The sequence below is a fragment of the Herbaspirillum sp. Her3 genome, assembly GCF_057961275.1.
The window spans coordinates 1,595,034-1,651,658 of the sequence record NZ_CM176328.1 but is presented as its reverse complement, the minus strand read 5'-3'; the positions used below and the strand labels follow the sequence as shown (position 1 = coordinate 1,651,658).

Below are 56,625 nucleotides of genomic sequence, written 5' to 3'. Positions count from 1 at the left end.
AAGGTAAGGTCAAGATTGATGTATCACTGGCGTATTCCAATAGTGACAGGCAAAGCGTATTCACTGGCCAGCCCATCATCATTCAGACAGGAGAAAGCTCATTTGTTACGTTACCTACATTGATCGGAGAAAGTCGCGGCAACAACGATTCACTGGTAAGCACGCTAGGGTTGCGCTACGGATTAACCAACAAAAGCGAGATTTTCTTCCGCACCTCATATCTGTATAGCAGCACGAGAAACAGCGAGCTATCCAGAACGACCACCGACAGCGCAAGCCGATTTTCCGATGCTTGGGTCGGTATCAATTATCAAATCAAAGAAGACGACCGTACGCCGGCGTTGATCGGTTTTTCGGAGATCGCCCTGCGCGAAAAGCATACAAAAAGCAGTAGTTCTTTCCATTCTGCCCTGCTGGGCTTTACTACATACACAGCGCTTGATCCTATTGTTTTCTCTCTCACCAGTGCATATCGCTTTAACCAAAGCCGCAGAGATGGGGATCAGGACTACAAACCTGGCAATTTGTTCTTGATCCATCCTGGCATCGCGTTTGCCGTCAACGATCGAATCACTTTGACTACCGGTATGCAGTGGACGAATCGTCATGCGGATAAATGGGATGGAAAAGCCCGAGGATTTCGACGCACCACCAGCGCCTTATTGCTCGGTGCGGGATATACCGTTTCAAAAGCAAGCGCCATCAACATCACTCTGAAATCCAATGTCTCAGGTTCAGACGAGGCAGACCTGAGGCTCAATTGGCTGCACACGTTTTAATGTCTGCCAATTGAAATCTTGCCTTGACAATTCTCCTGCGAAGATCATATGAAATTACTACCAACTATCACGATAGGTATCTTGGCCGCCAGTATGGCCACCTCTGTCCATGCGAAGGAAACAGCATTCGAGCCTTTGCCGGAATTCGCAATCACGGACGCTGAAACCCTGTTTGAAAATGATGCCAAGTCAATGCAATTGGCAGCGCTTTCACAGCAAGAAATGAAAGAGACTGAGGGAGCGTGGGTGAATTTCGCCGTTGGCGGGACTATCGGCTTTGGGTCCTATGCCTTAGCTAATTACTTCACCAATAGACCAATTACCTGGCAAGGTTCACTGTATTCAATCGGCACGGGGGCGCTTACCGGCGGAATGGGTGGTGCGCTCATACGTGCATCTGGCGGAGGCTTCACCGGACAGATCGCCTGGAGGCCCAATATCCTGGCGTCCAACTTTGCCACCTCGCAATACAGTCGATATCGTCATTGGTAACTAACTAAATAAAAGGATGAGATGAGGCGCGAACTCACCTCATCCTTCAGGAGATTCTATGAGCTTGATAGTTGCATTGACAGAGATGCTAGGTGGCATGCTGGCAGAATATTCCATACAAAAGAAATGGAGCAAGGTCAAAATTTTCTTTGTGACGAGCGCCTTTTTCTTCGCTGCGTCCTTGGTCAACCTTCTTGTCTTTGAAGATGGAATCGGATTATTTTTGGCCATCTCAGGGTCAGCCATCCTAGCGGTAAGTCTTGGCATTTTTTTTGTACTGATCATCTATGTACATGAAAAAACTAAGAAGTAGGAGGCTCTACACCTTTCTACCCAAAGCGCTTGCAAGCATCTTTCCGCTTGCTAGCTGCTTTGCCTGCGGCTCTGCTTTCTCTGCTGATCTTCCTACTTATTCCAAGAGCAAAAATCGCCCTGACAGCATTCTTCTTCTGAGCACGCACACTGCCCAAATCAGCATCTCCATCAGGAGCTGGAAAAACCTGCGCGATGCCGAGGTCGTCAAGCAAGACTTCGACTACTCGTGTAGTGCGGCTGCTTTGGCGACCTTGCTCAATGGTTTTTACGGCCAGTCCCTCACCGAGGAGACCTTACTCAAGGCCATGGACAAGGGCGACCTGAAGGCATCCTTCGAAGACATGCAAAAGGTATTGCCGAAATTCGGATTCAAGGCCCAAGGATTTGCGGCAAGCTATGAACAATTGGTCAAACTCAAAGCACCGGTCGTGGTTTACCTCAAGTACCGCAAGGATGATCATTTTTCAGTGCTGCGCGGGATCAATGAAAACGTAGTCTGGTTAGCAGATCCGAGTCTTGGAAACAGAACCTACAGCAAGGCTCAATTTCTGGAAATGTGGCAAACCAGGGACGATAAAGAACACTCGGAATTATCTGGAAAGATGTTGGCCATTTTGCCGCTCAGCAGTGAGGTATTAACAGACTCAGATTTCTTTTCAAAGAATCCACGTCGGCAGAGTAGCCAAGCAGTTGAACAATCGAAATTCCGGTTGTTCCCATAAGCACCACTGGAATAGAGCTGAGGTAGGATAAAGAGCAGGCGCATACGTCCTGCTCATCCTCACCGCTGCATGCTCTCCCACACCTTCTGCAACCGCTTCACCGACACCGGCATCGGCGTCTTCAGTTCCTGCGCATAGAGCGACACCCGCAATTCCTCCAGCATCCAGCGGAACTCGGTCATCTTGGGATCCACCCGCCCGGCGCGGTCCTTCAGCGCGCGCTGGTAAGGCAGCGCCACCGAGTTCCACTCTGCCATCAGGCGCGTATCGCGGGCCGGGTCGGCGCGCAGCTTGTCCAGCCGCACGTTGATGGCCTTGAGGTAGCGCGGATAATGGCTGAGATTGCCATAGTCGGTCTCCGCCACGAAGCGCTTGCCCACCAGTTGCGACAACTGCCCCTGCATGTCGGCCGCGGCCTGGGCATGGGCCTTGATGCCCTGCAGCTTCTTGGGCAGGGCGTGATACTCGGCCAGCACCTGGCCGCACAGGCGGGCGATCTCGTTGACCAGCAAACCCAGCCGCGCCTTGCCTTCATCGCGGCGGCGGTTGAATTCGTCGGCATTGCGCGGCAGCGGGTCTTGCAGGAAGGCGCGTTCCAGCCCGGCATTGAGGATCTGTTCCCGCAATTCTTCCTGCGAGCCCAAGGCCATGAATTGCATGCCCATCTGCTGGAGACCCGGAATGTTCTTCTCCAGATACTTGAGCTGTTCCTTCATCTGCAACGCAAACAGGCGGCGCAGGCCCGCATAGTGGAAGCGCGCCGCTTCGGCCGGATCATCGAAGACTTCCAGATCGCAATGCGTCTTGCGATCCACCAGCGCCGGGAAACCGATCAGCGTCTGCGCCTGCTTGCCGCTGCCACGCGTGATCTCCAGCAACTCGGGCAATTCGCCAAAGCTCCAGCTACTGAGATTGCTGTACTCCCCCACCGAAGCGGGCGCAGCCGGGGCGGCGCTGGCGGCTGCATCCTTGCCAGAGGCAGCCGCAGGCGACGGTGCCGCAGTGTCCTCGTCCTCGCGCGGCGCGATGGCGACCTGCTCGGCCAGCTTCTGGAACTGCTGGCGTGCCTGGCCGCCGAATTCGGCTTGCAGCGCGGCGAGATTGCGGCCCATCTCCAGCTGGCGGCCATGCTCATCGATGATCTTGAAGTTCATCGCATGATGGGCTGAGAGCGTTTCCTGCTTGAAATCGCTGGGCTTGACCAGAATCGTGATCTGCTCGCGGATGTCGGCAATGATGGCATCGATCAGGTTGCCCCGGCCGAAGGTCTTGCGCTCTTCCATGCGTTCGCAGAAACGCGCAGCGTAATCGGGCAGCGGCACGCAGTGACGGCGCAGCTTCTGCGGCAGGGACTTCAGCAGCAGATGGACCTTCTCCTTCAACATGCCCGGCACCAGCCATTCACAGCGATCCGCCGAGACCTGGTTGAGCGCATACAGCGGCACGGTCAGCGTGACGCCATCGCGCGCCGCACCCGGTTCGAAGTGATAGCTCAAGGCCATGGCGATGCCCGCCACGTTCATGGTCTTGGGGAACAGCTCGGTAGTCACGCCCGCAGCCTCATGACGCATCAGGTCGTCACGGTTCAGGTACAGCAACTTGGGATCGGCGGCCGTGGCTTGCTTGTGCCACTTCTCGAAGTCCACGCCATTGCAGATGTCGTGCGGGATCAGCTTGTCGTAGAAACCGATGATCAGTTCATCGTCCACCAGCACATCGAGGCGACGGGACTTGTGTTCCAGGTTCTCGATCTCGCGCACCAGTTTCTGGTTGTGCGCAAAGAATGGCGCGCGAGTCTCAAAGTCGCCACCGACCAGCGCATCGCGGATGAAGATCTCGCGCGCTTCAGCCGGGTTGATCTTGCCGTAGTTGATGCGGCGCTGGCTGTACACCACCAGGCCATAGAGCGTGGCGCGTTCGGAGGCGGTGACCTGGGCGGCGCGTTTTTCCCAGCGCGGTTCACCCCAGGATTTCTTCAACAGATGGCCGCCCAGTTTCTCCAGCCATTCCGGCTGGATGTTGGCCACGCAGCGCGCGTACAGTCGGGCGGTATCGACCAGTTCGGCGGCCATCACCCAGCGGCCGGGCTTCTTGGTCAGATGCGCACCGGGCCAGATGTTGAACTTGATGCCGCGTGCGCCCAGGTATTGCGCATCGTCCTCGCTCTTGAAACCGACGTTGCCCAGCAAGCCGGTCAGCAGGGACAGGTGCAGTTGATCGTAAGTCGCCGGGGCCTCGTTCAGGCGCCAGCCCTGTTCCTTGACGATGGTCAGCAGTTGCGAATGGACGTCGCGCCACTCGCGCAGGCGCAGTTGCGAGAGGAAATTCTCGCGGCAGTGCTCCTGCAACTGGCGATTCGATTTCTTGTGGGCGATGGCGTCTTCGAACCACTTCCAGATCTTGAGGTAGCTGGCGAATTCCGATTTTTCATCGGCGAATTTCTTGTGGGCGTTGTCGGCCGCATTCTGCGCATCCATGGGCCGGTCGCGCGGGTCCTGCACGGACACCGCTGCGGCGATGATGAGCAGCTCGGTCAGGCAGGCATTGTCGCGGCCGGCCAGGATCATGCGACCCACGCGCGGGTCCAGCGGCAGGCGTGCCAGTTGCTTGCCCAGCGGGGTCAGGCAATTGACGCCGCCCTGCTCTTCCACCGCGCCCAGTTCCTGCAGCAGCTGATAGCCGTCGGCAATGGCGCGGCCCAGTGGCGGTTCGATGAAGGGGAAGCTCTCCACATCGGTCAGGTGCAGCGACTTCATGCGCAGGATCACCGAGGCCAGCGACGAGCGCAAGATCTCGGGATCAGTGAACTTGGGACGCTGCAGGAAATCCTGTTCGTCATACAGGCGGATGCACACGCCCGCCGCCACCCGGCCGCATCGGCCGGCACGCTGATTGGCGGCAGATTGCGCTACCGGCTCGATCTGCAATTGCTCGACCTTGTTGCGGTAGCTGTAACGCTTCACACGGGCGAGACCGGCATCGACCACATAGCGGATCCCGGGCACGGTCAGTGAAGTTTCCGCCACATTGGTCGCCAGCACGATGCGGCGGGCGTTGTTGGTCTTGAAGACGCGCTCCTGCTCCTGCGCAGACAGGCGCGCAAACAGCGGCAGGATTTCCACGTGCGGTGGATGATGCTTGCGCAGGGCCTCGGCGGCATCGCGAATCTCGCGCTCGCCCGGCAGGAATACCAGCACGTCGCCTGATCCGATACGGGCCAGTTCATCGACGGCATCGACCACGGCATCCATCAGGTCGCGCTGCTCGCGGTCCTTCTGGGCCTGGCTGGCGCGGCCCTCGGCACGCGCACGGGCCTGTGCCACCTCGGTGGAGACGCCACTGCGGTCGGCATTGTCGATGGGACGATAGCGGATCTCCACCGGATACAGGCGGCCCGAGACCTCGATCACCGGTGCCGGCACCAGCTCGCCCTTGACCTCGCGGCCGAAATGGCGGGCGAAGCGGTCGGCATCGATGGTGGCCGAGGTGATGATGATCTTCAGGTCCGGGCGTTTCGGCAGCAACTGCTTCAGGTAGCCCAGCAGGAAATCGATGTTGAGGCTGCGTTCATGCGCCTCGTCGATGATGATGGTGTCGTACTGGCGCAAGAGCGGATCGGTCTGCGTCTCGGCCAGGAGGATGCCGTCGGTCATCAGCTTGATCCACGCGCCCTTGGACAGGGTGTCGTTGAAGCGGACCTTGTAGCCCACCAGTTCGCCAGGCGGCGAATTCAATTCCTGCGCGATGCGCTTGGCGGTGGAGGAGGCAGCGATACGGCGCGGCTGGGTGTGGCCGATCAGGCCCTTCTCGCCACGGCCCAGCTCCAGGCAGATCTTGGGCAGTTGGGTGGTCTTGCCGGAACCGGTCTCGCCGCTGACGATGATGACCTGGTGGCGGCGCAGCGCCTCGGCGATCTCGTGACGGCGGCCGGAGACGGGCAGCTCTTCCGGGAAGGTGACCGGGGGCAGCGGATTGCGTACGGGCGGTGCGGCCTCGGTGGCAGGCTCGGTGCGGCGGGGAGCGCGTGGCTCGCGCGGGCCACGCCCACGGTCCTGTTGCGGGTTCTGCTGCGGCTGGGCGCCTGGGGGAGTGTTGGGTGCTTTGGTAACGGACATGAGGCCGACATTATACCTGCCACCGCCCGCCCGGTCAGGCTGCGTGCGGCTGGACGGCCGATGGTGCAGGTTTGGGCGAAGGCTGCCGCTCCCATGGACCGGCTTTGCAACATCCTTGCAAGAAATCTGCTCCCCAAGCGGCCCGCAAACCTGCGCCCCGCCGCGACGGTGGTTATAATGCGCGTCATGGAAAAACAGACCGAATTCGTCAACTGGCTGCGTTCCGTCGCGCCTTACGTCCACGCCTTTCGCGGCAAGACCTTCGTGGTCGCCTTTCCGGGCGAGCTGGTCACGGCCGGCGGCCTGCAGGTGCTGGCCCAGGATCTCTCGCTGTTGCATGCGCTGGGCATCCGCGTGGTGGTGGTGCACGGCTCGCGTCCGCAGGTGGCCGAACAACTGGCCCTGCGCAACGTCGAGGCACGCTTCCAGAATGGCCTGCGGGTGACCGACAGCGCCGCCCTGGAATGCGCCAAGGAGGCCGCCGGCGAGCTGCGCCTGGACATCGAGGCCGCCTTCAGCCAGGGCTTGCCCAATACGCCCATGGCACATTCGGCCATCCGTGTGATCTCCGGCAACTTCGTCACGGCCCGTCCCATGGGCGTGATCGATGGCGTGGACCTGCAACTGACCGGGGTGGTGCGCAAGATCGCCGCCGACGTGATCCAGCCCATCATGAATGCAGGCGGCATCGTGCTGCTCTCGCCGCTGGGTTTCTCGCCCACCGGGGAAGCCTTCAACCTGACCATGGAAGACGTGGCCGTCTCTGCCGCCATCTCCCTGCGCGCCGAAAAGCTGATCTTCCTCTCTGAAACGCCACTGATGAAGGATGCCGGCGGTGCCGAAATCCGCGAGCTATCCTCCCACCAGGCCGAGGCCGTGCTCTCGGCCGGCTTCCTGCCGGCCGACGCCGCCTTCTACCTGGCCAGCGTGGTCAAGGCCTGCAATGCCGGCGTCTCGCGCGCCCACATCGTGCCCTTCTCCACCGACGGCTCGGCGCTGCTGGAACTGTTCACTCACGATGGCGTGGGTACCATGGTCACCTACGAGAACCTGGAAAGCCTGCGCCAGGCCACCATCGAAGACGTCGGCGGCATCCTGAAGCTGATCGAACCGCTGGAAGCCGATGGCACCCTGGTCAAGCGCGGCCGCGAACTGATCGAGCGCGAGATCCATTACTTCTCGGTGATCGAGCACGACAACGTCATCTTCGGCTGTGCAGCGCTCTACCCCTTCCCCAAGGAAAAGATGGGCGAGATGGCCTGCCTGACCGTGAACCCGGAAGTGCAGGGCCAGGGCGACGGCGACCGTATCCTCAAGCACATCGAAACCCGTGCGCGCGAAGCCGGACTGACCAAGCTCTTCGTGCTCACGACGCGCACCTCGCACTGGTTCCTGAAACGCGGCTTCGTATTGGCAGGCGTCAACGATCTGCCTCAGGACCGCCAGCAGATCTACAACTGGCAACGCAAGTCGCAGGTTTTGATCAAGAACCTCTATTGATTTATCCGTCAGGACGTGAGCAGGCTCAAACGCTGACCCCCATCGCCGGCCCGCCCGTCCCAGGCATTTCAACTTAACGAACCAAGGAATCGACATGGCACGCATGGTCCATTGCATCAAACTGAACAAGGAAGCCGAAGGCCTGGACTTCCCGCCCTATCCGGGCGAGCTGGGCAAGCGCATTTATGAAAGCGTTTCCAAGGAAGCCTGGGCCGCCTGGCTCAAGCACCAGACCATGCTGGTCAACGAAAACCGCCTGATGCTGGCCGACGCCCGCGCCCGCAAGTACCTGGCCGCGCAGATGGAAAAGCACTTCTTCGGCGAAGGTGCCGATGCCGCAGCCGGTTACGTGCCGCCGCCCAGCGAATAATCGCGCCCGGCATTGCCCGCTTCTCACGCCGCCCTGGTCCGCCACGGCGGCGTTTGTTTTGCGGCGAATGTTTTCAGCCCGGCGCCAGACGCTACAATGCCGGCTCCGTTCCCGACTTCCTGCTGGAGCCCATCTTGTCCTTGCGTCGTCTGCGCCTTGCCCTGCTATCCGCCAGTCTCGGCTTCACCCTTTTTTCCCCGCTGCTCCCGGCGGCGGCCGCCGCACCGGCACTTCCGCCCGGCGTCACGCAAGGCCCCAGCGCCGAGGGCATCAGCGAATACCGCTTTGCCAATGGCTTCAAGCTGCTCCTGCTGCCGGACGATTCCAAGCCCACGGTGACGGTCAACATCACTTACCTGGTCGGCTCGCGCCACGAGAACTATGGCGAGACCGGCATGGCCCACCTGCTGGAACACCTGATGTTCAAGGGCTCGCCGCACAACCCGGCGATCCCGCAGGAATTCAGCAAGCGCGGCATGAACTTCAACGGCACCACCTGGCTGGACCGCACCAACTATTACGAGACCTTCGAGGCCGGCCGGGACAACCTGCAGTGGGCCATCGCCATGGAAGCCGACCGCATGGTCAACTCCAGGATCGCCCGCAAGGACCTCGACAGTGAAATGACCGTGGTGCGCAACGAGTACGAAGCCGGCGAGAACTCGCCCGCCCGCGTGATGATGAAGCGCATGCAGAGCGTGGCCTACGACTGGCACAGCTATGGCCGCAGCACCATCGGTGCACGCAGCGACATCGAGAACGTGCGTATCGAGAACCTGCAAGCCTTCTACCGCACCTACTATCAGCCCGACAACGCCGTGCTGCTTATCGCCGGCAAGTTTGAACCGGCCCAGGTGCTGCAATGGGTCAACCAGAGCTTCGGCCGCCTGCCCAAGCCCAAGCGCAAGCTGCCCGACTTCTGGACGGTGGAACCGACCCAGGATGGCGAGCGCCAGTTCGTGATCCGCCGCCGGGGCGGCCAGCAACTGGTAGCGCTGGGCTACAAGATGCCTTCCCTGCTGCACCCGGACGCCGCCGCCCTCGGCTTTGCCAGCGACATCCTGGCCGACACGCCCAATGGCCGGCTGCACAAGGCGCTGGTGGAAACGGGGCTGGCCACGGCGGTCTACCCGATGCAGCTCAGCGGCTTTGCCCCGGGCCTGCAGATGATCGTGGCGCAGGTCAAGGCGGGCGCCGACATCGAACCGGTCAGGCAAGCCATGATCGCCGCCGTCGAATCCTTCAGTGCCAACCCGCCCACCGACGAGGAGGTGGCGCGCCTGCGCCGCGAAAGCGCCAACAACCTCGAGACGCTGCAGAACAATCCGCAGATGATGGCCGTGGCCATGTCCAACGCGATTGGGCGCGGCGACTGGCGCCTGGTCTTCATCGAACGCGATCTGGAGCAGCGCCTGACCAGTGCTGACATCGCCGCTGCGGCCGGCCGCTACTTCCGCCGCGACAACCGCACCGTCGGCCTCTACCTGCCGGAAGATCATCCACAGCGTGCTGACGTACCACCCGCCCCCAGCGTGGCATCGCTGCTGGCGCAATACCAGCCGCGCGCGGCCATCGCTTCCGGCGAAGCTTTCGATCCGGCGCCCGGCAACATCGAACAGCGCACCACCCGCATCGCCCCCGGCCAGCCGCCGCACGCCGCCCTGAAGCTGGCACTGCTGCCCAAGCAGTCACGCGGGCAGACCGTCTCGGTGAGCATGAACCTGGAATTCGGCGATGCAGGGAGCCTGTTCGGTCAGCGCGCCGTGGCCCAGCTGACCGCCGCCATGCTCATGCGCGGCACCCGGGCCCTGGATCGCCGCCAGCTGGCCGATGAATTCACGCGATTGAAGATCAACGGCAACGTCTACCGCTTCCAGACCACGCGCGAGAACCTGATACCGGCCATTGCGCTGGTGGGCGAGGTGTTGCGCCATCCGCGCATGGACCCGGCCGAATTTGCCCAGTTGAAGAATGAAACCGTGGCCGCGCTCGAAGCCCCCCGCAAGGAGCCCGAGGCCCGCGCGGCCGAAGCCTTGCAGCTGCACTTCGACCATTACCCGGAGGGTGACTGGCGCGCCGCGCGGACACTGGAGCAGCGCATCGCCGCCGTGCAGGCAGTGACGCTGGAACAGGTGCAGGCCTTCCATCAGCGTTTCTATGGCGCCTCGCACGGCGAGGTGGCCGTGGTCGGCGACTTCGATGCCGAGGCCGCCCGCGCGGCCATCGACCGGGCGTTCGGCGGCTGGAGCAGTGCTGCGCCTTACGCGCGGCTACTGCGGACCTGGGCCGAGATCCCGGCCACGCGCATCCTCATCGATACGCCCGACAAGGAAAACGGCGTCTACCTGGCGCGCCAGAACATCCGCCTGCGGGATGACGACCCGGATTATCCCGCGCTGGCCGTGGCCAATTACCTGCTCGGCGGCTCCAGCCTGAAATCGCGCCTGGCGGACCGCATCCGCCAGAAGGATGGCCTGTCCTACGGCATTCACAGCGGCTTGCAGATCGGCGCCATCAGCGATGCGGGCTACCTGACCGTGCAGGCCATCGCGGCACCGCAGAACCTGGACAAGGTGGATGCGGCCGTGCGCGAGGAAATCACGCGCCTCATCCAGGATGGCTTTACCGAAGAAGAACTGTTGCGTGCCAAGTCCGGCATCCTGCAGCAGCGCAACCAGCAGCGCGCCGGCGACAGCGGCATTGCCACCAGCTGGAGCGCGCTGATGAACCTGGACCGCAGTTTCCTGTGGCAGCAGCAGCTGGACCTCAAACTGGCCGACCTGACGCTGGCACAACTGAATGCGGCCGTGCGCAAGTACATCGATCCGGCGCGCATGACGGTGGTGATTGCGCGTGATGAGGCCAAGGCCCGCCAGCCCTGAGCCGTCGTTCGCATCAGGACGAAAAAAATGCCCGTGTCGGAAAACACGGGCATTTTCGTTTGAGCCACGCCTGAGCTTGTTCGCCTCAGAACTCCAGCTTCCTGACGCCATCAGCCGTGCCCAGCAGGCAGACGTTGGCGCCCTGGCGTGCAAACAGCCCATTGGTGACCACGCCGACAATATTGTTGATCTTGTCTTCGATGTCGGCCGGATCGGTGATCGACAGGCCCAGCACGTCGATGATGTAGCAGCCGTTGTCGGTGACCAGCGGCTTGCTGTCGCCATTCTTGTTCAGGCGCAGACGCGGCTCGCCGCCCAGCGCAGCCAGCTTGCGCGCCACCACGGCGTGCGACATCGGGATCACTTCCACGGGCAGCGGGAAAGTGCCCAGCACCTCGACCAGCTTGGAGCCATCGGCGATGCAGACGAATTTCTGCGCCACGGACGCCACGATCTTCTCGCGCGTCAGCGCAGCGCCGCCACCCTTGATCATGGCGCCGGTGCCATTGATTTCATCGGCGCCGTCGATATAGACGGGCATGGTCTCGACCTCGTTGAGATCGAACACGGTGATGCCATGCGAACGCAGGCGTTCGGCCGTGGCCTCGGAAGAAGCGACCGCGCCCTTGATGCGGTGCTTGATCTTGCCCAGTTCATCGATAAAGAAATTGGCTGTGGAGCCGGTGCCCACGCCGATGATTTCGCCGTCGACCACGTAGTCGATGGCGGCCTTGGCTACGGCCTGCTTGAGTTCGTCTTGAGTCATGATGTGTCAGTTCAACGTAAATAAACCAGGTGCGTTCGCATTTCGGCAACGCAAAAAATCTCGGATAACGGGATCGACATGCTCAATGTACATCGTCCGGCTGCTCGTCCAGCGTCTCGAAGAGCGCGATCTGCAGCCGCGAATGCAGCTTGACCAGCTTGCTCCACAGCAACCACAACAGCCCGGCAGCGCCCGCCAGCACGAAGGCCAGCAGGTTCAGGGGCGGCAGGATGCTGGCGCTCAATACGAAGATCAGCAGCATGATGCCCACGATGGACATGATGGGCAAGATCTCTGAAACGATCTTGCGCACCCCCGAAGTATACGCTCCCGCGAACTCGGGCTTGACGCTGACCTCGGCCAGCAGCATCGACAGGGCCTGCAGCTTGCGATAGGTGGCGATCAGGAAGGGCAAGGACAGTACCAGGGCACAGCCCCAGATGATGGCCTTCTGCACGTCCGGGTCCGGCGTCCAGGCCGACAGCTGGCGCGACAGGCCATCCACGAAGAAGGCCCCCGCGAGGAACACCGCGATCACCAGCGCCAGGTTCACCATCACCTGCACCAGGATGCGGCGGATGATACGCGTGAGTTCGGCGCGGTCGCCGGTAGGTTGCAGGCTCTCCAGCCAGCGCGAATACATGCCCAGCAAGCCCGAGACGCGCGCCGGCACCAGCGTGACCGCCTTGGCCGAGAGCGGGTCGGCGGCCTTGATGAGATAAGGCGTGAGCAAGGCGGTGACCGCCGAGACCGCCACCACGATGGGATAGAGGAAGTCGCTGGTGACCTTCAGGCTCTGGCCGAGTGCGGCGATGATGAAGGAGAACTCGCCGATCTGCGCCAGGCCCATGCCCACGCGCATGGGCGTGCGTCCGCCCTGCCCGGCCACGAAAGTCCCCAAGCCGCAGCTGACGAGCTTGCCGAAGACCACGGCCAGCGTGATGACGGTGATCGGCATCCAGTACTTGACCAGCACGTTGGGATCGAACAGCAGGCCGATGGCTACGAAGAAGATGGCCGAGAACATGTCGCGGATCGGTTCCACCAGGCGCTCGATGCGATGCAGCTCGCGCGACTCGGCCATGACCGCGCCGACCAGGAAGGCGCCCAGGGCCACGCTGTATTGCAGCTTCATCACCAGGAGGCAGAAGCCGAACAGCACGCCCAGCACCGCCACCAGCAGCATCTCGCTGCTCTTGAAGCGGGAGATGAAACTGAGCAGGCGCGGCACCGCCAGGATGCCCACCACCAGCGAGACGGTCATGAACAGGATCAGCTTGCCCACGGTGGTAAAGACTTCGGTGGAATCCACCGAGCCGCTGGTGGCCACGCCCGAGAGCAGCGCGATCATGCCGATGGCCAGGATGTCCTCGACGATGAGAATGCCGAAGATGATCTGGGCGAACTTCTCGTTCTTCATGCCCAGTTCGTTCAAGGCCTTGACGATGATGGTGGTGGAAGACACGGCCAGCATGGCGCCCAGGAAGATGGCGTCCATCCGCTTCCAGCCGAAGTAGAGGCCGATCTCGTAGCCGATCCAGATCATCAGCAGGATCTCGGCTGCCGCCGCGATAAAGGCGGTGGCGCCGACTTTGGCCAGTTTCTTCAGACTGAATTCCAGCCCCAGCGAGAACAGCAGGAAGATCACGCCCAGTTCTGAAAGAATGTGCACGGTCTTCTCATCCTGGATCAGGTCGTAGGGCGGCGTATGCGGACCGATGATGACGCCGGCCACGATATAGCCCAGCACCACCGGCTGCTTCAACTTGTTGAAGACGACGGTGACGATGCCGGCAATGAGCATGATGATAGCCATGTCCTGGATGAATAACTCGACTTCATGCATCGTGCGGGATTTCCTTTCTGTAGTTCTGTAGAGATGGCAGGTGGCAGCGCGCGGCAAACGCGGCCCCCGGCAAGGCTGCGCCCTGCAGCACAGGCCGCGGACGGTGGACGATAGGGATTGCTGGTGTTGCTGGCGGGCCGGTCTTACGGACGCCGGCGCGGGATGCTGATCTGTGTCCGCTCTTCTTGCCGGTGACGACGGTACTGCTTTTAGCGAAGACGCAGTGACGGAAAACCATCTTGATTGCGCACTGCCGGATGTCCCGAAAATAACACAACTGGCAAGCGCACTGCAATGCAAACGGCGTGCCTGCTCTTCAGATTACGCAGTCTTGCGGGGCGAGAGTGCCCGGACGGAAAATGAAAAACTTAGTAAATCATGCCGCTTTCATGGGAGGGCCGGCACTGAAATCTAACAAAACCGTCACGGATGAGCTTGCCGGTCCTGCTCAGCCCGGGACGCGAACCTGAACCTCGACTGCCTTTTCATCGAAGGCGATACGGGTGGTGAACTTGGCCCGCTTCATGGGGAAGCGCGACTGGAAGTGGCGCACATTGCCCGAGCCCGAGATCACGCGCCGCACGAACTGATAGTAGGCGTCCATGTCGATGACGTGCACGGCCAGGAAGTAGTCGTATTCACCCGAGACGAAGTAGCACTGCATCACCTCGGCCTCCTTGGCCATGCGCTGCTCGAAGTCCTGCATGTGCTGGTCGGACTGGTTGTTCAGCGAGATTTCCAGGAAGGCCAGCATGCCGTAGCCGAGTGCGAAGGGATCGACCATCGCCACTTCGGCGCTGATGATCCCGGCCTCGCGCAGTTCGCGGATGCGGCGCAGGCAGGTCGGCTGCGAGATATGCAGTTTTTCTGCGAGCACGCGCGTGGAGATCTGGTTGTCCTTCTGCAGCATGTTGAGCAGTTTGCGGTCCACCTTGTCGAGGGTGTGAAGTTTGGCAGCCATGGGCGGGGTCGAGGATGATTGTTCGAGGCCGGCCACTCAAAAAACTTGGCTTGGCCGATTCTTATGTTGTACCGTCGCATTATTCAGAAAGTCGGAGACGAAAGCAAAGCGGAACGTCCGGTCGCCGCAACAAGGATCTGAATAAAACTGTGTTGTGAGACAAAACATTAAAAGTGATCAATCCAATCTACAGAGGAATTCTATGAAACTCAAGTGCGCCATTATTCCCATTATTCCATTAACCGCTGCTGTTGGTCTGGCATTCGCAGGCGCCGCGCATGCCCAGGAAGTGGTCAAGATCGCCCACGTGGGCCCGCTCTCCGGTCCCAACGCCCACATGGGCAAGGACAACGAGAACGGCGCGCGCATGGCCGTCGATGAATTGAACGCCAAGGGCTTCACCATTGGCGGCAAGAAGGTCAAGTTCGAACTGCTGGGCGAAGACGATGCCTCCGATCCCAAGCAAGCCACCGCCGTGGCCACCAAGCTGGTGGACCAGAAGGTCGCTGCCGTGATCGGCCACCTCAATTCGGGCACCACCATCCCGGCTTCCAGGATCTACAGCGATGCCGGCATTCCCCAGGTCTCCCCCTCGGCCACCAATCCGAAGTATACCCAGCAGGGCTTCAAGACCACCTTCCGCGTGGTCGCCAACGATGCGCAGCTGGGTGCTGCGCTGGGCAAGTATGCGGTGCAGAAGCTGGGTACAAAGCAGATCGCCGTGATCGACGACCGCACCGCCTATGGCCAGGGTGTGGCAGAAGAATTCGCCAAGGGCGCAAAGGCAGTCGGCGGCACCATCGTCGCCACCCAGTTCACCAATGACAAGGCGACCGACTTCAGTGCAATCCTGACCTCGCTCAAGGGCAAGAAGCCCGAGGTCATCTTCTTCGGCGGCATGGATGCCGTGGGCGGCCCGATGCTGCGCCAGATGAAGCAGTTGGGTATCGGCGCCAAGTTCATGGGCGGCGACGGCATCTGTACCGGCTCCCTGCCCGGCCTGGCGGGGGATGGCCTGGGCGAGGACCAGGTGATCTGTGCCGAAGCCGGTGGCGTGGATGCCTCCGGCAAGAAGGGCATGGATGACTTCCGCGCGGCCTACAAGAAGAAGTTTGGCATCGATGTGGTCTACAACGCGGCTTATGCCTACGATGCCACCATGACTGTGGCGGACGCCATGGCCAAGGCTGGTTCGACGGATCCCAAGAAATACCTGCCCGAACTGGCCAAGATCAGCCACAAGGGCGTGACCGGCATGATCGCCTTCGATGCCAAGGGCGACGTCAAGGATGGTTCGCTGACCCTGTACACCTACAAGGGTGGCCAGCGCACCGTGCTGGCCGTGACCAAGTAAGCGCGGCCAACCTGCCCCGCAGGCTGGCCTGCGCCGGGCGAAAAAAGCACGGCGCCTCCGATGCAGGTCGGAGGCGCTGGCGTTTTCAGGGCTGGGGCGTTCGGCAAGGTTTGGCGGATTGACCGCCAATATTGTTTTAATTGTTTACACCTTATCCAGGTTTACTTAGTTTTTGTGCTCGCGCGACCAGACTATTTTCTTAGTTCCGGACTGGCCCTGCCGTTCAGCGAGCGAGCGCTTTTTCGAGCGCCGACTTGTTCATCGACGAGCGGCCCTTGATACCGCGCGATGCGGCTTCGGCATAGAGCTGCTTGTAGGTGCGGCCACGCGCGCCGCCGTGCGAGCGCAATCCGCCACGACGCGACGGCGATATGTCTTGGGTGGAAGTCTTGCTGGCAGTCTTGGATTCGCCGTGCTGGGCGCGTTCCTTGTTGACGGTACGGGCGGCGATCTCCTCGGCCCGTTTGGTGCCGGTGCCGCGCTTCACGGCGCTGGACTTGATGTGCTCGTACTGGCGTTCGCGTTTGTTGCTCCATGCGGTTTGCGGCATGACGGCCTCCTGTGGGCTGGCACCTGGCTTGAGCTCTCCGGGTGGTGGGTGGGTGCGGACGATGGACCGCTCACGGCCATCGGCATGATTCATCTTTCTCCTGCTACCTCCCGGCTGCTATCCGACGGTGGCTGAAATCCCTGTAAGACTTGCTGAAGCAGGTCCGCTTTGCACGCTGTGGCGAGACCTGAGGTCGCAGCTGACGATGATGCCAGAGGGAAATGTCGCCAGTTAAGCTTGTTAACAACCTTTCTGCGCCTCATCAGTCCAACCGCTCATTGCAAAACAGACGGGAGGACACCATGAAACAGGTCACGGTCGTATTTGGCGCGGTGCACGCGGTGATTGCGGTCTTGTTTGCGCTGGGTGCGCTGGCGCTGATTACCATTGCCGCACGCATGGGATTTGACGCGGTGACGGAAGGACTGGGCCTGGCGCAAGCGCAGGCGCTGATCGAGGCCATCGGCATTCTGGCGGCGGCGGTGGTAGCTTTTCAGATTGCCGAGACCATTACCGAGGAAGAGGTCATCCGCGACGCCAACATCAGTGCGCCGACGCGGGTGCGGCGCTTCCTGTCGCGGTTTTTCGTGGTGGTGATCGTGGCGCTGGCCATCGAGGGCCTGGTGATGACCTTCCGCGCCGCCCATGAAGAGGCTGCTGACATGATCTACGCGGCGGCGCTGCTGGTTGGTACGGGCGTATTGCTGGCGGCCTGGGGATATTTCATCTATTGCAACCGCGCGGCCGAGGAGCTGGAGCCCGATGCCATGGAAGAGGCCAAGGAGGAGGACAAGAAGATTGATGGCTGAGCGTGGCGGTCGGGTGGCGCAGCCTGCGCGGGCGGGGCTTGCCTGCCCATTGGGCCAGGTCTGCAGGAAATTTCCTGGGGGGAGTGGAAGAAGCTGAAATAACCGGCTATAATCGCGGACTTTTGCTGATGTAGCTCAGTTGGTAGAGCAACTGATTCGTAATCAGTAGGTCGACGGTTCGATTCCGCCCATCAGCACCATTTTATAAGGGGTTCACGCCTATGCGTGAACCCCTTTTGTGCTATTGGCTATCTACTGTGCTATTCCCCCTCCCAAATTTGCCTGCGCAATAACCGTTTCCATGCATTTTTGGTAACATGGTGTCAGCGGAGGGGTTATGAAAAAAATACTATTTTGGCTGATGCTATTGGTGTCAATACCGTGCGCTGCTCAGTTTAGAACGGGCAACGATTTGTATGCAAAGCTGCAAAGCACGGGTTCAGAACTAGCTTCTGCAATTTTCTATATTCAGGGCGTCGTCGACTCTTCTACCTATCATCACGATATCCTCGAATATGTAAGGCCCAAAGGAACACCGTCTCCATATCTGATGTTCTGCCCGCCTAGTGGGGCTACAGCGGGCCAGATCGTAGATATTGTCAGCGCATATCTACGTGAGCACCCAGAAAGCAGGCATGTCAACGCTGCAGTTTTAACCAGCTCAGCATTAATCAAGGTATGGCCATGCCCTGATAACCCCAAATAGGGGAGCTGCTAGGATCACGAGTCAGCTAGCAAAAATAGAAGCGCCGCCATGATTTTTGATCAGGGCGGCGCTTTTTGCTACCGATAGTTTCAGTCAAAACGTCCTTTGAGCGGCTGAACAATCTCCGGGCGTCGGCGGTAAATCCTTTTCGTCGTGCGACTGTCTGCATGCGCAAGTAGCGCCCTCGCCTGCTCTAGTGTCTCTGCATCGCTGGCGCATTTAGCTCGCAAGTCATGATCTGTGAAGGACTGCTTCACTTTTGTCTCTCTCATGACACGGCCCATGAACCTCTGCCAAACTGAATCCCATCCACTGTAGTCATCCTTTTTCTCGTTGTAGTAGCTAGTCCCATTCCGGGTACAGAACAACCAGTCCGCCTTTTTCGGCCGCAACTCCATCGCATGAGAAATCTCTTCTCGTAACTCTTGCGTCCAGGCATAAATGGTGCGCTTCCCTGTCGAATTTTTTACCTTACGACGCTGCACATGGATGCCGTCATCCTTGAAGTCCTGCGATGGCCGCAGGCGGAGCAAATCGCCCTTCGAAATTCCGGTCAGCAGCTTGATCCTGATGTAAGCCTGCACTATAGGAACTGCAGAAGCTCCACCCGACGCATGCCGCTGAAGAGCTAGGCACTCGACAATTTCCCAGTCTTCCACATACCGGTCGCGCGGAGGATTTGCCGCGAGGCGCATCTGGCCAATGAAAGGATGCCGGTCGATATAGCCCCACTCAACTGCCTTGGTGAAGGCATGTGATAGAAGCGCGACCGCGCGACGTGCTGCAACCTTCTTGGGTGACTTATCGAGAAATTGATAGACAAGCTGCGGCCGCATGTCGGTCAGCAGCAATTCTCCAAACACAGCACGCAGTTGACCGGCATAGCGATTCTCATCACGCTGCTGTTTTAGGCTCTTCGCAGGGATCACCTCCAGCGAATAGCGGTCCAGTAATTGGGCCATTGTGTCAGTGACCTGCTCCCCGAGATTAGTACGGCAATGATGTAGAGTCTGCCCCATACGGAGGCAGCATGAAGAAACGATTTACCGAAGAGCAAATTATCGGCGTACTCAAGGAAGCCGAAGCCGGTATGAAAGTAGCCGAGGTTTGCCGGAAGCATGGCATCAGCGACGCGACGTACTACAACTGGAAATCCAAGTTCGGCGGGATGACGGTATCCGAAGCCCAACGGCTCAAGGCTCTGGAGGCCGAGAATGCCAAGCTCAAGAAGCTGCTGGCAGAAAGCCTGCTGGACAACGCTGCGCTAAAGGATGTTCTCGGCCGAAAGTGGTAAGCCCGCAGGATAGGCGAAGCGCCGTGACGCACATCATGCATGTTCACGGTCTAGGCGTAACCCGTGCCTGCGGGCTAATAGGAATTTCTCGTTCCTTGTATCACTACGAATCCCGTCGTCCTGACGATGAGGAGTTGCGTCAACGTCTTTGCGAACTGGCGGCCATAAAACGCCGATATGGCTATCGGCGTCTGCATGTATTGATGCAGCGGGAAGGATGGCAGGTCAATCGAAAGAAGCTGCTTCGGGTGTATCGGCAGGCAGGCCTGAGCGTCAGGCGCCGCAAGAGGAAGCGGATTGCGGGCGTGGAGCGGCAATTGAAGGTTCGGACGACGATGTCCAATCAGAGCTGGTCGATGGACTTTGTATCGGATGGATTGGCTGATGGTCGCCGATTGCGCTGCCTGAACATCGTGGACGACTTCACCAAGGAATGTCTGGCTATCGAGGTTGATACGTCGCTGCCAGGCACACGGGTCGTATCGGTGCTGTCGCGACTATCAGAGCTTCGAGGATTGCCGCAATCGATTACCATCGACAACGGCCCCGAGTTCGCCGGTAAGGTGCTCGATGCCTGGGCCTATGCACACGGATTAAAGCTGAACTTCATTGAACCTGGCAAGCCGCAGCAGAATGCCTACATCGAGAGTTTCAACGGCAAGTTTCGGGATGAATGCCTGAATGAACATTGGTTTGTTTCGATGCGGCATGCTCGGGAAGTCATTGCCGCCTGGCGACGAGAATACAATTTTGAGAGGCCGCATAGTTCCCTTGGGTACCTGACGCCGCAACAGTTTGCAGAGACTTTTTTAACCGCAGACTCCAAGTCGTTCTCGTACTAAATTGGGGAGCAGGTCAATCGAGCCGTATTCAATTTTCTCGACATCGGTAGGGGTCTCCCTGCCCACGATTTCCCAGGAGATTTGCGTTTTTACACAGCCTCGGCCGTAATGGGACATATCTACCGATTGATGCCTGGCACGCCTGCCGGGGCACAACCTTTAGCTCAAAGATTTTTTAGGTGCTCTTTCGGCCTTCCGATATCATTTTTTGCCGCCGTCGAGCCTCATTTTTTGCAGTGACTGCATAACCTCGTCACCACTAATAGACTCATTATTTTCCTCATATCCACTCGGCTTGGAATAACTGTATTCAATATCAAATTTCCCATCCGAGAACAGCGTAAAAGTAAGATTCCAAATACGATGACCAGTATTTTCAAGCATTACATCACGAATATAAATTGATGCATCCAATCCATTCCAAATTGCCTCGGTATCAGCTTCGAAGCCGCCACTTTCATGAACCTCCCCTCTGTATTCAAAGCACTGTTCACCTCTCGCCATATTTTGAAATATAGCCATCTTGCACCTAGCTACATCCCAAGCTCGGGACCCGACAAAGGCCTGCAAATATCTCGCAAGTGCCGTATACGCTTCCTCTAAGTTCTCAAATTTCATGGCATTACCTTATTGTTGAAATCTAAATGGCACAGACTTTCCGTCAATCGTTGCCAGCACCCTAAATTCATTCGGTCTTATTGAAGACAGGTCATATCTAACATCAATACTAATATCGACGGTCTTTCCGGTCTGAAGCTCACTCCTCAGATAGTCCTCCATTGCTCTCCAATCACCCCGATTCAGCGTTGAAGCCTGCGGAACAATATTGATTCGATCACCAGCACCGCCAAGACTACTCGCAATCAAATGCCCACCATCATCCCCTGCACACCCACTCTTACCAGCACAAAGTTGTTGGTAGGCGTTTCGATCCATAGTATTGAGGCTCAAACTCCCTTCAACTTTGGTCACCCGGCCTGACGCATCGGTGATGTAAGTATGTCCATTATCCAGCAAGTATGCTGTCTTCGGAGCCAGTTGCCCGGTTATTCCAGTGTTGATCGACGGCTCCCAATTCCCCTTCGCCCCTGCAGGAACCTCAACAACGCGTTCCACACCGGTACGAAGTGCAAGCTTCTCAATCGCCTTGAGTTCTTCAGCGGTTCTCGCGACGTTCTTAATTGTGCCTGCAGCGCCTCCGCTTGGTACATTAAGCAGAAGATCTCCCATCGTCTTGGCGATGTATTTTCCGTCTCCGGTTTCGTATGCCTGAGCCAATTGCTCCCGCTGAGCGGGTGACATCGCACCGATTAATTGGGGCCAGCTTTCCGGATTTTTCAAAAGATCCCAAGCTGCACCCAGAGCCTGTTGCATCTCTGCCTTAGCAGTGGGATCTTGCATTAATGCATTGAACCCTGTTGCAGCAGCCGAACTAATCGCCGATATCGCGTCTGCAAGAGTATTTACCGTACCCTTGCCGATATTCCAAACCGTATATCCGTCCATGGTCTGACGAGCCATGTCCAGTGTCTTAGCTTCGGCAGATGCATACGAAAAAGTCGTTGCAGAAAGTAGAGCTTTATCCCTGACATATTCAGCTGCTGCCTGCCTCACGTCCTTCACGACTTGCGCACAAGCAGGAGTTGACTGACCTATACAAGCCTGGAATTCCAAGTCACGTTTCTTATCCAGCTCTTCCAACGATTTAATTTCCGTTTCGCAATCGCTATTGCATTGTCCGATCTGCTGCTTATCGCGAAGCTTGCTTAATCTTTGTGCCTCTTCATGTTTGAGATAATTATTTACAACTTCGTTGTAAGCCGCAGCCCCACCCGCAGTCCCACCAACAGCCGCACCCACCAAGGTACTCGACAACCCCGTCAACGCCTTCGCCAGTTCAGGATCAACACCCGCCTTATCCAAGGCTGATGCTACGTTTGGCGCCGTCAAGGTTCCCGCTGCTGCGCCAGCCGCCCCGGCAAGACCTCCCGTGAGTCCACCCACAATGGAGTGTGCCAGAACCCGCATCGTCCCATCCGGTCCCCAATTGCTCTCAAGCGCGCTGGCCTGATCATTGAGTTCCTTAGCGACGGCTGGATCGGTTGCTGCGTTTGCCTGCGTACGCAAGTCAGCAGCCTTTTTCTGCTGTTGCTCAGCGTAGTCCCCGATCAACTTGGACGCCTGCTGCCCAAACGCCTGCGTAATCTTGGCCTGCGCCTCCACATCCTCACGTAGTTGATTGCCATCCCAGTTCTTGGCAAGACTGTTGCTGCTGTCCTTGCCGGTACGCACAGACGTATCTAACGAGGCCACAGCCTGATCCGGACTTTGGCCGGTCTTCGCCTGCTGCGCCTCTGCATCGGTGATCTTCACAGCACTACCAGAAACACCACTACGTGTCACGCTCGTCTCGCTACCCGAAGCATTCCCGATGCCGATGCCGCCACTTGGCTTGCCTTGCGAGGTGCCAGCACTCACACTCTGACTCTCCGCCGAGTATTGACTCCGATTCTGGATATCACTGCTGGTCAGCGTTCCCGTGGTCAGGCTGTTCTTGCCTTGTTCCACCGCCTGATCCGTACTGGCAATCTGTGCACCCTTCAGGTCTGTATTGCCTTTGACGTTGATCTGGAATCCGCCATTACCCGCAGTAATCCCAGACTGCTGGCCCACGCTGGCGTAATCCGCATCAACACGACTACGGCTCGCACTGATGCTAGCTCCCGAGCCATACCCGATGGTGGCACTACCACCAATACTCTCATCACGACTCTTGAAGCTGCTGGTGTCCTGCACACTGGCAATGTTCAGATCACGCCCCACATTGGCCACCACCTGGTCGCCCGAGACCGTGGCGCCCACCAGATTCGTATCACGTCCAGAATCGATATTGACCTGCCCACCCGCGCGCACTTGGCTCATGACGTTGGACACGTCCTTGCCATCGCTATTACCGCGACTACCCGCAGCATTGGCCGTAAAACCGAACTGGGTCTTGGTCCCAAACTGCGCAGTAAAGCCGACGCCCCACGAAGACGACGACCGGTCACTATGCTGTTCATCCGTATTTTGCGCAGCGATCAGATTGATATCGTTGTCCGCCTTCAGCGCCAGATTACCCTTGGCATTGATATCGCTGCCCGCAATGGTGATGTTGCTGTTGGCCCCGTCGCCTGTGGCACGGATGCTCATGTTGCCACCCGAAGCAACGGTAGAGCCGCGTTGCGTCACCGTATTCTGTTCACTACGGCTACCGTTCTGGCTACTGCCCGCCATGACGCTGATGCCGATGTTGCCACTGCCATCGGCAGACGCTTTTTGCGCAGCTCCCACCGCGCTATACACCGACATGCCCGCCGTCGCCGCCGCCAATGCCTGCGCCCGGCCACTCTTGGTCTTGCTCGCCGCATCGGCCATCTGGTCTACTGACTGCATCGCCGAGATCACCGGACTGGTCACGGATAGGGTCACACCGCTTTGCTTGAACTTGTCTTCGGTGACGGTTCGGCTTGCTTGTTCTGCCGCCTTGATCTCTACCGACTTGGCCGCAATATCGACATCCCCCTTCGGCGCCATCACATCGCTGCCCACCTGCGTATAGCGATTCCCCGCGACGATACTGACGTTGCCTTCCACGCTCCCCACCGTCGACGCAGCCGCCGTCTTGCTCTGCCCATCCACGTCCTGGCTCTGCATGCGGCTACCCACCGTCACCCCAACGCCCGCCCCCATCACCCCGCTCGTGGTCTCCTGACGGAAGTTGCGCTGCGTGCTGGTATCGGTCGCAGCCACGATGTTCACGTTATTGCCCGCGACCACCGCTGTACCTTGGGTAGACACCACATCGCTGCCCGTCACGTTCACATCATTGCCCGCCTGCACCGCCACGGTATTGCCCGAGAAGGTGCTGCCCACCTGCCGGCTGTAGCTGCTGGAATCATCGGTCTTGACCGAGGTGGCCGTGAGCAAACCGCCCGAACTGTGCTGGTGCTCATCCCGTGCGCTGCCCGATTCGTTGGCCGTCTCGATACGCACATCCCGGCCCGCCGCTGCACTGAGTTGCCCCTCGGCCACGACCTGTGCGCCCTTGCTCACCACGTCCTGGCCCGCGCGGATGCTGATGTTGTTGCCGCTGACTTGCGTGCTCACGTCCTTGCTGCCGGTGAGCGTGGCACGGTTTACGCCGCTCTCGCTGATGCCGTGGGCGCCGTTGGACTGGTCGACCAGATTCGGGCCGGTCAGTGTGCTGACCCAGTTCGAAGCGCCGCTGTCGTTGGCCCAGCTGATCTGCTGCCGGAAGTTCTCGTTGACCGTACCCAGGCTCACGTCGCGGCCTGCGGCCAGGCTGACGTCGCCCGTGCCCGCAACCACGGCCGCATTGGCCGTCAGGTCACGGCCTGCGGCCATCGTGATGTCCTTGCCGCTGACACTGGCGATCTGGTTGATGTTGGTACCGCTGGTGACGGCATTGGCCGTGCTGACGGTGGTGCTGTTGACGTTGATGTCGCGTCCGGCCGCCAGCGTGACGCTGCTGCTGCCGTCGATGGCGCCGCCCAGGTTGTTGACGTCCTGCGCAGCCGCCACCGTGACAGCACTGCCACTGATACGCCCACCCAGGTTCTGCACATTGTTCCCCGCCAGTGACACGCTCTGCCGCCCGGCAATCGTGCCGCCGCTGTTGACGATATCCTGTGCTGCCTGGAAGGCCACGTCATTGCCCGCGATCAGCGTGCCCTGCCCGGTCACTTCCACATTGGAGGCGTGGATATACACCTGCGGCACCAGCACTTCCTGCGTGCTGCCATCGGCCAGCGTCACGTTCTGCTTGACCAGCCAGACGATATCGGTCTTCAGTTCCGCAATCTGTGCATCGGTCAGCGCCACGCCCACGGTGTAATGATTGGCCTGCGCCACCTGCACACCCGCGTTCATCAAGGCCTGGTATTGCGCTTCATTGCTGCTGTATCCAGCCAGATACCGCTGGCCGGTGATCTGCTGCACCTGGCGCTGGACCAGTTGCTGTTCATAGAAACCATCGCCCAGTTGCCGCACGCTGGCCGTGGCGCCCAGTTGGTTCAGCATGAAGTCCGAGGACAACCAGTTGCGCGTGCCCACAAACTGCGGATCGGTCTGCACCAGATAGCGCTGCGCCGGGCCCGCGTTGATGCGGTAGAGCGCATTGTTGGGTAGCGTCAGGTCAAGGTTGGCGATGCGGATGCTGGCCGCGCCTGCGGTCGCCCCCGCTGCGCCTGAGACCGACGAAGCCACAGCACGCACTGAATTGGCGCGATTGGGGCCGGCGCCGCTGGTCGGGGTGATGTCCAACTGGAAGTTGGTCACGATGTCCTGCGACTGGTAAGGCGCATCGTCATAGCGGCGATCATCGGCGCTGAAGGTGTGGCTCTTGACGTAGGTGTAGCTGGCCGAGCCCGTCGAGACCACGCGCTGTCGGCCCAGCGGTCCGGTGTTGTTGATGGCGGTGCCGTTGACGCTATCGCCGGCCAGCGTGCCGCCGGCGATGACCTGGCTGGCGTAATTGTTGACGCTGCCGGCCACCAGGTTCATGTTGCCGCCAGAGGTGATCATGCCCGGATCGCTCTTGGTGACGACCGTGCGGGTGATCTGCTCGGTGCCGTCGTAGATGGTCCATTCGCGGTAGGAGCGGCTGTTGACGTTGTTGTTAAAGGCGGTGATCTTGTCGTTGAGCTGTAGGAGCGCTGCAAGGTAGGCGTCGTACTTCGGCTTCCAGACATTATAGACAGATCTCCAGGCATCGTAGACGTCAGCTGGGACCGGCACCGGGACGCAGGATTCATAACAGGCCTCGCCGGGCTGTGGCTCCGGGCCGGGGCCCGGGCCGGGGTCCTCGGCCGGCGGCGTCACCCCCATGACTGCCCAGATACGGTCTGTCGGCTTGTAATTGATGACCGCCGGATAATGGATAACCTCGGAGTCACCGCCACCACCCGAGGTGAAGGGCGGGGAATAAGCCATCGCCACGGCATTGTCACCACGGTCCCCATGCGAATAATCAAACGGGGGGCCATAGCGCTCAGCCGGGTAGGCGGTCGAAGGCAGCAGCAGGCGATAGTTGTCCTCATCGCCCATGGCACGCCAGTTGGCGGCATCGAGGATTTCTCCGGAACCCCGGTTGTAGAGCCAGGCCGAATTGGAATCCAGTAATTGCGACGACCCGTTGAGCCGGAAGTTGACGATGCGATTGCCCGGCCCCGTCTGATCCGTCGTCTCCAGATGCGCATTGGTGTTGTTGATGGTCCCGGCCGCAATACTGAGATTGCCATCCGCATTGATGGTCGCGCTGCTGTTGTTGACCTCTCGCGCACTACCGGTGGCGTGCTTGTTGGCATCCAGCGCCCCGCCGATGGCCATGTCTCCCGCCGAATAAATCAGCGCGTGCTCGCTGTTGTTGATGACGCCCGCACCAATGTCGAGCCGGTTGCGTGCCGCAATGACCGGCGCACTGGTGACGCCATCCACCGTCTCGGCCTGGTTGTTCAACACATCCGCACCGATGGCGATGTTGTCGCCATAGATGCGGCCGGTGCCGAGGTTGTTGACGGTGCTGCTCTCGATGACGGTGTTGACGCCATCGATCAGGCCACGGTTGATGAAGGTGTGGATGTCGGTGGCCTTCAGTTTCAGGGTATTGCCCACCAGTGAGCCGCTGGCCTGGTTGTCGATGGTGGCGGCCGTCAGTGTGAGCGTGCCGCCCGCACCGACCGCGCCGGCATTGGTAAAGGTGCCGGCCGTGCGCAGGTCGATGTCGCCACTGGCCCCTATCTGGCCGGTATGAAGAATCGATGCTACCAGGTCCAGGCGCAGGTCTTTCTGGCTCAAGAGCTTGCCGCTGCCGGTGAAGGAATAGGCTAAAACGCTGGTCTGCTGTCCGGCGATGATAGTGCCGTTGCTGTTGTCCACGGCCAGCGTGCGGTTGGCGGGGTTGGCGTCAGTCAGGCTGGCGCTGTGGGTGGCGGAGATGAGCCCAGCGGTGTTGTCGATGCGAGCGCTGGCGGTGAGCGCAATGGCGTCGCCGCGCAGCGCACCCTGGCGGTTGCTGATGTCGGCCGCCGCGATGTTGACGGTGGCGCCTTCCATGCCCTGGTCCTGGCCTTGGGTGCTGTCGTTGCGCACGGACGCGGCCTGCACGTTGACGGTGCCATCCGAACGCATCAGGCCGCCGCTGTTGTCCACGCTGCCGCTGCCGGCCTGGATGTCCATGCCCTGCTTCGCCTGCATCGTACCGCCGCGATTGCTGGTGCCATTGCTGTCCACCGCCAGGCTGCCATTGGCGCCGATCACGCCGGCATCGTTGTCGAGGCTGGCAGCCTTGAGGATGATGTCGCCGTTGGACGAGACATTGCCGCGATTGACCAGCGCGCCTGCTGCAACGCTCAGCGGACCTTGCGCGACAATGCCGCGCGTGCTGCCGGAATGGGTGTTGCGCACGGTGCTGCTGCCGGCGTCGATGCTCAGTGCATCGCCCGCTTGCAGCAGGCCGCCGTCATTGCCGAGCTCGCCGCTGCGAATGTCCAGCTTGCCTTGCGCGACGATGTTGCCGCCACCGTTGTCGAGAGTGCCGCTGGCCACGTGCAGGTCACCCTGCGCACTGATCTGGCCCTGGCGGTTGTCGAGCGCCTGCTGTTGGCTGTCGATGCGCAGCTCATTGCCGCTGAGGCTGCCATTGTGGTTATCGATGCCGGCGGCCTTCAGGGTGAGCGATTGCGCCGCGCTGACCTGGCCCTGGTTGCTGACCGTCCCGCTGGCCGCCACGCTGACGGCATCGCGGCTGGACGCCAGCGTGCCCCGGTTGGAAAAGTTCGCGGCCTGCACCTCCACACTGCCATTGGCGCCTACCGTGCCGCTGTTGGTCATGCCCTGTGCGGCGTCGATGCGCAGGCGGTCACCGGCATTGAGGCCACCGCTGTTGTCCAGGCTGCCCACCTTGAGGCCGACGGACTGCGCGGCTTCGATGCGGCCACTGTTGTTTGTGCCGGCGCTGGTGGCGACGTGCAATGCGCCTTGGCTCGCTCGCAAGGTGCCGCTGTTGTCCAGGGTAGCGGCATTGACGCTGGCCTCGCCCGTGGCCTGCAGCGTGCCGCTGTTGCTGATGCCGTTGGAGGCTTGCACCGCCAGGGTAGAACTGCTGCCGATGCTGTTGCGGTTGTCGAGGCTCGCGGCCGCAATCTCCACGCTGCCCTCGCCACCGATGCTGCCGCTGTTCTGCACCGCCCCGCTGGCTTGCACGGCCAGCGTGCCGCCACTGGCGATGCTGCCGCCATTGTCCAGTGCGGCGGTGGTGAGGGTGGCCGCACTCTGGCCGCCCAGCTCACCGGTATTGTGCAGGCCGCCCGTGGTCACGGCCAGCACGCCGTTGGCGCCGACACTGCCGCTGTTGTCCAGGCTGGCTGCCATGAGGCTCACCGACTGCGCGGCCAGCATGCGTCCGCTGTTGCTGGTGGCTCCGCTGCTGCTGACGGTCAAGCTTCCCTGACTCGCCAGTACATTGCCGCTGTTGTCCACGGTGCCAGCAGTGACACTGGTATCGCCCGTGGCCTGCAGCGTGCCGCTGTTGTTGATGCCGCCGGAGGTCTGCACCACCAGATTGGCGCCGCTGCCGATACTGCCGTGATTGTCCAGGCTGGCGGCGGCAATTTGCACGTTGCCCTCGCCACCAATGCTGCCGCGGTTCTCCAGGCGGCCATCGGCGGTCACCACCGCCTGTCCCACCGAGGCGCCGATGTTGCCGGCGTTGCGCACGCCCACACCGTGCTCCGTGGAAGTGAGGTAAATGTGACCCGCATACATGCCGCCCAGTTGCGCCACGTCAATGGCGAGCGCAGGCGTGGCGTCGGTGGGGGCCACGCCGGGGACCACGCTGGCGTGATCCGCGCTCACCGTGTTCAGGCCCGCACTGACCTTCAGTTCTGATGCCCAGATGCCGGCATTGACCTGCACCGCGCGCGCGATGATCTCGGCGTAGTCGGTGCGGCTGGCGTCCATGCCGTTGCCCTCGATGCTGACAGCACCGCTGGCCACGCGATAGCTCTCCAGGCTGCCGTTGACGAGTTGCGGCACGCCCGTGGTGAGCGTGGCGCGACTGGCATTGATGAAGCCGCAGCCCGAGCAGGTGATGCCGGCCGGATTGGCCACCACCACCTGCGCCCGCGCCCCGGCCACTTCGAGGTAGCCGCGTAAATAACTGGGGTTGGCTGAATTGACCTGATTGACGATCACCCTGGCCGCGCCCGTGGCCAGCCAGGGATTGCCCGCCACATAGCCACCGAGCTGGGTGGCCGTGGTGCTTTGCGCATTATTGAGGATGGCGCCATTGGCGCCGACGTCGAATTGCCGGTAGCTATTGACCGACACCCCTGCCGCACTGGGCGTCTGGATGTTGATCACCGGTACGCCATTGGGCGTGACCAGCACGGTGGGCTGCTGGGTGCGCGGGGCATTTCGGTCGCCCAGGATCTGCGCATGCGCCACCGTGTTCATGGCCAGGGCTAGCGCCACGGACAGCAGCGAAAAGCGCAGGGCCGACGGTAACAGGTCCGGCATCTTGCCGACACCGGCCAACGTACGGCCATGGTGCTGGATGCTGGAGGCGATTTCTGCAACGGCCATTAGTTGGCCGCGATGCCGGTTGAAAACCAGCTTGTAACGCTGACGGTTCATGAACACCCCGGGTGTTGTTGTCGTTATGACCGGCTGTCGATTCCTTGTTTGTCGTTGCCGGTTGGCAAGATTTTGCTTGCCAGGTGCGAGATGTTAATTTAGGTTAACGAGGAAAAGTGATTTTTCAGTACGCGAGAAGGTTTCTTGTCAGCAAAACCCAACAGTTGTTTTTATTCCATTACTTTTTCTTTTGATGCCTTGGCCAGTGCGGCTTTGGGCCGTGCTCACCATGTTTTCAGCTTGCCGTTTTCCTCCCTCCAGACTTGCCCTGATCCTTGGCCTGAATCTGCTCACTCCCCTCGTCCTGGCGCAAACCGCCGTCAATCCCGAACAATTGCAGCGTGAACGTGAACGCGCCCTGCGCCAGCAGCAGGAACAGCGGCCCGACGTGAACCTGGGCACACCAGCGGCGCCTGCGATGGCGCAGGATTTTCCGGAGCAGGAGCAACCCTGCCGGACGATTGCGTCGATCAGGCTGGAGGGCGACCAGGCCGAACGTTTTGACTTTGCGCTCGACAGCGTGACCGGGCCGCAGGGCGCCATCGGGCGCTGCCTCGGCTCGAAAGGGGTCAACCTGGTGCTGGCGCGGGTGGAGAGCGCCATCGTCGCGCGCGGCTACATCACCACCCGCATGCTGGCGCGTGCGCAGGATCTCTCGGGCGGGCAGCTGGTGCTGTCAGTGGTGCCAGGACGCGTGCGCCACATCCGCTTTGCGCCCGATGCCGATCCACGCGGTACCGCCTTCAATGCCCTGCCCGTCAAAGCGGGCGACATCCTCAACCTGCGCGATATCGAACAAGGACTGGAAAACTTCAAGCGCCTGCCGACCGTGCAGGCCGACATCAAGATCACGCCCTCCGAGGATGCGGGTGCCGAAGCGGGCGACAGCGACCTGGTAATCCAGTACCAGCAAGCCTTTCCGTTCCGCCTCACGGCAACGCTGGACGATGGCGGCGCGCAGGCCACCGGCAAGTACCAGGCCGGACTGACCCTGGCCTACGACAACTGGTGGACCCTCAATGACATCTTCTACGTCAGCATGAGCCGCAGCCTGAATCATTACGGCGACCACGGCAGCCGGGCCTATACGCTGCATTACTCGCTCCCCTGGGGCAACTGGATGGCGGCCATCACGATGTCGGGCAGCCAGTATCACCAGACCGTGGCTGGAGCCTTTGAAAACTTCGTCTACAGCGGCCGTTCGGAAACCACCGAGTTCAAGCTCTCGCGCCTGGTCTATCGCGATGCCGCGAGCAAGACCACGGTGTTCGGCAAAGGCTTGCTGCGCAAGGCCTACAACGCCATCGACGATCTGGAGGTCGGGGCCCAGCAGCGTCGCACCACCGCCTGGGAAGCAGGGCTGAACCAGCATCAGTACCTGGGCGAGGCCGTGGCCGATGCCACGCTGGCCTATCGCCGTTCGCTCGACACCCAGGGCAGTGAACCCAGCACGCCCTTCGACCTGCCGCAGATCGGCACGCACTATGGGCTGTGGCTGCTGGATGCCTCGCTCAATGCGCCCTTCCAGCTGGCCGGCGCCAGGCTGCGCTATGCCCCTACCCTGCGCGCGCAGTGGAACCGCGGCAGCCTGCCGCCGCAGGATCAGTTCTCCATCGGCGGACGCTATACCGTGCGCGGCTTCGATGGCGAACTGAGCCTGCAGGCCGAGCGCGGCTGGTTCCTGCGCAATGAAGTGGCGCTGGGCCTGGGCGAGAGCGGGCAGGAATTGTTTGGCGGCGTCGATACCGGTGCGGTAGCAGGACCGACGGCGCAGTTCCTCACCGGCCAGCGGCTGACCGGAGCGGCGCTGGGCTTGCGCGGCAGCCTGTTCAAGCTGAGTTATGAGATGTTCGTGGCTACGCCGCTGGCCAAACCACAAGGCTTCCAGACGGCAGCGGTGACCGGAGGATTCAACCTGCAGTGGGCGTTTTGATGATCGTCGAAAAGACTGACGTTAATCGTCGTTTCCTGAGCGCGTCTCTGCCCGGTCTGTAAGCGAATATCCAGTCCCTGTAAATTCCTCGAAAATCCGCTGTTGTACCCTCAAAGAGCTCAACCCGGTAAGCCACCGGAGGGTCTCAGCCCAGTCAAGCAATTCTGCTGATGGGACCGCTGGCGCGGGCCAGGCTTGAGCGCACGCCTGCCACTACGCGCAGGCGTTCATCGAGGTAGGCGCTCACGCGGGGATGTTGACTGAAGGCGACGTTGAAGCGGATGTGCTGGTCGGGCTTGTCGTTGGCAGAGAACGCGGCGCCACGCATCATCAGGATCTCGTTGCGGTAGGCATCCTGCACCAGCAGGTCCACATCCAACCCTTCCGGCATGCTGCCCCACAGGAAAATTCCGGCATCACCGGGCTGCTCAAACAATACGCCAGCCGCACTCAGCTGCTGCATGCTGGCGTGGCGCGCCACCATGATCTTGCGTTGCAACCGCTCCAGGTGCTTGCGCAGGTTACCGGCCTTGAGCACTTCCAGTAGAACGTATTCGTTCAACGCCGGCAAAGTCATGATGCTGTGGATCTTGGTTCGCATCAGCAGCTTGAGCAGTGAGGGCTGGGCGGCCAAGTAACCCATGCGCAGAGCCGGGCTCAATGCCTTGCATAGGCTGGAGTAGTAGATCACGCCATCCAGTCCGGAGAGCGATGCCAGACGCGTACTGTGTCCCTGCTGGAAATGGCCGTGCACATCGTCTTCGGCGATCAGAAAGCCATGCTGTTGCGCCATGCTCAGCACCTTGTGCAGATTGGTGGCGCTACTGCTCCATCCGGTGGGATTGTGCAAAGCCGTCTGCACGAACAGCAGGCGCGGACGGTGCGCGCGGCAAGCGGCTTCCAGTTCGTCCAGGTCTAGCCCATCGGGGCGGCGCTGGATGGGTAACAAGTGCACGCCGTCCTGGCGCAACCTGCCGAACATCAGGAAGTATCCCGGGTCCTCCACCAACACCGTATCGCCGGGTTGTAGAAACGTGCGGCAGATCAGATCGATTGCATGGGTGCCGCCAAAGGTGGTGAGGACGTGGCCAGCTTCCGCAGCGATGCCGATGCTACGCAAAAGCAACGCGATCTGCTCGCGCAGTTCGGCCAGTCCTTGCGGTGGACAGCGCGAGGCCATGCCGGCCGCGCTACGCGCCAAGCCACGTTGCACAGCGGCCGCCGGCACTGCGTCCTGCAGCCAAGTCGGCGGCAAGGCTCCACTGCTGGCTTGCAGCAATCCCGGCCGCTGCTCGTTCACTTGCTGAATCAGCCAAACCGGCTCCTGCTCCTGGCCCGCTTCTAGCGCCACTTCGTCGAGAATGGCGCGGCCGGCGTCGGTTGGTGTACAGACGAAGAAGCCCGCCGTACCGTGCGTTTCGATGACGCCTGCGGCCACCAGCCTGTCATAAGCCACCACCACTGTATTGGTGCTGACCGCGAGCTGAGTGGAGAGCTGGCGGATCGACGGCATCTTGGTCCCGCCAGGCAGGACGCGTTGCGCGATCTGCTGGCGCAATGCGTCCTCAACCTGCTTGAATAGGGCGATGGGTGAAGAGCGATCGATGGAAAACATCGGGGAAGTCTAGCGTAAAAACATCACCGAGAGCAGTAACAGAATGGCCCCCATCACCAGATTGAATATGCGCTGGTTGCGGGGTGCCTTCAGGACATTACGGATGGAGACACCGAATAGCGCCCACATGGTGTTGCATGGCATGCCTACCACGGTGCCGATCACGGACAACAGTAGTGCACTGGCGAGTATGTTGCTCTGCGAAGGCATAAAGACTGACGCCATTGTAACCGCCTTGAGCCAGCTTTTAGGGTTCAACGCCTGAAACAGCACCGCCTGCGCAAACGACACCGCCCTCGGTGCGCTGGATCCGGCCACTGAGGCAGCTGCAAGCTTCCAGGCCAAAAACATCAGGTAGAGTGCGCCCGCGATCCGCAGTAACTGTTGCGTCATCGGATACGCGATCAACACGCTGCCCAGCCCCACGCACATGAGCATGGTCTGCACGAAGATGCCAACCTGGATACCGAGAATAACCGGCAGCGCACCACGATAGCCGAAATTAGCACCGGTAGTGGCCAGCATGACGTTGTTCGGCCCGGGTGTGACGGACATCACAAAGCAATAGCTCATCAGGGGCAGCAGTTCAGTCATGGTATGGAGTCGTAGCGTGGAGAAGCCCTCAGTCTAGAAGCGCGGCACGGCAAGGAACAGATACAAAGCGCCGCATACAAGCACATGCTGTATCAGTCGAACGATTGCTACAGTGGCGATACGAATTGACCGGATCTCACTTAGCATCAAGGCGGATTTTTGCCTAAAAAAACCTTTGTTCCATGGAGTCGCGGGTGTCGTCCGCTTCTGGCCGATTGCTATCATCCAAGAAGGGAGCTAGACATTACTCAGTGGTAGCTACGATTCCTCTAATCCGAAGTTCTTAGTTCTTTGTTTCAATCGTGCCTAGTTGCGCCAATCGCGCCATCTCAATGGCAAACGATGACGGCATCCCTCTCTCGGCGAGAATCTTGGCGGCAACCTTGCCACCGTCATTGAGATACCGTGGCACTCTTGGCGCTTGAAGATTGGTTCTTGACAAGGGTCAGCCGTACTTGCTAAGCAGTTCTTCACTCAAAACATCGTCAACTGAAACGATCTTCAGCTGACCAGTGAAAGCGCGTAGGCCTCGGAAGAACTTACCTATATCGCGTGTGGGCCTCTGGTACGTAGGTACTCGATGCGACTGCGCGATGAACTCCTGCGCCCTTCCACAAATGCGCACCAACGCGGTGTAACTGCGGGTGGATAACACCAGACCGTTATCAAAACGCCGCAAGAACTCCAACGTAACCCCGCCCAGCGAACCATTGCGAGCAGTGGGCGCTTGCCCCAACGTAGACTCCGCAGTCATCGACTCTCACGTGCGCGGTAGATGCCAGTCCAATAATTTTCGCGTATGGCATTTGCTCAACGAATCGCACTTGTACAACGCCTAATTCCCTCTCGCACAGCATTCCCAATTTCTTCATCTGTAGCGCTACTAGGAAGATGCAAAATTTCATCTCCATTAACAGAAATTCCAGCATATCCGTCAATAGTCTTGTGATGCGTTGGCTTAATTTGGACCACCGTTTCAGACATGCTAATCCAACAGCACATCATGTTTTTAAGTAGTTCCCTTTTCGACTTATATCCATATTTCTGCATAGCGGCTTTAACCCGCTCACGGGCAGCTTCCTGAATTTTTCCAGATGCAAAAACTTCCTGAAACTTCTCTGGCGAGACAACCTTACTTTCGTCAAAAGCAAGACGCACAATCCTTCCTAGCACATCATTACCTACGTCAGCCGCCAGGTAACAAACCGCTGCACTGGGTTCAACATAGTTAACCATTGAAATCGAGTATGGAATTATTTGAAAGAAATCGCCATTGAAACCAACTTCTGCTTTAGCTTTGATTTCAGCTTTTGATCTGATCTTTAGCTCTATCATTTTATCTTTGTCACCACAATCTGGATCTGCTTACTTTGAGCGTACTGTATCGACTTTGCGATTGCAGCAAGCTGCTCAGTGTTAGTACTCGCGGGAATCGCAAGCTGCATTTGCTTGCTTAGAATATCTTCTGGCCCATAGTGGCCCATGCACTTCGATATGGACTGATCTGATATTGCGCAGTCCTTCACGCTCTTCCGCCGGCGCCACTACTTCAACGGCTGGCATGCCAGCTTCATCCTCTACATGACCACCGCCAGCAACGTCAACGACGTGGACAAGCTGCGCGAGGCCATGCGCAACAGCAAAGGAGCGGGCAATTTCCCCAATCTGTTTGTGCAGGCGCAGTTTCTTTCCTTGAACGAATGGGCTGGCCAAGAGATGATCCGCTTCCGTCCCTATCAACTTCCTACCAATGAAGGCTAATAACTATGAGCGATCACGCCGACAACGCGGACAGCCGAATCTATCGAACCATCGCTACTGGCCTGGAGGCTGCACCAAGAGCTCCCGAACTGCAGGCTGACCGCCGCTGCCATTTCTGTGATGAAGTAGTGACTGCGAATCTGCTTTTTTTAATGTGGACTGTCGCGATGACTATCAGAAGATGGATTCAGCACGTCGCCGCGCTGGAAGATATCAGCTATAGATTCGAAAAACGAGGGAGTAAATCTTGATCTGCAAGGCGAATCTCAATCGCATTTGCCGCCTTGATATGTTCCTTATTTTTTACAGAGAACGTTTCGTTCGGAACGCTGACGACGATTGTTCCTTTCTGTTTCTTGTCTTTGTCCCAAACCGGAATCAGCTCTGGAGCCTCTGGTACCTGTGCAGGTGTCAAAATCTCAGGTAAATATAGCATCCAGCCGACGCCGGGGTGATCTTCAAAGACGGCATGTCGGGTTGCATAGGGAGGAGGGCTTACCTGAATAAATGGCGCAGGGAAGATTCCTAGAAGTGTATTGATAATCTGAACAATATTTCCCTTTTTCTCTAGTGCTTGCACAGCCTTGGAATTGAGTTCGAAAGAGGACCTCGAGTGATTAGAGGCAATTGCCACTTTGTGTAGCAAGACGGCGCCGCCCGTATCTTCTTTTCCGTTCCATACACCTAATCTTCGAAACTGTTCAGATCGGTCAGATTTTTCCTCTTCTTGAAAAATAGCGATAGCTGCTGGTGATGGTCCATTTTTATCAAAGGCGATGTTACGCCGGGCGTTGTCAGGGGTGTCCGCCGGTGGGCACCATTCCTCAAGCGGCATACCTATTTGGTCCAAGAGAATGGCCACTCGCCAAAGCTGATTAAGCTGCTCAGAAATGCTGGGGAGCGTTTCGAGCCCAGATCGATAGGGGAATTTAATGTTCATCGGATTACGGCATAAAAACCACGGTTATTAGCAGTCCTTCGTCCAGAAATATTCGCTTCATGTGATTGGCAACGAATTTCTCCATGAAGTACCAATTGAGTCTTGCGGGCGCAGACGCCGTTGTAATGCGACTTTGTTTTTCCGCTTGATTCATCAGTTTTTTATATCCGGTGAAAGAGAAAAAGAACTTTGGCGTGTCCGTCTCTTGATCAAAAAAATGTGCATATCGGGCCTTCGCTTCTTGCAAGAGACATTCAGAAGAGCGGAATCCATCAAAGTCCACGCCAGAAAATGCCCACTCAGTATAGGGCGCAAAGCCCGTCACTCGTGCTTGGTACTCGCGAGAGATATCGGACATATTCCATCGCCGCGACACTACTGCACCGCCGTTAGGCGGACATTCCTTACATTTTTCGCTCTGCTTTATCACGTCAACTTGAGCAAGCGGCTTGCTTTGAGCTTCTTCAGCCTTCTTGGAATTTGTATAGACCGCAGCGGCGCCGCCCGCTACGGCAGCAGTGCCAGCTAGTCCCAGCCACGCTGCTACTTCAGCAGAGATGGCCGGCACGAACGGGATGGCGAGAAAACCCATGCTTATTCCTCTTCTTGTTCTGAAGTGCGAGCAAAGTAGCGCAGCACATCTCTCATATCGCTCAGCCGCTGCTCAGGCGTGGCTCCGGGCTTGCTCAGGTATTGTTGCGTCTCCGGCCGTTGGAATATTCCGGGCAGATCGGCGGACATGTACATCATGTAGATGAGCGAAGGCGTCTGTGTAAAGCCCAGGTTCAGTCCATTGTCATAAGCGGCGCGCATCCTTCCGATGATCTCGGTGCGGCCTGGGCGCGTCAGAAGATCTGGCCGGTCCGCCAGGAATTCATCGGCAACCGCTGCCACGAAATTGTCGGTATCGCGCGCCTGTATCTTCTGGAATTGTTCTTCAGTGATTCTGAGCATGATGCCTTCCAATGCGCACACGACGGCCATCCATGAAAAACAGCCATTCGGCAATCCCATCAAACAGATAGCTTCGCTGCGCCTCATCAAAATCCCGCGCGGCATTGGCCAGCGCTCGCGGGTCCCATAAACGCAGTAGGGCCTGTCGACCATCTGGCAGCACCACCTGCACGCGGGCCTGCAGCGTGGCCGCCATTTCATCCAGGTCCATTGGACTGATGAGCCATGACACTGCGGGAGACCTTGCCTCCAGTCGTGTCACATCGTCGTGCAGATTGGCGGGTGCGTTTTCGGCATCCAGTAGCCACGGTCCTGATGGAGCGAGGTGCGCATCGACCGTACCGAGGAAGAGTCCGCGCACGTGCAGATCTTCCTCCAGGGTCTTTTCATAATGAGCCTGGTACTGAAAGCCATCCACCAGGGCATATAGCTTGAGTTGCGGCATGGTGCTGCGCAGTTGCGCAAGTCGCTGTTGAATGTCGGCAGGCATCAGTCGCGCACGATCATGGTTGCGCCGGACTTTGCGGCATTCATCAGGCAACTGAGGCAGATGCCTGAATCGGCTGGGGGCAGTGTATTGGTCAGGGTGCTGGCGGCAGTGGAAGCGGTGGCGGCCGTACCTGCATCTTGTTCCATGGAGTGGGTAGTGACTGCCTGTGTGGCCATCAGGACCGCACCACATGCGGTGCGGTCTCCCTCGCGAGCAGGTGCCTTGCCGTTAGTGATCATGTCTTCGGCACCGGTGGTAATCGGGAAGGTCCCTTTACAGCGCGGGCAGAAGGTCAGATCGCCGATGCCTGCCACGGCCTTGCCATGGATCAGAAAGGTCTGATCGCCGCTGATGACCGTGCCGCCATGGCTGGTCTTGTCTCCAATGGTGATGAATGGACGACTCATGATTTCCTCGCCAGGTTAGACATGGCGCACAAGTGCTGCGCTGTTGTGCTGGCTTTGACGAGGGGCAACAGAATTTGTTCCCAGCGTACGGGAAAGACGCTCTGAGGGCTCCAATGCGTTTTCAGAGGCTGGTCGGAAGGGAGAAGATAGGCTGGGGAAATTGCAATAAAAACAACTATTTTATCTTTTCCCACCCGACGCGCGCGGTTGCCCCCACCCCGCGCCTGCCCGTTACATATGTCGGTGTTGACTCAAATTTGCGTCATCCGCCGAAGCCCGCCCAGCCTGGCGTCGCGGCCCATCCGGTCGCCATTGAATCTGACGCATTTTGACGCGCCCGTCAGCTACATCTGCTGAGGAAATTAGTCAATCAGGAAAATCGCCGTACTTTTGCCGCAAAAATAGGCAGCTCGTCCGTATTTCCGCATTGCATTCAAAATGAAACGCAAATATCATGATTTCACCGTTTATATTGATTTACTCGATTTAATCATTTATTTGTCAAATTTGAAAGGATGCGCCATGAAGACCTTCGCGAACATGAAGATTGGAGCAAAACTGGGGGCCGGTTTTGGCGCACTGCTGGTGCTAATGGTGACCCTTTCGGCCATTGCTTGGATGAGTTTGAACTCAGTCACACGCGCAATGGATCACGGCAACGATCTCCAAGTGGACAAATTGGGGCCGATCTATGTGATGCGAGAAGCGCTCGGACAGACAGGCCTTGCGGCTCGTAATGCATACATCTTCAAATCCGACAGCGACGCCCAAAAAGAACTCAATATCGTCGATGAGCAAAAAAACATCTACTTGTCCGCTCTTAAAAAGCTGCAACCTGCCCTAGGAAGTACTAAGGAGTTTGGGACCGTCAGCGCGGGGCTTCTCAAAATGGCAGATGAACTTCGACGGCCGCGGGCATATCGTGAAGCTGGGAAAATGCAGGAATATGGGGACTTTTTAGTTCACGAATGCAGTCCGTTGCGGCGGCAAATTGTCGCAGATATCGACGTACTCCTGGCCTCGGTGAAACAGGAGGCTGACATGGCAAGAATGGACGCGAGCAAAACGGCAGAAACGTCCCGCATGGTGATCATGTCCTTGGCTGCTATAGCACTCGTTGCGAGCACCGTTATCGCCTTGCTCATCACCCGAGGGCTCCTCACACAGCTCGGCGGTGAACCAAGCTATGCGGCAGAGATCGCATCCAAAATTGCTAACGGAGATCTTTCCATTCAAGTGGAGACCAAGCAAGGAGATAGCACGAGCTTGTTGTTCGCTATCCGGACAATGCGAGAAGGTCTAGCCTCTATCGTTACTCGAGTACGCGCTGGCACTAACAACATTGAAACGGCGGCAACAGAGATCGCTGCAGGAAATCTGGACCTTTCGAGCCGCACCGAAGAGCAGGCCGGCTCCCTGGAAGAAACCGCATCGGCGATGGAAGAGCTGACGTCGACAGTGAAGCAAAATGCGGAGAATGCCCGTCAAGCCAGCGAGTTGGCAGTATCGGCATCAGGCGTTGCGGGCGAGGGCGGGACGGTGGTGAACCAGGTGATTGAAACGATGAGTCAAATTAATGATTCGTCTAAGAAGATTGTAGACATTATTAGCGTCATCGACGGTATCGCCTTTCAAACCAACATCTTGGCACTTAATGCCGCCGTAGAAGCTGCGCGAGCTGGCGAGCAAGGGCGCGGGTTCGCAGTAGTCGCCACGGAGGTTCGCAGTTTAGCTCAGCGTAGCGCTGCAGCAGCAAAGGAAATTAAAGTTCTGATTAGTGACTCTGTTGAAAAGGTAGAGACAGGCAGTCAATTGGTCGCTCAAGCAGGTCAAACAATTGGCGATGTAGTAGAGAGTGTCAAACGAGTCAGCGCCGTGGTATCCGAAATCTCGGCGGCAAGCCGAGAGCAAAGCGAAGGTATCACTCAGGTGAACCTTGCCATTACCCAGATGGATAACGTCACACAGCAGAATGCGGCATTGGTAGAACAAGCGGCCGCAGCAGCCAAATCCCTACAAGGAGAATCAGCTGAACTTTCCAAGATCGTTTCGACGTTCACGGTCTGATAAATCGCTGGGATATTGCGGGGGGACATTATGTCCCTCCTTCATCCAAGAAGAGGCGGAGAAAATGGATAAGAAAACTGCAGAACACCTGTCCGCAGAACAAGCGGAGGCTCTAATTAAAGCGATGAAGAAACTCCGTGCTGATCTTCACCAGCTATCAGAAAATCTAGAGCAAGCAGCATCCGAGATGGAAGATGAGGAAGCGAAAAAATTCCAACCGGAAGCCTATGAGATCATTGAGGAAATTAAGACAAAATCGAAGGCCTAAGACTATGAGCATATGGACGTTCATGTCATGTATTTTCTCCTATGGCTATTCGCGCTGATGGGAATGGGAGGGTGCCTAATTCTATTGGTCTTATTCTTCTTTATGAGAAAAATCATTGATGAGAAAGCTAAAGAAAGTGCTCGTCATATGAATTCTCGAGAAAAAGATTAATAACGCGGGAAAAAGTCAGACCTTCATTTTGAATGTCATTTTTGTCCAATAGCGGACCTGATGAACGGCACGTTGCGATCGCCAGAACAGCCGGGGCATTGCTGGGTTACTGAAAAAAAGCCTCCTAATAAAATCAAGCACTTATTATCGCCCCAAGGTACTTTGAATAACCCTGCTGCCCTGCCCTAACCTGCTGATTTTTATTTTCTTTTGGTCAGCAGCATAGCTAATTCGTAATCAGTAGGTCGACGGTTCGATTCCGCCCATCAGCACCAGAACAGAAGCGGCTTGCAGCGATGCAGGCCGCTTTTTTTTGCTCCGCAATTCTGGTTTTGCTCCGCAATTTCTTCGCTGATGCGCAATGCTTTCAAACCGACTCGCATTTTCTAGCACTAAATACCGTTGAAAACTCAAATATCACGATAGGTTGCCTAAAAGCAACCTCATCAAGGCGGAGCAAACCTTCACAACAGTAAAAAACGCCTACTCGAAAGTAAGTCCGTAATGATGGTCTAGTGCATTACGACCAACGGTAGTCAACCGCAACTCACGACTATCTAATTGGCGAACCACCCAATTTTGACGTTCAAAGATTTCGAAAAGGCTTGCTCCGATCTGACCGCCAAGATGCGATTGACGCTCACTCCAATCTAAACAAGCACAGGCAAAGCGGCGACGTGATGCTGATGGCTCGCAATGTACACCAATCTGCTTAAAATGCAGTCTACCTTCCTCGCTTACTGCATAACTTTCAGGATGCAACCAACTGAGCTCAATAAATCTGTTATGGAGTACTACTGCGAGCTCCCCTGCCATATGGTCATAGCAGGTTCGCGCAAAGCGTAGATTTTCGGGGGTTCTACTACGTATCTTGGCCTTGTCGTTTTCGACCAACCCCATCAGCGCCTCCAATGCCCCAGCCACCTCAGCCCCGGAAAGGCGGAAGTAACGGTGCCGTCCTTGAGGTATGCAATCGATCAAATGTTGCTCAAGTAGCCGCGCTAAATGACTACTTGCCGTGGAAGGAGCAATGTCGGCCACGACACTAAGCTCAGTGGCTGTGTAAGCGCGCCCATCCATTAAAGCGCATAGCATGGTCGCGCGTGCTTTATCCGCAACAGCGGCGGCCACTGATGCCAACCGTCTTTCGAGAAAATCATTATTCATATTTCGATGAGAAACGAAGCATTAACACCGGCAGGAGGATATTGTGACCGCATTATCCTGAATGAAAGAAATAAATGTCCTCTCATGACGAATTCTCGCCCAGCGATCCAGTATCCGCAACGACTCACGACAATCCGCTAAGCTACTACGCTACATTAGCTGACCGAGGACTTTTCTTCGATTCGACATTAGGTTGCTGGATCGCAGCTTCCGGCGACTCAGTTGCGGAAGCGCTATCTCATCCAAAAATGCTGGTACGTCCGTTGAACGAGCCTGTACCAACTTCACTCCTTAACAGCGAAGCTGCCGACATATTTGTCTCTCTGGTACGGATGACTGACGGCCCCAAACATCAGCCACTTAAAGCAGCTCTTGAAGCTGTACTCAACAGTGTTAGCGGAACTGACATCTATCAGAGTGCCATCAATTCTGCACGCACCATGGCATTATCAAGTCCTCCGACCGGAGCGGAGATCACTCGCTTTAATTACGCCTTACCGAGCATCGTTTTAGCGCATTGGATCGGCATTCCTCAAGAGAAGCACTCGGCAGTCGTTGATGAGGTTCTGGCTTTTGTTCGATGTATAGCCCCTGGGGGAAGCGAGTCGGAGATCAGAGCAGGAATTCAGGCTGCAGGTCGGCTTAAAAAGAGGGTCTGCGATCAATTAGTAGAACCTGGTCCGCTGTTAAAACGACTTACCACCGAATTCAACCATGCTGGATTACCAGATACAGAAACAGTATTAGTTTCGAATGTTCTCGGCCTTTGGTTCCAAGCCTGCGAAGGATGCGCTGGACTGATTGGGCAAGCTCTTATTTTGGCATGTATGCGTGAAACGGAAATGAGTGCCGAGAAATTGGTTGACGCAGTGCTTAATGCTTCCCCTCCAATTCAAAACACACGCCGATTTGCAGCGGCTGAGGCAAATATTTCCGGTTGCCCCATACATTCCGGCGACACTCTACTGGCAGTTCTTCCCACCAAAGATAAAGCAACTGAGAAGAACTTTGCTTTCGGACATGGTCGACATGCCTGCCCCGGATCACTCTGGGCAAAGTCCATTACGATAGCTGGCATCGAATATTTACTGAAATCTGGTGTTGAAAAAAAGGTTATTGAGCAACATCGTTGGCGCCGATCGCTCAATGCTCGGGTACCGGAATTTTTTTCTAAGGAAATCTAATGATCGCTGTAATATTTGAAGCTGTTCCTGCGGCTGGTGCTCAAGAAAAATATCTTGCTGTCGCAACTGAACTAAAACCCCTGCTTGAGAAAATCGATGGTTTTATCTCAATCGAGCGTTTTCAAAGTCTGAGTCACCCCGACAGATTATTGTCGTTGTCGTTCTGGCGGGACGAAGAAGCCGTGAAACATTGGCGAAATCTTGAGAGTCATAGGGAGGCCCAAATGGCTGGCCGGCGCCATGTGTTTGAAGATTATCGGCTACGCGTCGCAAAGGTCATCCGTGATTACGGTCTAAATGAAAGAGCACAAGCCCCAATCGATAGCCAAGCTGATATGGAAAGTCTTAGTACAAAACCTTGACTAGCTCATATGCATTTATACCGGGGGCGTTTGCAGATTTTTCCTATTTGCTCATGGAGTTCATAGCTTACATCGCATTTCATAATCACTGCCCAGCGCCAGAACAGATGCGGACTGCAGCAATGCAGGCCGCTTTTTTACTCCGCAATTTTTTCGCTTAGGTTCCCGAGCCCAGAAATGTCTAGTATTAGCAAGCACCGAAAAACGGGGGTAAAAAATCGCCAGAGTGCGGCTTGTTCACTTCGTCGGAGTAACCTTCTGGCCGCGCCGCTTTCGAACGTAGATTTCCGTCGTCGTCACGCTCTTGTGTCCCAGTTGCCCTTGCGCCGCCCTCACCCCTTCGGAATCGGTCTTGTCTGTTCCGGCCTTGGCACGTAGGTCTCGGAACTGGAACTCGGCAAACGGAATGCCGGCATCTTCCCGCGCCTTGTCGAACCTGCTCCGCAAGGTTTCATAGGTGAGCGGCTGGCCCTCTTCGTTCACCAGCAGACGGGTTGTAGTTACTTTTCCGACAATACTTCTCTTCCTGGCCAGGATTTTGTCGACGAGAACCTGCAGCTCCCCCGTAATCTCGATGCGCACCTTGCTGTTGGTCTTGTTCTGCGTCACCTCGATGGCACCCTCACGGATGTGCTTCTCGTCCACCTTGAGCACGTCGGCTACTCGGCCGCCGAGCAGGTATGCCAGATCCATGGCGTCGCGCAGCACCTGGCCGCTCTTCTCCCATACCTCGGAATAAATGTCGTCGTAGACATAAACGTCCCGTCCCTCCTCGCGGAATGACTTGATGCCGGCGCAGGGATTAGGCAGATCAGTCAGCCCCTCGGCCCGCGCCGCATTCCAGACGTGCGAAATCAGCGCCTTATCACGATTGGCCGCCACGCGCCCTTCGTCCCCCTTCACCTCAAGCCCCTTTTCGCGCAGAGAATCCTGCCGCTTCTTGCTGCGCCAGGCCATGTACTGGCGGACGTGGATCGGCTTGATTTCTTCGAGCGGCGCCGGTGGATTGTCGAAAAACTCGAAGAGGAACGGGAACTGCCGCAGCTTCTCGCGCCTAGTCTTGGGGCTGTTATCCAGCATGTATTTCTGCTGATACACCTCGCAGGCATAGCGGAAGGTCACCACCTTGGACACGGTGGAAGGCGGCATCGCCTCCAATTCGGCCCACTTTCGCACGGCCTCGACATAGTTAGAGCCGAGCGGAATCTCACGACGCGGCTTGCCGCCGGCATCGTAGTAGTAATAAATCACCCCACTGCGCTGCTCACGCGCACGCACGCCGCGTGGAAGATTCGAATTTTTCGACGGCCTGCGCCCCATGTTATGCCCCAATCACTGCTGGTTTCCATCCCTTTTTCGGGGTCTCTGCTGTGCGGCGCGATTCTACCGCCGACAGCAGGACCACCGGCCGGCCGCGCGCATTCGAGATAAAGGGAATCCCGATTTCGCGCAGGAATGCCGCCTGCATCTCATACTTGGTCTGCTTGACGCCGGCACGGGTAGAACCGCGCCGAATGCCAGTGAGACGATCCAAGCTCTCATCATCAAGAAACAAAGTACTCATGACTGTGGTTCCCTCTTACCCATTTCAACACCTAGATTGCCGCTGTAGTCGCCCAAGCAAAGACGTTTGGTTTCATGATTCGCGGTATTGCGGCGTAGATCCCCTGCATCATCGCAAGTGAGGATGTCCGCCATCGGCACTCCCCGGAATTGCCCCGCCAACTCGTTGTCCAGTTCCACCCATGCGAATTTCTGGCCATTGCCCAGGTGCTGACGAATGACCGACACATAGCCTGCCAGCACGCCGTCATCAGGTGTGTTGAACGTAATGCGGTCCAGGGCCTGCGGTGGCAGCATGACGAAATCACGCTGTTTCGGCTGCTTGGCGAAATACTTGGCGGCGTAGCCTTCGGCGCGGTAAGACACGGCGGGATTGGTGGTTATGGTTGCGTTCACTTCTGGTTCTCCTGAATGGCCGTAACAGAACACACGCCAAAGCGATCGACGGCGGCGGCGATCACGTCGCAGCTATGGGCTGCGATGGCGGTGTAGGAATGGCGTGCGCTGGCAGTGCGCACGACGACACGAAACGCGGTCATAGGGCGGTCCCTTTCGTTGGGTTGGGATCAATCGGAAGTTCGCTGACATCGAGCCGGCCGGCGCGCCAGTCGGCGACCTGGCGCGGCGTGCCGTGGCGCGGGGACTTGTCCGGCACAGGCACTATGCGTGGCCAGGGGCATGCCTTGATGGCATCCCAGGCGGCCAGGGCCCGGCGCTGTTCATCGGCCGTCATGGCTGGCGCTGGCCATGTCGGCATGTCATCCACCACCGGCCGGGGCCAGGGGCACGCGCCCAGGGCGAGCCAGGCATGATCGATCTGCGCGGCCTGGTCGGGCTGGAACATGACAGATGCTGGCTTCGCCTTCAGCTCGAAGGACACATCGGCCGCAAAGTCAGTCCCAGCGGGCTGCGTACAGTTATTTACACGAGTCCAAGGAAACCCCGAGCCCGCCGATGCGCGGGCGTCATGCCCTTGAACTGGCGTCCATGTATGCCGAACGGATTTGAAAACCACCCCGACCATCTGGCGGCACTGGACGCCATAGGGCATGACGCGCTCGCACTCTTCATAGCGGCCGGTGACAGTCTTCGTTTCTTTGGCCAGGGTGACCATGAGGTCATCGCGCTTCACCAGCGCGCCACCTTGCGCACGCAGGTAGCTCGCCCAGCACGCGCGCTTCTCGCCCTCGACCTTTTGCACGGCATCCCATGCAGCAGCCATGGCCGGCGGGGCCTGTTTGACCATGTCTGCCGGCACGCGGCGCAGCTCGCGCCAGACGCTCACCGGTGCGCCACCCCATTGCTGGAACTGGCGAATGCCCCAGCGGGCCGCCCAGGCTTCGACGCGGGCCGAGGGCGTTAGCTCACGATCCCCCGCCATGTCAGTGGTGATGAGATAACCCTCTTTGGTCTTGTGGTCGGCGACGCCATCGATGTTCTTCTCCACATACTTGGCGATATAACCGGCAGCACTGCCTTTCGCCCAATCAATGCGTTTCACATCCAGGCGGCGCTTGAATGCCCCCGGTTCGCCGCGATCCACGCGCCAGGCGTATCTCTTCATGATGCGGATAGCGCGGCTGGCCACGTCCTTGATGTGCGGCGTGGTGTAGTCCGGCAGCGCGCGCACGAACACCAGCATGTGCCAGTGCGGGCAACCATCGTGATGCGGTTCAGCAATCCGGAAGCCGTACAAACCGATACCGCGACGGGCCAGCGCCGAGCGCGCGAGCGCAGTCATCTTGCCCAGGTACTTGTTGGCCGCGCGCGGGTCCGAGCCGTCATATTTCGGATTCGGCTTGCCCGTATGCAGCGTCGCATGGAAGCGCGATGGGCACGACCAGGTGAGGAACAGGCCCTGATCGTTGCACTCCTTCGCGATGGTCTCGAAACCGTTGATGCGCAGCATGAGTTCGCTGCGACGAATGGTCTTATTGGCAGTGGTCTTCTCGGCCAGCTCAGCAATGCTGAATTCCTGGCCAGCCTCATTGCGCACAATGGTCGCTTCTAGTGCGGCGGCATTTCTTCTGTTCTGCGCCAGCCGAGAGAGTACGGCGTCATTACTGGCATAGGGCTCGCCGTGGTAATGGACGTAGCCCAGGCGGATATTGCCGCCTTCGAAGGCGCGGCCGACCACCTTGCGCAATTGCCTGCGCCACCAGCGCGGATCCACCACACGCGCAATGATGGCGCGCAGGTCGTCATCATCCACGTCAGGCATATCAATGCTGTAGTCACTACACTCCTGCTCGATGAGGTCCCGTGCGTGGGTATCAGAAATCGCTTTCCACAAGACTTTCTTGACGTTCTCGGCGGCTTTCTCGGCCGTGGCGCAGATATCAGCATCATCCTGCGACAGGTCCACACCGGCCGGCACGTACTGCTCAGCGAATTCCCGGACGAATTGAACCGCAACCGGCTCAAAAATCTTGTTCCAGTGCCATACCGACATCAGTTCCAGCGCCTGGCTCACCACACGTCCGCGCCACTTCAGCGGAATACGTGCCAGCTCTCCGGCAAACTGCTGCGATTCGACGAAGGCCCGATGCCGACGGCGTGTCTTCGCATCGACTGTTCTAGACTGCATTGAGGGCTCTTTCATACGTCGTAATGGCGCGCAGCACTGCACGGCGCATGGCCAGGCGTTCCGCTTCAGTGAAGGAGTGAATAGGGCATTCCCAGCGATCCGCCGAGAGTCCCGCCAGGGCGAGGATGTGTCGACGCACTGGCTTGGGCATCGCTGCCCAGGAATAGGCAATCCCGGTTTGGAGATTGGGCCGCCGTCGGTTGCGCAGCAGCGAAATGGATTTCTCTAGCTCAGCCTTGGCGGCTTCATTCCCGGGAGGCGTGGGCACCCATGCCGCTCGCTCGCGCAGCAGATCCGCCGCCGGACGGAATGACGCATGGTCCTTGATTCGTGCACCGCGCATCATTACCCTTTCACCAGCCCGAGGGCAGCCAGAAGAGCCGGCGCAAGCAGCAACAGAACAGCGATGCCATGAGCGATCACAGTACGCATTACCATGCCCCCATCAGGCCGCCGAGACGCTGCAGACGCTGGCCAAGGCGATGTGCAATGGCAGATTTACCCTGCCAGATCACATTCCACTGCAGTTCATCTTGCAGCACCGCTTTGCGCAGCAGCATGCGCTGGGCGCATTGAAACTCTTTGAGGTCGTCGCCCATGCGAAGCCGCAGCGAGGCGAGCGCAAGCGTTGTCTGTTGCTGATCGAGAGCCATGTGAGGTTTCTTTAGGGTGAGCGAATCCCGCGTGCGCCAAACGGCGCACGACAGGTCTTAGTCAATTTGGGGTTTATCGACCGACTACGCGGTCACAGGCAAGTCAGGCAGTACCTGTTCCTTGGGGGGCAAGGTACGCACGGGGCGAGATGGGAAGGCTCACCTCGGGATTCGGCATCGCGGACATCGACACGGTACGGGAAATCTCCAGCGTGGCAACGAAGGTATGGCCGCAATCGACGTTCTGGCATCGATAGGTGATTTCCTTCATCAGCGTAGACATGGTGCGGCTTTTGGCTGCACGTACAGGGCTTTGGCAATGAGGGCACGGCAGACTGATTACACGCATGTTGTTTTCTTTCCCTTGATGGCATAGAGTGCACGCCCCTTGCCTGTAACACGTTTGATACCTTCTCGAACAGATTGCGCTAAAGCAAACTCAGCGGCCTGTTCAATCGTGTCGAAGCCTTCTCGCATCATGATCACTTCCAGGGCTTCGACTAACGCAGGATGGGTGAACGGTAATTCGATATCAGGCATTGCGAGGCACTGAAAAGTGGCTCGTGAGCGCCTTGGCTTGCACGTTCTGCTCGGATAAGATCGGCATCGAATAGGATTGCGCCAGGGCGATGGCCTGATGCATCAGCAGATCATGGGCCAGGGTGGCCAGGTTTTCGCCTTGGTACTGGGCCAGGGCTTTCATGATGTCGTAGTTATCGTCGTTGACGCGCACTACGATGCGGCGATGACGGATTTTGCGGGGATCGTCGTACATAGCAGCCTCCGAGGATCAAGCCCGTTCGGCTTTGACGTCGTTGTCGTAGGCGGCCATGCCGCGCAAGATCAGCAGGCGCACAAAAGAAGAGCGCGTGCGCAAATCCTGGCGGGCTAGTTCAGCCAGTCGTTGTTCTTCATCAGCTTCAAGGCGGAAGGTAACGGCCACCGAAGTATCGGTATGGGGGCGGGATACGTACTTCGAGAGAGTAGGCATATGGGATAATTGGTTGTACACGTCACTTAGCAATGACGGCACTTTATCACTCAAACGAGTGATTCGCAAACATTTTTAATTCAAATGAGTGACTTTTCTGACCGTCTAAAAGAAGAGCGAAAACGCCTAGGGCTCAACCAAGAGGAATTTGCCGCGCTTGGTGGGGTTAAAAAGGGCGCGCAATTTAATTATGAAAACGGGAGCCGCGCACCAGATACCGACTATCTTTTCTCTATCGCATTGGCGGGAGTGGATCTAGTGTATTTGATGACTGGTGAGCCATCGGTGAGCACCATGTCAGACGATGAAAACGAGTTGTTGGCTGGCTATCGGAAGTTGGATCTTCGTGCGAAGGCCCGTGTTCTTGGTGTAGTCGAGGGAGCGAGCGATGCCGATACACCTCCGTCCGCTTCAAAAAATCGATCAAACATAACCATTCACGGTGGCGTTGGACAACAAATCCACGGGGAGACCTTTAAGAAGGTCGTGGGGCCTCGGATGGTCAAAGCTCCGTCTAAGAAGAAATAGATTTCTAATTTCTCGTGAATTAGAGCAGTACCTTTGCAATGTAGGCGGAAGGCTGCATTAAAGATTGTTTTTTGGAAGTAGGGTAGGAATGGTAAGAAAAATAAATATTCGGGGGAATGTTTCTCAGCTCATCAATGGAAATGTGCACAGTGTCATCGGACCCACGAGCACTGAGACTCGGAATTCGAATGAAGTAAAAGAAACAGAGAATCCCCAAAGGATCACTGAATTCCAGCGGAAAAGAATCAACGTATTAGTGAAAGAATGGTCGGCAATTTCCGGTGAAAAGGAAGTCGAAATTTATAAGATCTTTATGAAAGACTTTGGAATTCGGTATTTCCGCGAGCTCCCGATTGAGCATTATTCAACCGTGAAAGAAACACTAGAGGAATGGATTTCAACTAGCGCTGCCAAAGCGTGCCCTGTTGCGGTCCCAGAGGTGGTGGAAGCAGTACACATTGAAAGAGCTCAACATCAACATGGATGTCCCGCTTGTCTTGAAAAGGATGCATCTTTCTCCCGAGTTCAAAGGGAGCTATTGGCGCTTCGAGCTTTGGCTTTCGCGCTCGCGCTCTTATGCGGATGGCTACTCTACAAGATGCCGGTGCAAATTTAGCTTTGGCAAGGCCAAACTAACAGGTTGCCTGTAGTCGAAGAAACGCCCACCGATAAGAAGCTGGCGGGCGTTTTATTTTGGTTAGTGAAATACTCAAACCGAAGATGGCCCTTTTCACTGCGGATGGAACGGCTCCTTTACCTTGCATTTGATCCAGTGCATGACCTGAATAACTCATGCCATCAACGACCATCGGAGCATTTGTACCAGGAGTAACGTCCATCGGGCTTCCGCTACGCCCGACTGGTGCCGACTGTCCATTTTCAATCGCGCTTGCTGCTGCACTATCTCCTGCAGTCAACTTTCCAGCCGCTGCTGTATTTACCCCGCCATCCTGTGAACTGCCATTACTACCGCCGCTGGTACGAGATCCGATCAAACGCTTCTCTACTGATGTCGCTCCGGTATTTTTTATCATCCCGGATTCTACGACTCTACAGAGATCATGAACAACCTCTTAGAGGGTTTCTGACAGCAGCATTGTCACTGCACCACCTGCCCCTGACAAGCACCCACACCAGAAAGGGGATGTGAAAGAAGTCACAGCAAGACACTATATCCACAGTATTCAATGAAGAACAACGAACACGGGCGCCCATCAGGGCGCCCGCGTGTGACGGGACTACTTCATCACTGATGGAGCACGTGTTCCAGCGCAATGCTGGCCATGCCATGCTGCAAGACCTGGCGCAAGCCCGGTGCGGTGGTGTCGCTGTCCAGGCCTTCCTTGAGCAGCGCCAGCAGACGCTCGGCGCTCTCCGCGTCATCGAGCCAGAATTCCTCGATCAGATTGACGCTGGCGGGGCTGCCCGGCGGATTCATCACCCAGTTGCGGACATGGCGCGAGATATACGGTGCCCGATGGTCCGCCACCACGCGGGCAACCACTTCAGCGAACTGCTCGGCACGCGGCCCGTCCTCCGCCGCGGGTTCCGGAGCCGCAGGCAGGACGAAGAACAGCTTGTGGCGCGCAGTGCGCCGCTGGTCACAAAACACCAGCTCCTCCTGCACCATGAATTTGCAGACGGTGGACTGGTCCACGAAGTTTTCTTCATCCGGGCGAAGCTTTTTCTGGTAGAAGGGCTGGGCCAGGCCGGCCATCGCCTCGGCGGGAGAGGTGGCCCAGACCTGCGTCACGAAGTCGCGGTCCAGTGCCCAGGGAGACTCCGCTGGAGTGCCCGGAGCATGGGTGGAGTCGATAAAATGGTTCTGTGCATAGCGCTTCGGCGCCTCGGCGGGATGCGTGGCAATGAACTCCAGTACCAGCGGGGCATGGATGTTGAGCATGTGGAGCTGCATGGCGCGGCGGGTGATGCCGGCTCGGCGTCGGCCGATGATCATCAACTTGATCATGAGTGTCTCTTCTCTTTTCTCGTCTGGTGACGCTGTTTCATAGGGGAGGATGGCACCCCTGGTGCTGACTCGGCACCACTGTAAGGTCTTCTTTGCTGCAGAACAAATGGATTGCGCTGATGTGAGCTATCCACCCGCGTGATGGCTCTGGCCGTGGCAGCACCGTCGCCGTTTCAGGCATGAGGCGAGCTCTCCTCGGGTAAGAACGCACTCTTTCGCTGCACAACCGCCGGATTTACACCGCTTCGCCTTTATCACAAGAGCTTCGCGGATTTATGCCCGCTCGCCCTGCTCTGCCGTGCCTTCTATCCGGTTCTTGTTCTTCGGCTCGCAGCTTCGCTCCATACTTCCTCCCCACACTCGGTCACCCTCATGCAGTTGCGCTTCACTTCGTTCGTCGCGATCAACTTACGGCGGGACTTGCACCCGCAAGACTTCATCCGGCATCGCGAGGGTACAGGAGATGAAGCTTGATGCTTACTTCACCACGCTCAGCAGGGTACGCTTCCCTGCGGTGTCCAGTCTGGATCAGCAGTGCGTCATCGAAATAGTCGCGCATGCGAGCCAGCGCATTGCCCATGTCGGACTGGCTCAGGTGAGTCTTCTCGGCGGAGCGGCTGATGTTGAAGTCGGTCAGTAGTGCATTGAGGGCGACCAGCAGATTGAGGTCGAGCTTGTTGAAGCGCACGGATAAGTCTCCGTGGTCGGGGGGAGGGCCGACCTTCTTGTCAGAATCCAGGATCGCTGGGCGCGGTTGAGGTATTTATGCTGCTCATATCATGAATCAAGATAATCCATTTGATCAATATCAAACGCAACCTTAATCTTCGCTCATCCGCTGCACGGCCTCGCAGACAAGCACAAGAAAAGGCTGGCACGGCAAGCCGGTGGCGCTTTACGCGCCGCTGTTTGGCCTGGCCCCGACAAGACGCCGAGATGGCAAGACAACAAGCCAGGCAGGGTAGGAGACAAGGAGACAGAAGTGAAGAGAGGATATGTACCAGCCCGTCGGCTGGCGGGTTGTGCCGTCATGACCGTTCTGGGTGTTGCCGGCATGCAATCAGCGCTAGCCTTTGAAGGTGGTATTTCGCCGTTCCCCACCGGATCTTCCAGCGAGTACATCGCTGCGTTGCCGCCGATCCCGGGGCTGTTCGCGGTGGAGCAATTCAACTACAACTCCTCCAGCGGTCTGTACGACAACAAGGGCAACAAGCTGCCCGTTCCTTTCAAGTCGGATGCCTATTCGGCGACGACGCGCTTGCTGGCTTCCTATGGCGTGGAAGTGCTTGGCGCCAAATTGTATTCACAGCTGGTGCTGCCCATGGTGTCCTTGCATACCGAGGTGGCCGGCCACGGCGAAAACCACAATGGCCTCTCCAACGTCACCTTCGGTCCTATCATGGTGCGCTGGGACGTCGGGCCAAACGCCGTCATCACCGGCGGACTCGACATCGCCCTGAAGACGGGATCCTACAATCCGGCCCGCGCCAGCGTGGCGGTGGGCTACACCTCATGGCAGCCGGTGCTGGCCGCGCGCTACAACAATCCGGAGGGTCTGGATCTGGGTGTCGGCACCCGCCTGCTCATCAACGAAAAGAACAGCGACACCAATTACCGCTCCGGCACGGCCTTCGTGGCCGACTTCATCGGTGGCTGGAACATGGGCAAGTGGAAGGTGGGTGCGACCGGTTCCTACATGAACCAGTTCACCGACGACAGCCAGAACGGCAACACCATCACCGGCAACCGTGCGCGTACCTTCGCCATCGGACCGCACATCGCCTACAACGGCGGCACCTACAACATCAACATGAACTACCAGCGCGGCCTGTATGCCGCCAATACGGCCAAGAGCGATGCCATCTGGATCAACTTCTCGATGCCGCTGTGGCTGGGCGGGGGCGAGCCGCACTGAAGCAGCAGCAACGCGGTATCCCCGAGCATTACTCATCACCAAAGGAGTTACACCATGTTCCGTTACTTCCCGACGAACTATGTCTGGAATCTTTCCGTCGATCACGGTTTTCAATCTGCGCGCCACAAGGAGACAAGATGATCACGACCTATTCCAAGCGCGCCCTGGCTGCGCTGATGCTGGCGCACTGCGCCGGCATGATCGACATGGTGGCGCTACCTGTATGGGTCGGTGTACTGGTGGCCCACTACCGCTTCAATCCCCAGCAGGCCGGATTGCTGGTGTCGCTGTTCCTGGGCGGCGCGGTGCTGGCCAGCGCCATGGTGGCACCGCGCTTCGATCCGCGCACCTCACGCCTGCGAGCCACGCTGGGCTTCAGTATCTCGGCGATCCTATTCGTGCTGGCCGCGCAGACCCATGGCCTGCTGCTGCTGGCGTTGCTGCATGCCGGCTGCGGCATGACCACGGGACTTTCGCTGAGCGTCACGCACGGCACCATCGCCCGTGGCGTCAATCCGCATCGTGGCTTCGCTCTGGTGGGTATTGCACTGGGCGTGTTCGCCATCGTCTTTCTGGGCGGCTCCCCGGTCATCATTGCCGCCCAGGGTGGGCAGGCCTTGTTCTATATTTTCGGCGCCGTCATGGCCTTAGGCGCACTGGCTTGCGCGCTAGCATTTCCTCTTCCCGAGACCGACGGCATCCTGCCCCGCAGCGGTCCGCGTGAGCCCATGCCGCGCGTGGTGTGGTTCGGCATCGGCGGCATTGCCTGCATGGGGCTGGTGCAATCGATGATCTTCAGTTTCCTGGAACGCGTCGGCATGGATCGCGGTTTCGGTCACGAAGCGTTGACGGGTGTGCTCATCGCACTGGGCTTCGTCAATCTGCTGCCGGCACCGCTGGCTGCTCTGCTGGAGAAACGCCTGTTGGCCCGTAGTGTGCTGATGGTCGGCCCACTGGCACAGGCCATGGTGGCGGCCGTGATGATGTCGTCGACGCGCTTTGCGCCCTATGCCGTGGCAGCCTCGGTGTTTGCCGCCGTGATGGTCTTCACCCACACATTCGGATTCGGTTTGATGGCCCGGCTGGACCGTAGCGGCCGCGCGCTGGCCGCCACCCCTGCCATGCTGATGACTGGTGCAGCCATCGGCCCCATCCTCGGCGGCACGCTGGTGCAGGGCTGGGGCTATGTGTCGCTGGGCTCGGTGGCGATCGCGCTGGGGCTGACGGCATCGTTCTGTTTTTCCCGGCTGCCGCGTGGCGCTGTTGTTCAATCCCAGGAGGCCTTGGCATGACCGCACCCTTGCAGGCACGTCATCGTCATCGTTTCGTCGACTTGTCCATCTATCTTGAAAATGACGTGCTCTCCGATCCGTCGCCGCTGGCGCCCAAGATCACTTACCAGAAACATGCCGACACCCAGCCCGAGGATTATCCCGACGGCGAGGCCGCAGCCGCCGAATGGTGACCATACACAATGGCACGCACATGGATGCGCCCTGGCATTTCCACTCCATCCAGGACGCCAAGAACGGAGGTGGGCGTCCCTCCATCACCATCGATGAAGTGCCTCTGGAATGGTGCGTCCAGGCCGGCGTGAAGCTGGACTTCCGGCACTTCCCCATGGCTACGTCGCCACGGCGGTGGATGTGGAAGCCGAACTCAAACGCATCGGCCACGTCCTGCAGCCCCTCGATATCGTGGTGGTCAACACCCGTTCCGGTTCGCGCTATGGTCAACCATTGACCCATTTACGATCACTACGATGCGGCCTGTTTCTTCCAATGAACGACGCCTGCTGCGGCCCAGAAACAGAACGACCATCGGCATCTCGAATGGTACGTTCAAGATGATCTTGAACGTAGTCGTGCAAGAGTTTATTAGTCGCCAGTTTCGAAGGCTTATTCCTCCTGGCAACCAGTTTCGCCTTACACTGCGCAACCGAAGCTCGATACCCAAGTTGGCCGCCGCGAGATGCAGCGTTACGCATCAGTTCTCGGCAAACCGTTGATGCGCTGCGCCCGATAAGAAGAGCAATGTCGCGTATCGTGGCTTAACGAAGAATGGAAGTCGTGCTTTCACCGCTTTGCCTTGTCCGATATTTACCTGGCCCGTCATCGGCTGATGGAGCAGGTGCGCCGATAAAGGGCATTGGAGAACGAAAGTGCCCTCAAAGCAGCCCGTAAGGGCAGCAAATAGTAGAAATCTCGCCGCATTGAAATGCGCTGTGCTCTACGTCTCGCACCATCAGGGCAATCGAATACTAATTCAGCGAAGCCGTAACACTACTCATCCGCCCGCCAAATAAATACATCAATGATCGGCAAGGTCGATAGCGCAAAGATGAAACTGCTCACGCAGCCATCGATGCGCAGGATCAGTGTCCAGATGTTTTGGCCACGACATGGCTTCGACCAAAGGAGGCATGTCGAACGGCAGTTCCACCAGGCGCAAGGGAAGATCGCGGGCGAAATATTTCGCCATTCTCTTGTGCAGGGTTGCCACACGTT

General features: G+C 58.2%; 52 protein-coding genes, 1 tRNA gene and 3 pseudogenes (2 of these 56 running past the window's edge). 22 read left to right on the top strand and 34 right to left on the bottom strand.

Annotation, left to right across the window (positions count from 1 at the left end; all coding sequences use genetic code 11):
* The 4 genes in view from ACVC5H_RS07535 to ACVC5H_RS07520 are tightly spaced (at most 58 nt apart) and all read left to right on the top strand, a layout consistent with a single transcriptional unit that may run on beyond the window.
* Positions 1-779, top strand: the 3' portion of a protein-coding gene (locus tag ACVC5H_RS07535) for a hypothetical protein (protein WP_489621722.1). 103 nt of this gene lie to the left of the window's left edge; 779 of the gene's 882 nt are visible here — the last part of the coding sequence; the start codon falls outside the window, past its left edge; its stop codon occupies positions 777-779.
* Positions 780-827: 48 nt separating this feature from the next.
* A complete protein-coding gene (locus ACVC5H_RS07530; protein WP_489621721.1) occupies positions 828-1,271 on the top strand; it encodes a hypothetical protein in 444 nt (147 codons plus the stop codon).
* Positions 1,272-1,329: 58 nt separating this feature from the next.
* Complete coding sequence (locus tag ACVC5H_RS07525; RefSeq protein WP_489621720.1) at positions 1,330-1,584, top strand: hypothetical protein; 255 nt, start codon at positions 1,330-1,332, stop codon at positions 1,582-1,584.
* Positions 1,565-2,308, top strand: coding sequence for a C39 family peptidase (locus ACVC5H_RS07520; protein ID WP_489621719.1), 744 nt, complete (start codon positions 1,565-1,567; stop codon positions 2,306-2,308). Before ACVC5H_RS07525 ends, ACVC5H_RS07520 begins: the two co-directional genes overlap by 20 nt.
* Positions 2,309-2,367: 59 nt before the next feature.
* Here the strand turns inward: ACVC5H_RS07520 and hrpA are convergent, their stop codons facing one another.
* A complete protein-coding gene (hrpA, locus tag ACVC5H_RS07515; protein WP_489621718.1) occupies positions 2,368-6,423 on the bottom strand; it encodes an ATP-dependent RNA helicase HrpA in 4,056 nt (1,351 codons plus the stop codon).
* Positions 6,424-6,609: 186 nt separating this feature from the next.
* On the opposite strand from hrpA, the gene argA reads away from it, so the two are divergent.
* The 3 genes from argA to ACVC5H_RS07500 all read left to right on the top strand — a co-directional run bounded on the left by argA (position 6,610) and on the right by ACVC5H_RS07500 (position 11,175).
* The gene (gene argA, locus ACVC5H_RS07510; protein WP_489621717.1) at positions 6,610-7,923 is read left to right on the top strand and encodes an amino-acid N-acetyltransferase; all 1,314 of its coding nucleotides are present in this window, start codon (positions 6,610-6,612) and stop codon (positions 7,921-7,923) included.
* Positions 7,924-8,017: 94 nt separating this feature from the next.
* Positions 8,018-8,293 carry an oxidative damage protection protein gene (locus tag ACVC5H_RS07505; RefSeq protein WP_017453994.1) on the top strand — a complete coding sequence of 92 codons (276 nt, stop codon included), beginning with the start codon at positions 8,018-8,020 and terminating at the stop codon, positions 8,291-8,293.
* A gap of 134 nt (positions 8,294-8,427) precedes the next feature.
* On the top strand, positions 8,428-11,175 hold the full coding sequence (locus ACVC5H_RS07500; protein WP_489621716.1) for a M16 family metallopeptidase: 2,748 nt from the start codon (positions 8,428-8,430) through the stop codon (positions 11,173-11,175).
* Between the two features lie 85 nt (positions 11,176-11,260).
* Here the strand turns inward: ACVC5H_RS07500 and rpiA are convergent, their stop codons facing one another.
* From rpiA to ACVC5H_RS07485, 3 genes are all read right to left on the bottom strand, one after another.
* Positions 11,261-11,941 carry a ribose-5-phosphate isomerase RpiA gene (gene rpiA, locus ACVC5H_RS07495; RefSeq protein WP_489621715.1) on the bottom strand — a complete coding sequence of 227 codons (681 nt, stop codon included), beginning with the start codon at positions 11,939-11,941 and terminating at the stop codon, positions 11,261-11,263.
* A gap of 82 nt (positions 11,942-12,023) precedes the next feature.
* Positions 12,024-13,787, bottom strand: coding sequence for a cation:proton antiporter (locus ACVC5H_RS07490; protein WP_489621714.1), 1,764 nt, complete (start codon positions 13,785-13,787; stop codon positions 12,024-12,026).
* Between the two features lie 448 nt (positions 13,788-14,235).
* A complete protein-coding gene (locus tag ACVC5H_RS07485) occupies positions 14,236-14,748 on the bottom strand; it encodes an Lrp/AsnC family transcriptional regulator (protein ID WP_008331218.1) in 513 nt (170 codons plus the stop codon).
* 202 nt (positions 14,749-14,950) lie between these two features.
* On the opposite strand from ACVC5H_RS07485, the gene ACVC5H_RS07480 reads away from it, so the two are divergent.
* On the top strand, positions 14,951-16,102 hold the full coding sequence (locus ACVC5H_RS07480) for a branched-chain amino acid ABC transporter substrate-binding protein (RefSeq protein ID WP_489621713.1): 1,152 nt from the start codon (positions 14,951-14,953) through the stop codon (positions 16,100-16,102).
* Positions 16,103-16,325: 223 nt separating this feature from the next.
* Here the strand turns inward: ACVC5H_RS07480 and ACVC5H_RS07475 are convergent, their stop codons facing one another.
* On the bottom strand, positions 16,326-16,652 hold the full coding sequence (locus tag ACVC5H_RS07475; protein WP_489621712.1) for a plasmid stabilization protein: 327 nt from the start codon (positions 16,650-16,652) through the stop codon (positions 16,326-16,328).
* 302 nt (positions 16,653-16,954) lie between these two features.
* Between ACVC5H_RS07475 and ACVC5H_RS07470 the strand changes: the two genes are divergently transcribed.
* The 3 genes from ACVC5H_RS07470 to ACVC5H_RS07460 all read left to right on the top strand — a co-directional run bounded on the left by ACVC5H_RS07470 (position 16,955) and on the right by ACVC5H_RS07460 (position 18,167).
* Positions 16,955-17,461 (top strand): hypothetical protein, encoded by a 507-nt coding sequence (locus ACVC5H_RS07470; protein WP_489621711.1) that lies wholly within the window; start codon positions 16,955-16,957, stop codon positions 17,459-17,461.
* A 124-nt stretch (positions 17,462-17,585) separates the two neighbouring features.
* A tRNA-Thr gene (locus ACVC5H_RS07465) sits at positions 17,586-17,661 on the top strand.
* Positions 17,662-17,798: 137 nt separating this feature from the next.
* Positions 17,799-18,167 carry a Rap1a/Tai family immunity protein gene (locus ACVC5H_RS07460; protein ID WP_489621710.1) on the top strand — a complete coding sequence of 123 codons (369 nt, stop codon included), beginning with the start codon at positions 17,799-17,801 and terminating at the stop codon, positions 18,165-18,167.
* An 89-nt stretch (positions 18,168-18,256) separates the two neighbouring features.
* Here ACVC5H_RS07460 and ACVC5H_RS07455 read toward each other — a convergent pair whose 3' ends face one another.
* On the bottom strand, positions 18,257-19,129 hold the full coding sequence (locus ACVC5H_RS07455) for a tyrosine-type recombinase/integrase (protein ID WP_489621709.1): 873 nt from the start codon (positions 19,127-19,129) through the stop codon (positions 18,257-18,259).
* Positions 19,130-19,197: 68 nt separating this feature from the next.
* Between ACVC5H_RS07455 and ACVC5H_RS07450 the strand changes: the two genes are divergently transcribed.
* A protein-coding gene (locus ACVC5H_RS07450; protein ID WP_489620920.1) for an IS3 family transposase occupies positions 19,198-20,303 on the top strand; the annotation gives its coding sequence in 2 pieces (ribosomal slippage) (positions 19,198-19,444 and positions 19,444-20,303; 1,107 coding nt in all).
* A gap of 201 nt (positions 20,304-20,504) precedes the next feature.
* Here ACVC5H_RS07450 and ACVC5H_RS07445 read toward each other — a convergent pair.
* Both ACVC5H_RS07445 and ACVC5H_RS07440 read right to left on the bottom strand, forming a co-directional pair.
* Complete coding sequence (locus ACVC5H_RS07445) at positions 20,505-20,921, bottom strand: hypothetical protein (protein WP_489621708.1); 417 nt, start codon at positions 20,919-20,921, stop codon at positions 20,505-20,507.
* 9 nt (positions 20,922-20,930) lie between these two features.
* On the bottom strand, positions 20,931-29,999 hold the full coding sequence (locus ACVC5H_RS07440; protein WP_489621707.1) for a two-partner secretion domain-containing protein: 9,069 nt from the start codon (positions 29,997-29,999) through the stop codon (positions 20,931-20,933).
* 229 nt (positions 30,000-30,228) lie between these two features.
* On the opposite strand from ACVC5H_RS07440, the gene ACVC5H_RS07435 reads away from it, so the two are divergent.
* Positions 30,229-31,932 (top strand): ShlB/FhaC/HecB family hemolysin secretion/activation protein, encoded by a 1,704-nt coding sequence (locus ACVC5H_RS07435; RefSeq protein ID WP_489621706.1) that lies wholly within the window; start codon positions 30,229-30,231, stop codon positions 31,930-31,932.
* A gap of 154 nt (positions 31,933-32,086) precedes the next feature.
* On the opposite strand, the gene ACVC5H_RS07430 is transcribed toward ACVC5H_RS07435, so the two are convergent.
* The 4 genes from ACVC5H_RS07430 to ACVC5H_RS07415 form a co-directional block, all read right to left on the bottom strand.
* Positions 32,087-33,547 carry an aminotransferase-like domain-containing protein gene (locus ACVC5H_RS07430; protein WP_489621705.1) on the bottom strand — a complete coding sequence of 487 codons (1,461 nt, stop codon included), beginning with the start codon at positions 33,545-33,547 and terminating at the stop codon, positions 32,087-32,089.
* Between the two features lie 9 nt (positions 33,548-33,556).
* Positions 33,557-34,141: a LysE family translocator gene (locus ACVC5H_RS07425; protein ID WP_489621704.1), complete on the bottom strand. Its 585-nt coding sequence runs from the start codon at positions 34,139-34,141 to the stop codon at positions 33,557-33,559.
* Positions 34,142-34,951: 810 nt separating this feature from the next.
* Complete coding sequence (locus tag ACVC5H_RS07420; protein WP_489621703.1) at positions 34,952-35,476, bottom strand: contact-dependent growth inhibition system immunity protein; 525 nt, start codon at positions 35,474-35,476, stop codon at positions 34,952-34,954.
* Positions 35,473-35,586: an endonuclease toxin domain-containing protein gene (locus tag ACVC5H_RS07415; protein WP_489622665.1), complete on the bottom strand. Its 114-nt coding sequence runs from the start codon at positions 35,584-35,586 to the stop codon at positions 35,473-35,475. Before ACVC5H_RS07415 ends, ACVC5H_RS07420 begins: the two co-directional genes overlap by 4 nt.
* A 136-nt stretch (positions 35,587-35,722) precedes the next feature.
* Between ACVC5H_RS07415 and ACVC5H_RS07410 the strand changes: the two genes are divergently transcribed.
* A complete protein-coding gene (locus ACVC5H_RS07410) occupies positions 35,723-35,902 on the top strand; it encodes a hypothetical protein (RefSeq protein WP_489621702.1) in 180 nt (59 codons plus the stop codon).
* 217 nt (positions 35,903-36,119) lie between these two features.
* Here ACVC5H_RS07410 and ACVC5H_RS07405 read toward each other — a convergent pair whose 3' ends face one another.
* Genes ACVC5H_RS07405 through ACVC5H_RS07385 form a run of 5 tightly spaced genes read right to left on the bottom strand, consistent with a single transcriptional unit; the run spans position 36,120 to position 38,693 of the window.
* The gene (locus tag ACVC5H_RS07405; protein ID WP_489621701.1) at positions 36,120-36,842 is read right to left on the bottom strand and encodes an immunity 52 family protein; all 723 of its coding nucleotides are present in this window, start codon (positions 36,840-36,842) and stop codon (positions 36,120-36,122) included.
* A 4-nt stretch (positions 36,843-36,846) separates the two neighbouring features.
* The gene (locus ACVC5H_RS07400) at positions 36,847-37,434 is read right to left on the bottom strand and encodes a restriction endonuclease fold toxin 5 domain-containing protein (RefSeq protein WP_489621700.1); all 588 of its coding nucleotides are present in this window, start codon (positions 37,432-37,434) and stop codon (positions 36,847-36,849) included.
* Positions 37,435-37,436: 2 nt separating this feature from the next.
* Positions 37,437-37,796, bottom strand: coding sequence for a hypothetical protein (locus ACVC5H_RS07395; protein WP_489621699.1), 360 nt, complete (start codon positions 37,794-37,796; stop codon positions 37,437-37,439).
* Entirely contained in the window at positions 37,780-38,286 is a 507-nt protein-coding gene (locus ACVC5H_RS07390; protein ID WP_489621698.1) for a DUF4123 domain-containing protein, read from the bottom strand. Before ACVC5H_RS07390 ends, ACVC5H_RS07395 begins: the two co-directional genes overlap by 17 nt.
* Positions 38,286-38,693 (bottom strand): PAAR domain-containing protein, encoded by a 408-nt coding sequence (locus ACVC5H_RS07385; RefSeq protein ID WP_489621697.1) that lies wholly within the window; start codon positions 38,691-38,693, stop codon positions 38,286-38,288. Before ACVC5H_RS07385 ends, ACVC5H_RS07390 begins: the two co-directional genes overlap by 1 nt.
* A 522-nt stretch (positions 38,694-39,215) precedes the next feature.
* On the opposite strand from ACVC5H_RS07385, the gene ACVC5H_RS07380 reads away from it, so the two are divergent.
* Both ACVC5H_RS07380 and ACVC5H_RS07375 read left to right on the top strand, forming a co-directional pair.
* Positions 39,216-40,760, top strand: coding sequence for a methyl-accepting chemotaxis protein (locus ACVC5H_RS07380; RefSeq protein ID WP_489622664.1), 1,545 nt, complete (start codon positions 39,216-39,218; stop codon positions 40,758-40,760).
* 64 nt (positions 40,761-40,824) lie between these two features.
* Entirely contained in the window at positions 40,825-41,028 is a 204-nt protein-coding gene (locus ACVC5H_RS07375; RefSeq protein ID WP_489621696.1) for a hypothetical protein, read from the top strand.
* A gap of 654 nt (positions 41,029-41,682) precedes the next feature.
* Here the strand turns inward: ACVC5H_RS07375 and ACVC5H_RS07370 are convergent.
* Positions 41,683-42,366, bottom strand: coding sequence for an ArsR/SmtB family transcription factor (locus ACVC5H_RS07370; RefSeq protein WP_489621695.1), 684 nt, complete (start codon positions 42,364-42,366; stop codon positions 41,683-41,685).
* 74 nt (positions 42,367-42,440) lie between these two features.
* On the opposite strand from ACVC5H_RS07370, the gene ACVC5H_RS07365 reads away from it, so the two are divergent.
* Together ACVC5H_RS07365 and ACVC5H_RS07360 are read left to right on the top strand one after the other, a co-directional pair.
* Positions 42,441-43,550 (top strand): hypothetical protein, encoded by a 1,110-nt coding sequence (locus tag ACVC5H_RS07365; protein ID WP_489621694.1) that lies wholly within the window; start codon positions 42,441-42,443, stop codon positions 43,548-43,550.
* Positions 43,550-43,912, top strand: coding sequence for an antibiotic biosynthesis monooxygenase family protein (locus ACVC5H_RS07360; protein ID WP_489621693.1), 363 nt, complete (start codon positions 43,550-43,552; stop codon positions 43,910-43,912). Before ACVC5H_RS07365 ends, ACVC5H_RS07360 begins: the two co-directional genes overlap by 1 nt.
* 237 nt (positions 43,913-44,149) lie before the next feature.
* On the opposite strand, the gene ACVC5H_RS07355 is transcribed toward ACVC5H_RS07360, so the two are convergent.
* The 11 genes from ACVC5H_RS07355 to ACVC5H_RS07305 all read right to left on the bottom strand — a co-directional run bounded on the left by ACVC5H_RS07355 (position 44,150) and on the right by ACVC5H_RS07305 (position 49,760).
* Complete coding sequence (locus ACVC5H_RS07355; RefSeq protein WP_489621692.1) at positions 44,150-45,163, bottom strand: tyrosine-type recombinase/integrase; 1,014 nt, start codon at positions 45,161-45,163, stop codon at positions 44,150-44,152.
* A 70-nt stretch (positions 45,164-45,233) separates the two neighbouring features.
* The gene (locus ACVC5H_RS07350) at positions 45,234-45,476 is read right to left on the bottom strand and encodes a DUF4224 domain-containing protein (protein ID WP_489621691.1); all 243 of its coding nucleotides are present in this window, start codon (positions 45,474-45,476) and stop codon (positions 45,234-45,236) included.
* Complete coding sequence (locus ACVC5H_RS07345) at positions 45,473-45,871, bottom strand: hypothetical protein (protein WP_489621690.1); 399 nt, start codon at positions 45,869-45,871, stop codon at positions 45,473-45,475. Before ACVC5H_RS07345 ends, ACVC5H_RS07350 begins: the two co-directional genes overlap by 4 nt.
* On the bottom strand, positions 45,868-46,014 hold the full coding sequence (locus ACVC5H_RS07340; RefSeq protein ID WP_008331387.1) for a hypothetical protein: 147 nt from the start codon (positions 46,012-46,014) through the stop codon (positions 45,868-45,870). The genes ACVC5H_RS07345 and ACVC5H_RS07340 overlap by 4 nt, the downstream gene beginning before the upstream one ends.
* A complete protein-coding gene (locus ACVC5H_RS07335) occupies positions 46,011-48,062 on the bottom strand; it encodes a replication endonuclease (protein WP_489621689.1) in 2,052 nt (683 codons plus the stop codon). Before ACVC5H_RS07335 ends, ACVC5H_RS07340 begins: the two co-directional genes overlap by 4 nt.
* Positions 48,052-48,408 (bottom strand): hypothetical protein, encoded by a 357-nt coding sequence (locus ACVC5H_RS07330; protein ID WP_489621688.1) that lies wholly within the window; start codon positions 48,406-48,408, stop codon positions 48,052-48,054. The genes ACVC5H_RS07335 and ACVC5H_RS07330 overlap by 11 nt, the downstream gene beginning before the upstream one ends.
* Before the next feature lie 85 nt (positions 48,409-48,493).
* The gene (locus ACVC5H_RS07325; RefSeq protein WP_310841599.1) at positions 48,494-48,715 is read right to left on the bottom strand and encodes a hypothetical protein; all 222 of its coding nucleotides are present in this window, start codon (positions 48,713-48,715) and stop codon (positions 48,494-48,496) included.
* 103 nt (positions 48,716-48,818) lie between these two features.
* Entirely contained in the window at positions 48,819-48,998 is a 180-nt protein-coding gene (locus ACVC5H_RS07320; RefSeq protein ID WP_069374556.1) for an ogr/Delta-like zinc finger family protein, read from the bottom strand.
* Positions 48,999-49,054: 56 nt separating this feature from the next.
* Positions 49,055-49,255, bottom strand: a complete 201-nt coding sequence (locus ACVC5H_RS07315; protein ID WP_044530748.1) for a hypothetical protein — start codon at positions 49,253-49,255, stop codon at positions 49,055-49,057.
* On the bottom strand, positions 49,248-49,490 hold the full coding sequence (locus ACVC5H_RS07310; RefSeq protein ID WP_006461600.1) for a hypothetical protein: 243 nt from the start codon (positions 49,488-49,490) through the stop codon (positions 49,248-49,250). Before ACVC5H_RS07310 ends, ACVC5H_RS07315 begins: the two co-directional genes overlap by 8 nt.
* A 15-nt stretch (positions 49,491-49,505) precedes the next feature.
* Positions 49,506-49,760: a hypothetical protein gene (locus tag ACVC5H_RS07305; protein WP_489621687.1), complete on the bottom strand. Its 255-nt coding sequence runs from the start codon at positions 49,758-49,760 to the stop codon at positions 49,506-49,508.
* 30 nt (positions 49,761-49,790) lie between these two features.
* Here ACVC5H_RS07305 and ACVC5H_RS07300 point away from each other — a divergent pair, with 30 nt between their 5' ends.
* On the top strand, positions 49,791-50,234 hold the full coding sequence (locus tag ACVC5H_RS07300; protein ID WP_489621686.1) for a helix-turn-helix domain-containing protein: 444 nt from the start codon (positions 49,791-49,793) through the stop codon (positions 50,232-50,234).
* Between the two features lie 632 nt (positions 50,235-50,866).
* On the opposite strand, the gene ACVC5H_RS07295 is transcribed toward ACVC5H_RS07300, so the two are convergent.
* From ACVC5H_RS07295 to ACVC5H_RS07285, 3 genes and pseudogenes are all read right to left on the bottom strand, one after another.
* Entirely contained in the window at positions 50,867-51,268 is a 402-nt protein-coding gene (locus ACVC5H_RS07295; protein ID WP_489621685.1) for a hypothetical protein, read from the bottom strand.
* Between the two features lie 212 nt (positions 51,269-51,480).
* Positions 51,481-52,203 carry an EthD domain-containing protein gene (locus ACVC5H_RS07290; RefSeq protein WP_489621684.1) on the bottom strand — a complete coding sequence of 241 codons (723 nt, stop codon included), beginning with the start codon at positions 52,201-52,203 and terminating at the stop codon, positions 51,481-51,483.
* A 496-nt stretch (positions 52,204-52,699) separates the two neighbouring features.
* A pseudogene (locus ACVC5H_RS07285) lies at positions 52,700-52,891 on the bottom strand (helix-turn-helix domain-containing protein); the annotation flags it as partial.
* Between the two features lie 366 nt (positions 52,892-53,257).
* On the opposite strand from ACVC5H_RS07285, the gene ACVC5H_RS07280 reads away from it, so the two are divergent.
* The 3 genes and pseudogenes from ACVC5H_RS07280 to ACVC5H_RS07270 all read left to right on the top strand — a co-directional run.
* Positions 53,258-54,118 carry a SphA family protein gene (locus ACVC5H_RS07280; RefSeq protein WP_489621683.1) on the top strand — a complete coding sequence of 287 codons (861 nt, stop codon included), beginning with the start codon at positions 53,258-53,260 and terminating at the stop codon, positions 54,116-54,118.
* Between the two features lie 137 nt (positions 54,119-54,255).
* Positions 54,256-55,410, top strand: a complete 1,155-nt coding sequence (locus ACVC5H_RS07275; RefSeq protein WP_489621682.1) for an MFS transporter — start codon at positions 54,256-54,258, stop codon at positions 55,408-55,410.
* Positions 55,407-55,851: pseudogene (locus ACVC5H_RS07270) on the top strand (cyclase family protein); the annotation flags it as partial. The gene ACVC5H_RS07275 and the pseudogene ACVC5H_RS07270, both read left to right, overlap by 4 nt.
* A gap of 2 nt (positions 55,852-55,853) precedes the next feature.
* Here the strand turns inward: ACVC5H_RS07270 and ACVC5H_RS07265 are convergent.
* Positions 55,854-56,162: pseudogene (locus tag ACVC5H_RS07265) on the bottom strand (IS30 family transposase); the annotation flags it as partial.
* 266 nt (positions 56,163-56,428) lie between these two features.
* A protein-coding gene (locus ACVC5H_RS07260) for a LysR family transcriptional regulator (RefSeq protein WP_489621681.1) crosses the window boundary here: on the bottom strand, positions 56,429-56,625 show its end. Its footprint extends 721 nt past the window's final position; 197 of the gene's 918 nt are visible here — the last part of the coding sequence; its start codon lies beyond the right edge, outside the window — the gene reads right to left on this strand; its stop codon occupies positions 56,429-56,431.

Coding starts and splice junctions, on each gene's coding strand:
- ACVC5H_RS07530 (WP_489621721.1), top strand. CDS start 828: ATGAAATTACTACCAACTATCACGATAGGTATCTTGGCCGCCAGTATG.
- ACVC5H_RS07525 (WP_489621720.1), top strand. CDS start 1,330: ATGAGCTTGATAGTTGCATTGACAGAGATGCTAGGTGGCATGCTGGCA.
- ACVC5H_RS07520 (WP_489621719.1), top strand. CDS start 1,565: ATGAAAAAACTAAGAAGTAGGAGGCTCTACACCTTTCTACCCAAAGCG.
- hrpA (WP_489621718.1), bottom strand. CDS start 6,423: ATGTCCGTTACCAAAGCACCCAACACTCCCCCAGGCGCCCAGCCGCAG.
- argA (WP_489621717.1), top strand. CDS start 6,610: ATGGAAAAACAGACCGAATTCGTCAACTGGCTGCGTTCCGTCGCGCCT.
- ACVC5H_RS07505 (WP_017453994.1), top strand. CDS start 8,018: ATGGCACGCATGGTCCATTGCATCAAACTGAACAAGGAAGCCGAAGGC.
- rpiA (WP_489621715.1), bottom strand. CDS start 11,941: ATGACTCAAGACGAACTCAAGCAGGCCGTAGCCAAGGCCGCCATCGAC.
- ACVC5H_RS07490 (WP_489621714.1), bottom strand. CDS start 13,787: ATGCATGAAGTCGAGTTATTCATCCAGGACATGGCTATCATCATGCTC.
- ACVC5H_RS07485 (WP_008331218.1), bottom strand. CDS start 14,748: ATGGCTGCCAAACTTCACACCCTCGACAAGGTGGACCGCAAACTGCTC.
- ACVC5H_RS07480 (WP_489621713.1), top strand. CDS start 14,951: ATGAAACTCAAGTGCGCCATTATTCCCATTATTCCATTAACCGCTGCT.
- ACVC5H_RS07475 (WP_489621712.1), bottom strand. CDS start 16,652: ATGCCGCAAACCGCATGGAGCAACAAACGCGAACGCCAGTACGAGCAC.
- ACVC5H_RS07470 (WP_489621711.1), top strand. CDS start 16,955: ATGAAACAGGTCACGGTCGTATTTGGCGCGGTGCACGCGGTGATTGCG.
- ACVC5H_RS07460 (WP_489621710.1), top strand. CDS start 17,799: ATGAAAAAAATACTATTTTGGCTGATGCTATTGGTGTCAATACCGTGC.
- ACVC5H_RS07455 (WP_489621709.1), bottom strand. CDS start 19,129: ATGGCCCAATTACTGGACCGCTATTCGCTGGAGGTGATCCCTGCGAAG.
- ACVC5H_RS07445 (WP_489621708.1), bottom strand. CDS start 20,921: ATGAAATTTGAGAACTTAGAGGAAGCGTATACGGCACTTGCGAGATAT.
- ACVC5H_RS07440 (WP_489621707.1), bottom strand. CDS start 29,999: ATGAACCGTCAGCGTTACAAGCTGGTTTTCAACCGGCATCGCGGCCAA.
- ACVC5H_RS07435 (WP_489621706.1), top strand. CDS start 30,229: ATGTTTTCAGCTTGCCGTTTTCCTCCCTCCAGACTTGCCCTGATCCTT.
- ACVC5H_RS07430 (WP_489621705.1), bottom strand. CDS start 33,547: ATGTTTTCCATCGATCGCTCTTCACCCATCGCCCTATTCAAGCAGGTT.
- ACVC5H_RS07425 (WP_489621704.1), bottom strand. CDS start 34,141: ATGACTGAACTGCTGCCCCTGATGAGCTATTGCTTTGTGATGTCCGTC.
- ACVC5H_RS07420 (WP_489621703.1), bottom strand. CDS start 35,476: ATGATAGAGCTAAAGATCAGATCAAAAGCTGAAATCAAAGCTAAAGCA.
- ACVC5H_RS07415 (WP_489622665.1), bottom strand. CDS start 35,586: ATGCAGCTTGCGATTCCCGCGAGTACTAACACTGAGCAGCTTGCTGCA.
- ACVC5H_RS07410 (WP_489621702.1), top strand. CDS start 35,723: ATGACCACCGCCAGCAACGTCAACGACGTGGACAAGCTGCGCGAGGCC.
- ACVC5H_RS07405 (WP_489621701.1), bottom strand. CDS start 36,842: ATGAACATTAAATTCCCCTATCGATCTGGGCTCGAAACGCTCCCCAGC.
- ACVC5H_RS07400 (WP_489621700.1), bottom strand. CDS start 37,434: ATGGGTTTTCTCGCCATCCCGTTCGTGCCGGCCATCTCTGCTGAAGTA.
- ACVC5H_RS07395 (WP_489621699.1), bottom strand. CDS start 37,796: ATGCTCAGAATCACTGAAGAACAATTCCAGAAGATACAGGCGCGCGAT.
- ACVC5H_RS07390 (WP_489621698.1), bottom strand. CDS start 38,286: ATGCCTGCCGACATTCAACAGCGACTTGCGCAACTGCGCAGCACCATG.
- ACVC5H_RS07385 (WP_489621697.1), bottom strand. CDS start 38,693: ATGAGTCGTCCATTCATCACCATTGGAGACAAGACCAGCCATGGCGGC.
- ACVC5H_RS07380 (WP_489622664.1), top strand. CDS start 39,216: ATGAAGACCTTCGCGAACATGAAGATTGGAGCAAAACTGGGGGCCGGT.
- ACVC5H_RS07375 (WP_489621696.1), top strand. CDS start 40,825: ATGGATAAGAAAACTGCAGAACACCTGTCCGCAGAACAAGCGGAGGCT.
- ACVC5H_RS07370 (WP_489621695.1), bottom strand. CDS start 42,366: ATGAATAATGATTTTCTCGAAAGACGGTTGGCATCAGTGGCCGCCGCT.
- ACVC5H_RS07365 (WP_489621694.1), top strand. CDS start 42,441: ATGTCCTCTCATGACGAATTCTCGCCCAGCGATCCAGTATCCGCAACG.
- ACVC5H_RS07360 (WP_489621693.1), top strand. CDS start 43,550: ATGATCGCTGTAATATTTGAAGCTGTTCCTGCGGCTGGTGCTCAAGAA.
- ACVC5H_RS07350 (WP_489621691.1), bottom strand. CDS start 45,476: ATGAGTACTTTGTTTCTTGATGATGAGAGCTTGGATCGTCTCACTGGC.
- ACVC5H_RS07340 (WP_008331387.1), bottom strand. CDS start 46,014: ATGACCGCGTTTCGTGTCGTCGTGCGCACTGCCAGCGCACGCCATTCC.
- ACVC5H_RS07335 (WP_489621689.1), bottom strand. CDS start 48,062: ATGCAGTCTAGAACAGTCGATGCGAAGACACGCCGTCGGCATCGGGCC.
- ACVC5H_RS07330 (WP_489621688.1), bottom strand. CDS start 48,408: ATGATGCGCGGTGCACGAATCAAGGACCATGCGTCATTCCGTCCGGCG.
- ACVC5H_RS07325 (WP_310841599.1), bottom strand. CDS start 48,715: ATGGCTCTCGATCAGCAACAGACAACGCTTGCGCTCGCCTCGCTGCGG.
- ACVC5H_RS07320 (WP_069374556.1), bottom strand. CDS start 48,998: ATGTCTACGCTGATGAAGGAAATCACCTATCGATGCCAGAACGTCGAT.
- ACVC5H_RS07315 (WP_044530748.1), bottom strand. CDS start 49,255: ATGCCTGATATCGAATTACCGTTCACCCATCCTGCGTTAGTCGAAGCC.
- ACVC5H_RS07310 (WP_006461600.1), bottom strand. CDS start 49,490: ATGTACGACGATCCCCGCAAAATCCGTCATCGCCGCATCGTAGTGCGC.
- ACVC5H_RS07300 (WP_489621686.1), top strand. CDS start 49,791: ATGAGTGACTTTTCTGACCGTCTAAAAGAAGAGCGAAAACGCCTAGGG.
- ACVC5H_RS07295 (WP_489621685.1), bottom strand. CDS start 51,268: ATGATAAAAAATACCGGAGCGACATCAGTAGAGAAGCGTTTGATCGGA.
- ACVC5H_RS07290 (WP_489621684.1), bottom strand. CDS start 52,203: ATGATCAAGTTGATGATCATCGGCCGACGCCGAGCCGGCATCACCCGC.
- ACVC5H_RS07280 (WP_489621683.1), top strand. CDS start 53,258: ATGCAATCAGCGCTAGCCTTTGAAGGTGGTATTTCGCCGTTCCCCACC.
- ACVC5H_RS07275 (WP_489621682.1), top strand. CDS start 54,256: ATGATCACGACCTATTCCAAGCGCGCCCTGGCTGCGCTGATGCTGGCG.